59 protein-coding genes (2 of these 59 running past the window's edge) are annotated in these 57,671 nt (G+C 35.2%); 57 read left to right on the top strand and 2 right to left on the bottom strand.

Going from position 1 to position 57,671, the window contains the following annotated elements:
- The 11 genes from coaBC to spoVM all read left to right on the top strand — a co-directional run.
- Positions 1–728, top strand: the 3' portion of a protein-coding gene (gene coaBC / locus ACQKP0_RS06190; protein ID WP_427405026.1) for a bifunctional phosphopantothenoylcysteine decarboxylase/phosphopantothenate--cysteine ligase CoaBC. It extends 493 nt beyond the left edge of the window; the window shows 728 of its 1,221 coding nt (coding positions 494–1,221); the start codon falls outside the window, past its left edge; it ends in the stop codon at positions 726–728.
- A complete protein-coding gene (gene priA, locus ACQKP0_RS06185) occupies positions 715–3,120 on the top strand; it encodes a primosomal protein N' (protein WP_427404939.1) in 2,406 nt (801 codons plus the stop codon). Before coaBC ends, priA begins: the two co-directional genes overlap by 14 nt.
- 19 nt (positions 3,121–3,139) lie before the next feature.
- Positions 3,140–3,625 carry a peptide deformylase gene (gene def, locus ACQKP0_RS06180; RefSeq protein WP_427404938.1) on the top strand — a complete coding sequence of 162 codons (486 nt, stop codon included), beginning with the start codon at positions 3,140–3,142 and terminating at the stop codon, positions 3,623–3,625.
- The gene (fmt, locus tag ACQKP0_RS06175; RefSeq protein ID WP_427404937.1) at positions 3,622–4,566 is read left to right on the top strand and encodes a methionyl-tRNA formyltransferase; all 945 of its coding nucleotides are present in this window, start codon (positions 3,622–3,624) and stop codon (positions 4,564–4,566) included. Before def ends, fmt begins: the two co-directional genes overlap by 4 nt.
- Before the next feature lies 1 nt (position 4,567).
- Complete coding sequence (rsmB, locus tag ACQKP0_RS06170; RefSeq protein WP_427404936.1) at positions 4,568–5,914, top strand: 16S rRNA (cytosine(967)-C(5))-methyltransferase RsmB; 1,347 nt, start codon at positions 4,568–4,570, stop codon at positions 5,912–5,914.
- A 19-nt stretch (positions 5,915–5,933) separates the two neighbouring features.
- The gene (locus ACQKP0_RS06165) at positions 5,934–6,695 is read left to right on the top strand and encodes a Stp1/IreP family PP2C-type Ser/Thr phosphatase (RefSeq protein WP_427404935.1); all 762 of its coding nucleotides are present in this window, start codon (positions 5,934–5,936) and stop codon (positions 6,693–6,695) included.
- Positions 6,689–8,689, top strand: coding sequence for a Stk1 family PASTA domain-containing Ser/Thr kinase (pknB, locus tag ACQKP0_RS06160; protein ID WP_427404934.1), 2,001 nt, complete (start codon positions 6,689–6,691; stop codon positions 8,687–8,689). The genes ACQKP0_RS06165 and pknB overlap by 7 nt, the downstream gene beginning before the upstream one ends.
- A gap of 39 nt (positions 8,690–8,728) precedes the next feature.
- The gene (gene rsgA, locus ACQKP0_RS06155; protein WP_427404933.1) at positions 8,729–9,610 is read left to right on the top strand and encodes a ribosome small subunit-dependent GTPase A; all 882 of its coding nucleotides are present in this window, start codon (positions 8,729–8,731) and stop codon (positions 9,608–9,610) included.
- A gap of 4 nt (positions 9,611–9,614) precedes the next feature.
- Positions 9,615–10,268: a ribulose-phosphate 3-epimerase gene (rpe, locus tag ACQKP0_RS06150; protein WP_427404932.1), complete on the top strand. Its 654-nt coding sequence runs from the start codon at positions 9,615–9,617 to the stop codon at positions 10,266–10,268.
- A gap of 69 nt (positions 10,269–10,337) precedes the next feature.
- Positions 10,338–10,988 carry a thiamine diphosphokinase gene (locus ACQKP0_RS06145; protein WP_427404931.1) on the top strand — a complete coding sequence of 217 codons (651 nt, stop codon included), beginning with the start codon at positions 10,338–10,340 and terminating at the stop codon, positions 10,986–10,988.
- A 162-nt stretch (positions 10,989–11,150) separates the two neighbouring features.
- Complete coding sequence (gene spoVM / locus ACQKP0_RS06140) at positions 11,151–11,231, top strand: stage V sporulation protein SpoVM (RefSeq protein WP_040341495.1); 81 nt, start codon at positions 11,151–11,153, stop codon at positions 11,229–11,231.
- Positions 11,232–11,337: 106 nt separating this feature from the next.
- Here the strand turns inward: spoVM and rpmB are convergent, their stop codons facing one another.
- Positions 11,338–11,526 (bottom strand): 50S ribosomal protein L28, encoded by a 189-nt coding sequence (rpmB, locus tag ACQKP0_RS06135; protein WP_427404930.1) that lies wholly within the window; start codon positions 11,524–11,526, stop codon positions 11,338–11,340.
- A gap of 537 nt (positions 11,527–12,063) precedes the next feature.
- Here rpmB and ACQKP0_RS06130 point away from each other — a divergent pair.
- The 24 genes from ACQKP0_RS06130 (at position 12,064) to ACQKP0_RS06015 (ending at position 34,965) form a co-directional block, all read left to right on the top strand.
- The gene (locus ACQKP0_RS06130) at positions 12,064–12,426 is read left to right on the top strand and encodes an Asp23/Gls24 family envelope stress response protein (RefSeq protein ID WP_427404929.1); all 363 of its coding nucleotides are present in this window, start codon (positions 12,064–12,066) and stop codon (positions 12,424–12,426) included.
- 17 nt (positions 12,427–12,443) lie between these two features.
- Positions 12,444–14,120 (top strand): DAK2 domain-containing protein, encoded by a 1,677-nt coding sequence (locus tag ACQKP0_RS06125; protein WP_427404928.1) that lies wholly within the window; start codon positions 12,444–12,446, stop codon positions 14,118–14,120.
- A gap of 131 nt (positions 14,121–14,251) precedes the next feature.
- A complete protein-coding gene (gene sdaAB / locus ACQKP0_RS06120; RefSeq protein ID WP_427404927.1) occupies positions 14,252–14,914 on the top strand; it encodes an L-serine ammonia-lyase, iron-sulfur-dependent subunit beta in 663 nt (220 codons plus the stop codon).
- 109 nt (positions 14,915–15,023) lie between these two features.
- Positions 15,024–15,911, top strand: coding sequence for an L-serine ammonia-lyase, iron-sulfur-dependent, subunit alpha (gene sdaAA, locus ACQKP0_RS06115; protein WP_427404926.1), 888 nt, complete (start codon positions 15,024–15,026; stop codon positions 15,909–15,911).
- Complete coding sequence (gene recG / locus ACQKP0_RS06110) at positions 15,904–17,952, top strand: ATP-dependent DNA helicase RecG (RefSeq protein WP_427405025.1); 2,049 nt, start codon at positions 15,904–15,906, stop codon at positions 17,950–17,952. The genes sdaAA and recG overlap by 8 nt, the downstream gene beginning before the upstream one ends.
- Before the next feature lie 119 nt (positions 17,953–18,071).
- Entirely contained in the window at positions 18,072–18,635 is a 564-nt protein-coding gene (gene fapR, locus ACQKP0_RS06105; RefSeq protein ID WP_427404925.1) for a transcription factor FapR, read from the top strand.
- A 50-nt stretch (positions 18,636–18,685) separates the two neighbouring features.
- A complete protein-coding gene (gene plsX, locus ACQKP0_RS06100) occupies positions 18,686–19,696 on the top strand; it encodes a phosphate acyltransferase PlsX (RefSeq protein WP_427404924.1) in 1,011 nt (336 codons plus the stop codon).
- A 12-nt stretch (positions 19,697–19,708) separates the two neighbouring features.
- On the top strand, positions 19,709–20,653 hold the full coding sequence (gene fabD, locus ACQKP0_RS06095; protein WP_427404923.1) for an ACP S-malonyltransferase: 945 nt from the start codon (positions 19,709–19,711) through the stop codon (positions 20,651–20,653).
- 29 nt (positions 20,654–20,682) lie between these two features.
- Entirely contained in the window at positions 20,683–21,426 is a 744-nt protein-coding gene (gene fabG / locus ACQKP0_RS06090) for a 3-oxoacyl-[acyl-carrier-protein] reductase (RefSeq protein ID WP_427404922.1), read from the top strand.
- Positions 21,427–21,550: 124 nt separating this feature from the next.
- On the top strand, positions 21,551–21,784 hold the full coding sequence (locus tag ACQKP0_RS06085) for an acyl carrier protein (RefSeq protein ID WP_427404921.1): 234 nt from the start codon (positions 21,551–21,553) through the stop codon (positions 21,782–21,784).
- A 289-nt stretch (positions 21,785–22,073) separates the two neighbouring features.
- A complete protein-coding gene (rnc, locus tag ACQKP0_RS06080) occupies positions 22,074–22,820 on the top strand; it encodes a ribonuclease III (RefSeq protein ID WP_427404920.1) in 747 nt (248 codons plus the stop codon).
- A gap of 65 nt (positions 22,821–22,885) precedes the next feature.
- Positions 22,886–26,452 (top strand): chromosome segregation protein SMC, encoded by a 3,567-nt coding sequence (smc, locus tag ACQKP0_RS06075; protein ID WP_427404919.1) that lies wholly within the window; start codon positions 22,886–22,888, stop codon positions 26,450–26,452.
- Between the two features lie 64 nt (positions 26,453–26,516).
- Positions 26,517–27,506 carry a signal recognition particle-docking protein FtsY gene (gene ftsY, locus ACQKP0_RS06070; RefSeq protein ID WP_427404918.1) on the top strand — a complete coding sequence of 330 codons (990 nt, stop codon included), beginning with the start codon at positions 26,517–26,519 and terminating at the stop codon, positions 27,504–27,506.
- A gap of 81 nt (positions 27,507–27,587) precedes the next feature.
- Positions 27,588–27,914, top strand: coding sequence for a putative DNA-binding protein (locus ACQKP0_RS06065; protein ID WP_427404917.1), 327 nt, complete (start codon positions 27,588–27,590; stop codon positions 27,912–27,914).
- Positions 27,915–27,926: 12 nt separating this feature from the next.
- Positions 27,927–29,270 (top strand): signal recognition particle protein, encoded by a 1,344-nt coding sequence (ffh, locus tag ACQKP0_RS06060; RefSeq protein ID WP_427404916.1) that lies wholly within the window; start codon positions 27,927–27,929, stop codon positions 29,268–29,270.
- 118 nt (positions 29,271–29,388) lie between these two features.
- Entirely contained in the window at positions 29,389–29,661 is a 273-nt protein-coding gene (rpsP, locus tag ACQKP0_RS06055; protein WP_055740439.1) for a 30S ribosomal protein S16, read from the top strand.
- 11 nt (positions 29,662–29,672) lie between these two features.
- Positions 29,673–29,906 carry a KH domain-containing protein gene (locus ACQKP0_RS06050; RefSeq protein WP_427405024.1) on the top strand — a complete coding sequence of 78 codons (234 nt, stop codon included), beginning with the start codon at positions 29,673–29,675 and terminating at the stop codon, positions 29,904–29,906.
- A gap of 209 nt (positions 29,907–30,115) precedes the next feature.
- A complete protein-coding gene (locus ACQKP0_RS06045; protein WP_427404915.1) occupies positions 30,116–30,502 on the top strand; it encodes a YlqD family protein in 387 nt (128 codons plus the stop codon).
- A 10-nt stretch (positions 30,503–30,512) separates the two neighbouring features.
- Positions 30,513–31,028: a ribosome maturation factor RimM gene (rimM, locus tag ACQKP0_RS06040; RefSeq protein ID WP_427404914.1), complete on the top strand. Its 516-nt coding sequence runs from the start codon at positions 30,513–30,515 to the stop codon at positions 31,026–31,028.
- A complete protein-coding gene (gene trmD, locus ACQKP0_RS06035; protein WP_427404913.1) occupies positions 31,025–31,759 on the top strand; it encodes a tRNA (guanosine(37)-N1)-methyltransferase TrmD in 735 nt (244 codons plus the stop codon). The genes rimM and trmD overlap by 4 nt, the downstream gene beginning before the upstream one ends.
- A 147-nt stretch (positions 31,760–31,906) precedes the next feature.
- Positions 31,907–32,251, top strand: a complete 345-nt coding sequence (gene rplS / locus ACQKP0_RS06030) for a 50S ribosomal protein L19 (RefSeq protein ID WP_427404912.1) — start codon at positions 31,907–31,909, stop codon at positions 32,249–32,251.
- Positions 32,252–32,470: 219 nt separating this feature from the next.
- The gene (gene lepB / locus ACQKP0_RS06025) at positions 32,471–33,025 is read left to right on the top strand and encodes a signal peptidase I (protein WP_427404911.1); all 555 of its coding nucleotides are present in this window, start codon (positions 32,471–32,473) and stop codon (positions 33,023–33,025) included.
- 22 nt (positions 33,026–33,047) lie between these two features.
- Complete coding sequence (gene ylqF / locus ACQKP0_RS06020; protein WP_427404910.1) at positions 33,048–33,908, top strand: ribosome biogenesis GTPase YlqF; 861 nt, start codon at positions 33,048–33,050, stop codon at positions 33,906–33,908.
- A gap of 289 nt (positions 33,909–34,197) precedes the next feature.
- Entirely contained in the window at positions 34,198–34,965 is a 768-nt protein-coding gene (locus ACQKP0_RS06015) for a ribonuclease HII (RefSeq protein WP_427404909.1), read from the top strand.
- Positions 34,966–35,135: 170 nt separating this feature from the next.
- Here ACQKP0_RS06015 and ACQKP0_RS06010 read toward each other — a convergent pair whose 3' ends face one another.
- Positions 35,136–36,299, bottom strand: a complete 1,164-nt coding sequence (locus ACQKP0_RS06010) for an iron-containing alcohol dehydrogenase (RefSeq protein WP_427404908.1) — start codon at positions 36,297–36,299, stop codon at positions 35,136–35,138.
- Between the two features lie 177 nt (positions 36,300–36,476).
- On the opposite strand from ACQKP0_RS06010, the gene shc reads away from it, so the two are divergent.
- The 22 genes from shc to ACQKP0_RS05900 form a co-directional block, all read left to right on the top strand.
- A complete protein-coding gene (gene shc / locus ACQKP0_RS06005) occupies positions 36,477–38,348 on the top strand; it encodes a squalene--hopene cyclase (protein WP_427404907.1) in 1,872 nt (623 codons plus the stop codon).
- Between the two features lie 52 nt (positions 38,349–38,400).
- A complete protein-coding gene (locus ACQKP0_RS06000; RefSeq protein WP_427404906.1) occupies positions 38,401–39,675 on the top strand; it encodes a hypothetical protein in 1,275 nt (424 codons plus the stop codon).
- Positions 39,672–39,962 (top strand): EscU/YscU/HrcU family type III secretion system export apparatus switch protein, encoded by a 291-nt coding sequence (locus ACQKP0_RS05995; RefSeq protein WP_427404905.1) that lies wholly within the window; start codon positions 39,672–39,674, stop codon positions 39,960–39,962. The genes ACQKP0_RS06000 and ACQKP0_RS05995 overlap by 4 nt, the downstream gene beginning before the upstream one ends.
- Before the next feature lie 181 nt (positions 39,963–40,143).
- Complete coding sequence (gene sucC / locus ACQKP0_RS05990; protein WP_427404904.1) at positions 40,144–41,304, top strand: ADP-forming succinate--CoA ligase subunit beta; 1,161 nt, start codon at positions 40,144–40,146, stop codon at positions 41,302–41,304.
- A gap of 18 nt (positions 41,305–41,322) precedes the next feature.
- The gene (sucD, locus tag ACQKP0_RS05985) at positions 41,323–42,225 is read left to right on the top strand and encodes a succinate--CoA ligase subunit alpha (RefSeq protein WP_427404903.1); all 903 of its coding nucleotides are present in this window, start codon (positions 41,323–41,325) and stop codon (positions 42,223–42,225) included.
- A gap of 68 nt (positions 42,226–42,293) precedes the next feature.
- Positions 42,294–43,166: a DNA-processing protein DprA gene (dprA, locus tag ACQKP0_RS05980; protein ID WP_427404902.1), complete on the top strand. Its 873-nt coding sequence runs from the start codon at positions 42,294–42,296 to the stop codon at positions 43,164–43,166.
- Positions 43,167–43,414: 248 nt separating this feature from the next.
- Positions 43,415–45,490 carry a type I DNA topoisomerase gene (gene topA, locus ACQKP0_RS05975; RefSeq protein WP_427404901.1) on the top strand — a complete coding sequence of 692 codons (2,076 nt, stop codon included), beginning with the start codon at positions 43,415–43,417 and terminating at the stop codon, positions 45,488–45,490.
- Between the two features lie 354 nt (positions 45,491–45,844).
- Positions 45,845–45,973, top strand: a complete 129-nt coding sequence (locus tag ACQKP0_RS05970; RefSeq protein WP_427404900.1) for a hypothetical protein — start codon at positions 45,845–45,847, stop codon at positions 45,971–45,973.
- A 33-nt stretch (positions 45,974–46,006) separates the two neighbouring features.
- Positions 46,007–46,909 carry a tyrosine recombinase XerC gene (xerC, locus tag ACQKP0_RS05965; protein WP_427404899.1) on the top strand — a complete coding sequence of 301 codons (903 nt, stop codon included), beginning with the start codon at positions 46,007–46,009 and terminating at the stop codon, positions 46,907–46,909.
- A 145-nt stretch (positions 46,910–47,054) separates the two neighbouring features.
- Positions 47,055–47,597, top strand: coding sequence for an ATP-dependent protease subunit HslV (gene hslV / locus ACQKP0_RS05960; protein ID WP_427404898.1), 543 nt, complete (start codon positions 47,055–47,057; stop codon positions 47,595–47,597).
- 51 nt (positions 47,598–47,648) lie between these two features.
- Positions 47,649–49,064, top strand: coding sequence for an HslU--HslV peptidase ATPase subunit (hslU, locus tag ACQKP0_RS05955; RefSeq protein WP_427404897.1), 1,416 nt, complete (start codon positions 47,649–47,651; stop codon positions 49,062–49,064).
- A gap of 93 nt (positions 49,065–49,157) precedes the next feature.
- A complete protein-coding gene (codY, locus tag ACQKP0_RS05950) occupies positions 49,158–49,937 on the top strand; it encodes a GTP-sensing pleiotropic transcriptional regulator CodY (RefSeq protein WP_427404896.1) in 780 nt (259 codons plus the stop codon).
- A 349-nt stretch (positions 49,938–50,286) separates the two neighbouring features.
- Complete coding sequence (gene flgB / locus ACQKP0_RS05945) at positions 50,287–50,679, top strand: flagellar basal body rod protein FlgB (RefSeq protein ID WP_427404895.1); 393 nt, start codon at positions 50,287–50,289, stop codon at positions 50,677–50,679.
- Between the two features lie 2 nt (positions 50,680–50,681).
- Entirely contained in the window at positions 50,682–51,134 is a 453-nt protein-coding gene (gene flgC, locus ACQKP0_RS05940) for a flagellar basal body rod protein FlgC (protein WP_427404894.1), read from the top strand.
- A 17-nt stretch (positions 51,135–51,151) separates the two neighbouring features.
- On the top strand, positions 51,152–51,466 hold the full coding sequence (fliE, locus tag ACQKP0_RS05935; protein WP_427404893.1) for a flagellar hook-basal body complex protein FliE: 315 nt from the start codon (positions 51,152–51,154) through the stop codon (positions 51,464–51,466).
- 64 nt (positions 51,467–51,530) lie between these two features.
- Entirely contained in the window at positions 51,531–53,114 is a 1,584-nt protein-coding gene (gene fliF, locus ACQKP0_RS05930; RefSeq protein ID WP_427404892.1) for a flagellar basal-body MS-ring/collar protein FliF, read from the top strand.
- 12 nt (positions 53,115–53,126) lie between these two features.
- Positions 53,127–54,140 (top strand): flagellar motor switch protein FliG, encoded by a 1,014-nt coding sequence (gene fliG, locus ACQKP0_RS05925; RefSeq protein WP_427404891.1) that lies wholly within the window; start codon positions 53,127–53,129, stop codon positions 54,138–54,140.
- Entirely contained in the window at positions 54,133–54,900 is a 768-nt protein-coding gene (gene fliH, locus ACQKP0_RS05920; RefSeq protein WP_427404890.1) for a flagellar assembly protein FliH, read from the top strand. Before fliG ends, fliH begins: the two co-directional genes overlap by 8 nt.
- On the top strand, positions 54,897–56,213 hold the full coding sequence (fliI, locus tag ACQKP0_RS05915; protein WP_427404889.1) for a flagellar protein export ATPase FliI: 1,317 nt from the start codon (positions 54,897–54,899) through the stop codon (positions 56,211–56,213). Before fliH ends, fliI begins: the two co-directional genes overlap by 4 nt.
- A 4-nt stretch (positions 56,214–56,217) precedes the next feature.
- Positions 56,218–56,664, top strand: a complete 447-nt coding sequence (gene fliJ / locus ACQKP0_RS05910) for a flagellar export protein FliJ (RefSeq protein WP_427404888.1) — start codon at positions 56,218–56,220, stop codon at positions 56,662–56,664.
- 25 nt (positions 56,665–56,689) lie between these two features.
- Positions 56,690–57,274 carry a MotE family protein gene (locus ACQKP0_RS05905; RefSeq protein ID WP_427404887.1) on the top strand — a complete coding sequence of 195 codons (585 nt, stop codon included), beginning with the start codon at positions 56,690–56,692 and terminating at the stop codon, positions 57,272–57,274.
- Positions 57,275–57,304: 30 nt separating this feature from the next.
- Positions 57,305–57,671, top strand: partial view of a flagellar hook-length control protein FliK gene (locus ACQKP0_RS05900; protein ID WP_427404886.1) — the 5' end (the start) only. It continues 875 nt past the right edge of the window; the window shows 367 of its 1,242 coding nt (coding positions 1–367); it begins with the start codon at positions 57,305–57,307; its stop codon lies off the right edge, out of view.

Raw genomic sequence — 57,671 nt, 5'->3', positions numbered from 1 at the left:
TAGAGGAACCAGAAAAAATTGTTTCCTTGATAACTAATTTCTTTCAACAAACATCTCAGTTATTTAAAGGGAAAACTATTTTAATTACTGCTGGTCCGACTAAAGAAAAAATTGATCCTGTACGATATTTAACTAATCGTTCTTCAGGGAAAATGGGTTATGCACTTGCAGAAGAAGCTATAAATATGGGGGCAAAAGTTATACTTATTTCAGGTGTTAATGGACTGCAAGTTCCAAGCGGTGGACAGCACATTCAAATAAATAGTGCACAGGATATGTATGAAGCTGTTATGAAATATTATAAAGAAGCAGATATTGTCATTAAAAGTGCAGCTGTAGCAGATTATCGACCAAAAGAGGTTTTTGAGCAAAAAATGAAGAAAAAGGAAGGTAATTTAGTTATAGAATTTGAAAGAACGAAAGATATTTTAAAAGAATTAGGTCAAAAACAGGATAAGCCATATCTTGTTGGATTTGCAGCAGAAACAGAGAATATTGATGAGCATGCTTGGGGTAAATTGGAACGTAAAAATGCCGACATCATTGTAGCTAATGATGTGAGTAAAGATGGTGCTGGTTTTGGTGGTGACACCAATATTGTAACAATCTATAAAAAAAATAAATCGAAAAAAGAGCTGCCGCTTTTAAGTAAACACGAGACTGCAAGCGAAATTCTTAAAGAAATTTCCCGTGAATTAAATGAGGGAACAAGTTATGCAAATAGCTAGTGTTATTGTAGATGTACCTACAATGAATACAGATAAATTGTTTGATTATTTAGTTCCAGAAAAATGGACGGATTTTATTCAGCCTGGTATGAGGGTTTCAGTTCCATTTGGTCCTAGAATGATTCAAGGATTTGTAATTGAACTAAAGGGGCATACAGATGTATCTAAATTAAAGCATATCCATGAACCTTTAGATCTCTCGCCAGTCTTAAATGAAGAATTATTAAATCTTGGGAAATGGATTGCAGAGGAAACATTATGTTTAAAGATATCTGCCTATCAAGCGATGCTTCCTGTTGCAATGAAGGCTAAATATGAAAAGGTTTTGCACCGAATTGATGAGGGAACCTGTTCTGATTTAGACAATTTATTTGGTAACAAGCTTGACATGAAGTGGAATGCAGCCGCAGATACGCAGATTCTGCCGTTGTTACAAAAGGAAGTAAAAAAAGGTACTGTAGAAGTAAGATATCTTGTGAAAAATAAAGCAAATAAAAAAACAATTCGAATAATTAGCTGCCTTTTGTCCGAAGATGCTTTAGTACAAGTGATTGATGAACTTCCCAACAATGCTCTGAAACAAAAACAAGTTCTAGAATATTTTCGTAACCAAACAAATCAAAAGTTTTCTATAAAGCAGATTTTAGATGATACGAATACGACCTCTGCTACGATTCGATCATTAATAAATAAAGGTTATTTACAAGAAGAAGAAAAAGAGGAATATCGAGATCCATACGAACATCGTCATTTTCAAAAAACGAACCCCTTTCCTTTAACAAACGAGCAGGAACAAGCGATTTCTCCTATTCTAAAATCAATAGAGGAGAATAATCATGAAACATTTTTGTTAAACGGTGTAACAGGAAGTGGCAAAACGGAAGTTTATTTACAATCAATTCAAAAAGTAATCAATATGGGAAAAGAAGCAATTGTTCTAGTACCTGAAATTTCATTAACTCCACAGATGGTTGAGCGATTTAAAGGACGCTTTGGAAATGATGTTGCAGTTCTCCATAGTGGACTTTCAATCGGTGAAAAATATGATGAATGGAGAAAAATAGAGCGGAAAGAAGCAAAAGTAGTCGTTGGAGCAAGATCAGCTATCTTTGCTCCATTTGAAAATATTGGAATTATCATCATAGATGAAGAACATGAAAATAGCTATAAACAAGAAGAAACACCTCGCTATCATGCTAGAGATATAGCGATATATAGAGGAAAGCTTCATCGCTGTCCAGTTATTTTAGGAAGTGCAACACCATCATTAGAATCCTTTGCTAGAGCACAAAAAGGTGTTTACAAACTCCTATTTATGAAAAAACGGATGAATAATCAAGAATTACCATCAGTATCGATCATTGATATGAGAGAAGAACTCCGAGAGGGAAACCGCTCGATGTTTTCTAGGGAATTATTTGAGAAATTAGTAGACCGAATGAATAAAAAGGAGCAGACTGTTCTTTTTCTAAATCGAAGAGGACATTCGTCTTTTGTTATGTGCAGGGATTGCGGCTATGTTCTTCAATGCCCGCATTGTGATATTTCAATGACTTATCATCGCTATACAAATCAGATGAAATGTCACTATTGTGGATATGAAACGGTCGTACCACAAACATGTCCTGAGTGTAACAGTGAACATATCCGATACTTTGGAACAGGGACACAGAAGGTAGAAGAGGAAATAAGTAAATTATTACCTGAAGCGAGAGTAATACGAATGGATGTGGATACTACCAGTAGAAAAGGAGCTCATGAACGTTTACTTCATCAGTTTCAAGAAGGGAAAGCAGACATTTTATTAGGAACTCAAATGATCGCAAAAGGTTTAGACTTTCCTAACATTACCCTTGTCGGAGTATTAAGTGCAGATACTATGCTCCATTTACCAGATTTTCGTGCATCGGAAAAAACATTTCAACTATTAACACAGGTTAGTGGAAGAGCGGGTAGACATCAATTAGCTGGAGAGGTTGTTATTCAAACCTATACACCGGAACATTACAGTATTGAACTCGCAGGAGAACAAGATTATGAGCAATTTTATAAAAAGGAAATGCTGATGAGAAAACTAGGCTCATATCCTCCTTTTTATTATTTATCGCTCATAACTGTTAGTCATGAGGATTTAATAAAAGTGGTGTCTACCACAGAAAAAATTGCGAAATACCTTCACTCAAGACTATCAAAAGAAGCAGTAATTCTTGGACCGGCAACATCTCCAGTACCTAGGATCAAAAATAGATATCGATACCAATGTTTGATAAAATACAAACGAGAACCCGGTTTAAAGAACCATCTCCGTTACTTACTAGAGCACTTTCAGCAACAAATCACTTCAGAAGGATTAACGATAAACATTGATGTCAATCCTTATATGATGATGTAAATAGAAAAGAGGTAAGCACTTGGCAGTTCTATCAATCGTAATGCATCCGGCAGAAATATTAGAAAAAGAATGTGAGCCGGTAAGGCAATTTGATAAAAAATTAAAAATATTACTAAATGATATGTATGAAACAATGTTAGCTGCAGATGGAGTAGGATTAGCTGCGCCGCAAATAGGAATTGATCAGCAAATTGCAGTAGTTGATATTGGTGATGAATTAGGGAGGATAAATTTAATTAATCCGATTATAATTGAAAAAAGTGGTGAACAAACTGATGTAGAAGGATGTTTGAGCTTTCCTGGATTATATGGAACTGTATCACGTCCCTATTATGTAAAGGTGAAAGCTCAAGATGTAAAAGGGAGATTTTTTTACATTGAAGCAGAGGATTATCTTGCGCGGGCAATCCAACATGAAATCGATCATTTACATGGAATTTTGTTTACTTCAAAGGTTTTAAAATATATTGATGAAGAAGATTTAGAAGGGTATGAAGGAGAATGACAAAAATTGTATTTATGGGCACACCAGATTTTTCTGTACCGGTGTTAAAAAGATTACTAAATGATGGATACCAAGTAATAGCTGTGGCGACACAGCCAGATCGCCCTGTGGGAAGAAAAAGGGTTTTAACCCCTCCGCCTGTCAAAGTGGAGGCAGAGAAACATGGAATTCCCATCTATCAGCCAGAAAAGCTTCGAGATTCTGAAGAACTAAAAAAGATTTTAGAATTAGAACCGGATTTAATTGTGACGGCAGCATATGGACAAATCCTGCCAAAAGAATTATTGGATGCCCCTAAATTAGGTTGTATTAATGTACATGCTTCATTACTGCCAGAGCTTCGCGGCGGTGCACCTATACATTATGCTATATTACAAGGGAAAGAAAAAACAGGAATCACAATCATGTATATGGCAGAAAAATTAGATGCAGGAGATATTATTAGTCAAGTCGAAATTCCTATTACTGAAACAGACAATGTTGGAACATTACATATTAAACTTAGTGAAGCTGGATCAGAGCTTTTATCAGAAACAATACCTAAACTTATTAAGAATGAAATAAACCCATTACCACAAGATCATGATAAGGCAACGTTTGCCTCCAATATTAAACGTGAACAAGAAAAAATTAATTGGTCAAAATCCGGAGAAGAAATTTATAATCATATTAGAGGATTAAATCCTTGGCCAGTTGCTTATACGACGATTGAAGGTACTGTATTAAAAGTATGGGAAGGTATAAAGATTCCATTATCAGAGCAAAAAGAACCTGGAACAGTGGTGGACATTACGAAAGATGGCTTAGTCGTTGCAACAGGAAATATGACAGGGATTAAAATTATTGAATTACAGCCCTCAGGTAAGAAAAAAATGACAGCTGAACAGTTTTTAAATGGAACTGGATCGAGCCTATTAATTGGAACAAAGCTAGGAGAATAATATGGTAAATAAAAATAAGAATGTACGAGAAGCCGCTCTTGAAATACTAGAAGCTGTCGAAAAAAATCAAGCGTACAGCAATTTGCTCCTAAATCATGTCATCAAAAGGAATCACTTAATCGGACCTGATATTGGATTATTGACTGAAATAACATATGGAACATTACAAAGAAAGATTACTTTAGATTATTACTTAAAATCATTTATTAATAAAAAAATAGAAACATGGGTTCAAATTTTATTAAGACTTTCATTGTATCAAATGGTCTATTTAGATAAAATTCCTGATCGTGCCATTATATACGAGGCAGTAGAAATTGCGAAAAAAAGAGGTCATCGTGGAATTTCAGGAATGGTCAATGGAATTTTAAGAGCCGTTCAAAGAGAAGGACTCCCTTCACTAGAAAAGATTCAAGATCCGATTGAACGTGTTGCAATCGAAACAAGTCACCCTGCCTGGATGGTAAAGCGATGGTCAGAACAATATGGATTAGAAAAAACAAAAACAATGTGTGAAACAAATCTTCTAGCTCCCTTGCAAACGGCACGTGTAAATACAACGAAAGCCCCACCTGAAGTTGTTAAAGAGATGCTGGAAGAGGAAGGTTTTGAAATACAATTAAGTCCAATTGTACCAGAGGCAATCCGTTCCCTAAAAGGGAATCTAGCCCATTCAAAAGCTTTTACTGACGGATTTATTACCATTCAAGATGAAAGCTCCATGCTAGTGACATATGCTTTGAATATTGAGGAAAATCAATTCGTACTTGACGCTTGCGCGGCACCAGGTGGGAAGTCTACTCATATCGCAGAAAAACTTCATGGAACAGGAAAAGTGATTTCATTAGATTTACATGAACATAAAACAAAACTTATCCAACAAAATGCAATACGCCTTGGATTAACAAATATAGAAACAAAGGCTATGGACAGTCGAAAGGTAGCTCAGCATTTCGAAAAAGAGTTGTTTGACCGTGTATTAGTAGATGCACCATGTTCAGGATTAGGTGTATTAAGAAAAAAACCGGATATTAAATATAGCAAGTCTGTTCAAGACATTCATAACCTGCAAATAATTCAAAAAAATATTTTGCATGAAGCTGCCCGTTTAGTGAAACCCGGTGGATTACTGGTTTATAGTACTTGTACCGTTGATAAAGAAGAGAATGAAGAAACAGTTAATGAGTTTTTGCGCTCGTCACTTGATTTTGAAGTATTCCCGCTACAATTAACTGATCATATCCAGCCGTTTGTAGACAAATATCGGGTACAAATATTCCCACAAGATTTTGGAGGAGACGGCTTTTTTATAGCATGTTTTCGAAAAAAAGAAAGCTGGAACAAATAGAAGATACGGGGTGACCTTGATGAAGGCTATTTTTCTAACTGATACGGGAAGGATTCGGCAGCGTAATGAAGATAACGGCGGGATTTTTACGAATTCAACGGGAGATTGCCTTGCCATTGTTGCAGATGGTATGGGCGGTCATAATGCTGGCGATGTTGCAAGTAAAATGACAGTCGATTTATTTAATCAATCGTGGGAGAGTTCATTGAAATTTAATACGGCTGAATCGGCAGAAAATTGGTTGAATGAAAGAATTTCAGAAGTCAATTTAACTTTATTTGAACATGCAAATAACCATGCTGAATGTGAAGGAATGGGAACAACATTAGTTGCCGCTATTTTTACGGCTGATTTTGCCACCATTGCAAATATCGGGGATAGCCGCTGCTATATCTTAAATGAAAATGGGTTTCAACAAATAACTGAAGATCACTCCTTGGTCAATGAATTAGTGAAAACAGGGATTATTTCAAAGGAAGACGCAGATAGTCATCCTAGAAAAAATGTAGTCCTGAAGGCGTTGGGGACAGAACAAAAGATAGAAGCAGATATTAAAACGATATTAATCGAAGATGGGGATTATTTACTTCTATGTTCAGATGGTTTATCAGACAAAATTACAGAAATACAAATGAGAGAAGTTTTAGAAACTGATAATACGATTGAAGTGAAAGCACAGACTTTGATTGATATGGCTAATCAAAATGGCGGTGAAGACAACATTACCATTATCCTTATTGAAATATCTGCGGATGCTGAAAGCAGGTGTAGTGAATGTTGATCGGAAGAAGAATAAGTGACCGCTATAAAATAATTAGCATGATCGGCGGCGGCGGTATGGCTAATGTGTATTTAGCTAGAGACATTATTCTCGATCGGGATGTTGCTATAAAAATATTAAGATTAGATTTTGCTAATGAACAAGAATTTATACATCGTTTTCAACGGGAGGCACAATCTGCTACTAGTTTAAACCACCCTAATATTGTGAATATTTATGATGTAGGTGAAGAGGAAGATATTTATTATATTGTAATGGAATATGTTGATGGGATGACTTTAAAACAATACATACAACAATATTATCCTATTTCAGTTGAGAAGACACTGGATATTATGGAACAGCTAGTTTCAGCTATTTCTAATGCTCATCAGCATCAAATTATTCATCGTGACATCAAACCGCAAAATATATTAATTGACCATAATGGGGTAGTGAAAATTACTGATTTCGGAATTGCAATGGCATTGAGTGCTACATCTATTACCCAAACAAATTCAGTACTAGGGTCGGTACATTATTTATCTCCGGAACAAGCACGCGGGGGAATGGCAACAAGAAAATCTGATATCTATGCGCTCGGTATTGTCATGTTTGAATTACTGACAGGCAGATTACCCTTTTCAGGAGAATCAGCCGTTTCCATTGCACTTAAGCATTTGCAAACCGAAACACCATCTTTAAGAAGATGGAACCCAAATATACCACAAAGTGTCGAGAATATTGTATTAAAGGCAACAACTAAGGATCCTTTTCAAAGATATGAAACGGTTGATGAAATGGGTGAAGATATTCGAACAGCGTTAAGTCCAGAGCGATTGAATGAAGCAAAGTTTATCGTCCCAGAAGACGATGAAGCAACAAAAGCAATTCCAATTATTACAAATTTGCATTCGATGACATCAAACCAAGAACAAACCCTTGTTCACCCTAAGGATGATGCTGTTTCCGATCAAAATAACGATGATCAAATAAAGGATAATAACAAGGAGAAAAATAAAAAGCAAAAAAAGAAAAGAAAAAAATGGCCATGGATTATTGGCTCGTTTTTAATGTTGGTAATTATTTTAGCATTAGCTGTGTTCTTTCTTCCATATTTGTTAGGTCCTAAAGAAGTAAAAGTTCCAGATGTAACAGAGCGAAATTTAGATGAAGCAATAATATCCATTACGGACGTAAAGCTAAAGGTTGGTAAAAAAATTGATGTTCCGGATGAGAAAATTCCTGAGGGTAAAGTAGTTAAGACTAACCCGGAAGCGGGAAAAGATGTTAAAGAAGGTACGGAAATAGATATATATGTAAGCACGGGAAAAGAAAAATACCCTCTTCAAGATTATACAGGTCGACAGTATGAAGATATCATGCAACTGCTTAATAAAATAAAATTTAAGAACATAAGAAAGGATGAAGTTTATAATGATAGTTCACCAGGAACGATCATTGATCAAAATCCGCGTCCAAATGAGGAAATTGTCCCTAGTGAAACTGAGCTAATTTTTACTGTAAGTAAAGGTCCTGAAAAAATAAAAGTAAAAGACTTAACAGAGTATAATGAAAAAGGTTTAAAGGAATATGAGGAAGCCACAGGCTTAGTTATAGATATGTCTAAAGAAGAATATAACGATACAGTGAAAGAAGGTCTAGTTATTTCCCAATCGCCTGCACCTGGAACAGAGCTTGTTAAGGGTGATCGAGTAAAAGTAGTGATGTCTAAAGGGCCAAAGGAAAAGCCACCAAAAACAGTAGAAAGAGAAATAACGATTCCGTATGAACCTGAAACTGATGAGGATGGTAAGCCTCAGCCTCAGCAAGTTCAAATATATATAGAGGATGCCGATCACAGTATAACTGATCTATTTGACTCCTTTACAATTACAGAGACGACAAAAAAACGCTTTGATTTTAGAATTGAAGAGGGAAAAAAAGCGGGATATCAAGTGATTCGTGATAATACCGTCATATTGCAAGAGTCTATACCTTATCCAAGTGATTAATAATTACTGATTTTAATGTGAAATGAAGGAGTCGATGCTATGCCTGAAGGGAAAATTGTTAAGGCATTAAGTGGATTTTATTATGTTTTAAACAAAAACCAGGTGATTCAATGTAGAGGCAGAGGGGTTTTTCGTAAGAATAAAATAACCCCTCTCGTTGGAGATTCAGTTGTCTATCAAGCAGATAATGAACGTGAAGGATATATAATGGAGGTGAAAAATCGAAAAAATGAGCTAATTCGACCTCCTATTGCAAATGTAGATCAGGCTATTCTCATTTTTTCAGCGAAGGAACCTGAATTTAGTTCAGTTTTATTAGACCGTTTTTTAGTGATAATTGAGTCGAATGATATTATGCCTATCATTTGTTTAACAAAAATGGATCTTTTAAGCGAAGACGAAAAATCAGATTTAATGAAATATGTGAATGATTATCAAAAAATTGGTTATCAGATATTATTATCATCCTCTAAAACACAAGAAGGAATTAATGACCTTCTTCCGTTATTAAAAGGAAAAATAAGTGTACTATCTGGTCAATCAGGGGTAGGGAAATCTTCATTACTTAATGCCATTAATCCTGAATTATCTTTAAAAACAAGTCATATTTCATCCCATTTAGGGCGTGGAAAGCATACAACACGACATGTAGAGTTAATTGATATTAAGGATGGGCTTGTGGCGGATACACCAGGATTTAGTTCATTGGATTTTGATGAATTGGAAGCTGAGTTTCTTTCAAACTGCTTTCCAGAGATGTCACTAAGAAGTAAGGAATGTAAATTCCGAGGATGTTTACATTTAAATGAACCAAAATGTGCCATTAAATCTGCAGTAGAAAATAAAGAAATCCCTGATTACCGCTATATGCATTATGTTCAGTTTTTACAGGAAATAAAAGATAGAAAGCCGAGGTATTAGGAATATGGTAAAAATTGCCCCATCAATTTTATCAGCAAACTTTGCAAAATTAGCTGAAGAAATACATGATGTTGAAAAAGGCGGAGCAGATTATATTCATATTGACGTTATGGATGGACATTTTGTCCCTAATATTACTTTGGGGCCGCTAGTAGTTGAGGCAATTCGTCCAATTACAAAATTGCCCTTAGATGTTCATTTAATGATTCAGCATCCAGATCATTATATAGAGTCATTTGCCAAAGCTGGAGCTGATTATATTACTGTACATGTTGAGGCATGTACCCATTTGCATCGTACCATTCAGCAAATTAAATCTTATAGTGTAAAAGCTGGTGTAGTGTTAAATCCTGCAACTCCAGTGGAGACGATTCAACATGTTCTGGAGGATATCGATATGGTTTTACTTATGACAGTAAATCCCGGTTTTGGCGGACAAAGCTTTATCCATTCAGTAATTCCGAAAATTCATCAAGTAAAACAGATGATTGATGCTAAAGGATTGAATATTGAAATTGAAGTGGATGGGGGAATAAACCCAGAAACAGCAAAGCTATGCTATGAGGCAGGCGCAAATGTATTAGTTGCAGGATCAGCGATATATAAGCACCAAGATCGTGAAACAGCAATTAAAGGTCTTCGTGAACAACTAGTTTAAAACCATTAGTCAGCTATTTTTAGCTGGCTTTTTCGATATTTAAAATATATACAATAGGGGGAAAATAGATTGCAGAAGGTTATTCACATTATTGCTGGAGGTCCACAAGAATACATACCTGAATTATCTCTATTTGATCATCCAAATGTTGTTTGGATTGGAGTAGATTACGGCGTTATATATTTATTAGAAAATAACATCATACCTACAATGGCCTTCGGAGATTTTGATTCCGTTACTAATCAGCAGTGGGAAATGATAAATAAAAAAGCACATCAAATAAAAAAATACATACCTGAAAAAGATGAAACAGACATGGAGCTTGCTTTACTTTGGGCTCTAAAAGAAGAGCCGTCGAATATTCGAATTTTGGGGGCAACAGGAGGTCGAGCTGATCATTATTTTGCTAATGTAATGATGCTTATACGTCCTGAATGCAAGAAATGTAATATTGAGATTATAGATAAACAGAACAGAATTTCTGTATTCACACCTGGAAAATATTCTATTGATATGATTGATCATAAAAAATATGTCTCATTTATACCACTAAGCAAAGAAGTGAATGGTATTACCTTAGAAGGTTTTAAATATCCACTTAAAAACAAGCATATTTTAATGGGTTCCTCATTATGTATAAGCAATGAACTAATTCAAGAAACCGGTAATTTTTCTTTTACATCAGGCATATTAATGATGATAAGAAGTCAGGATTTATAAAAAAAGTTAGCCCTTTTTAACGGGGCGGGTACTCACTTTCATATGTATTGAATACACTATTCTATCCGGTATTGTCGGGTAATTACCCACCTAAGATGCATTGGTAGAGGATATTTATATGGACAATTCATATGCTTGTTAGACGGATGAGGAGGGACATATATGAAGTTTTATACAATTAAATTGCCTAGATTTTTAGGTGGAATTGTTCGTGCGATGTTAGGGACATTTAAAAAAGGGTAGAAAGTACAAATTCTGTTTTTATTTTGATGGTAAAAACAAACAAAAAAATGCCGGTAGTCGGCATTTTTTTGTTTATGCATATTTCAGGCGCATTTAATACAAATGATTAAACGCGTTCAACTTTCCCTGATTTTAATGCTCTTGTAGAAACCCATACACGCTTTGGTTTACCATCAACAAGAATACGAACTTTTTGAAGATTTGCACCCCAAGTACGCTTATTAGCGTTCATAGCGTGGGAACGAGAATTTCCGGAACGAGTTTTACGCCCAGTAATTACACATTGTTTTGCCATATTGATTCCCTCCTTACTCTGAAGTAGAAATATCAAATGTTTCATCACTTCAATATTCATCATATAAAGATACTTTAATAATTTATCATACAACCTATAATAAAGCAATACTTCAATAATATGCATTCAAGAAAAATTACTTGACGTTTTAAGAAAAGCGCAAGCGCCTTGCCCATCGGCGTACGGATTTCGTAGTCTTCGACTGAGATAAAGGAAACACGGCGAGGGACGAGTCGATGTTGACTTATCGTAGGGAGAAGACGGAGAAATCCGCTAGCCGATAGGCGCTGGAGCTAGACACAGCAGACACTTTTCATGTCTAATTTCCTTAGTAAATTTTATACTTTCTTACCTTTTAAGAAAAACGCTGGGCGTCTTGATTCTATTCACAAAAATGAATGTTAGCTATTATCCGTATGATAGAAGAATTACAGATGAACGCTATTTCTAATAAATATTCGACTTTTAAATCAATATATATTATAGTAAAATGACATATGGAAAAAATTTTATGAAACCGATAAGGGGGAAGAGCAAATGTCAATTGAAATGAGAACGAATTTCGGTCAAATAGATATTTCAAATGATGTGGTCGCATCTATCGCTGGTGGAGCTGCAGTGGATTGCTATGGTATTGTAGGTATGGCTTCAAAAAACCAAATTAAAGATGGAATCACCGACATATTGCGCAAAGAAAATTTCTCTCGCGGCGTCATTGTTCGTCAACAAAATGATGAAGTACATATCGATATGTATATTATAGTAAGCTATGGAACGAAAATTTCTGAAATTGCACATAATGTACAAGCAAAAGTGAAATACACACTTGATAAAACAATTGGTTTATCGACAGACTCCATAAACATTTATGTACAAGGAGTCAGGGTGACAAACCCGTAATAAGGAGGAAAAAATTCGTGGCAATTGCATCTTTGGATGGAAAACGTTTTGCAGAGATGGTGATAATGGGTGCCAATAATTTAGCTAATAATGCTAATATCGTAGATGCGCTTAACGTATTTCCAGTGCCAGACGGTGATACTGGGACTAATATGAATTTATCTATGACATCAGGAGCAAAAGAAGTTCAAAAAAATGTTCATGACCATATTGGTGTCGTTGCTTCTGCACTCTCTAAAGGATTACTTATGGGTGCTAGAGGGAATTCTGGTGTTATCCTTTCACAGCTATTCCGTGGTTTTGGTAAAGCAGTAGAAAATAAGGAAACGATCTCAACTAAGGAGTTTGCACAAGCACTAGAGGCGGGAGTAAATACAGCATATAAAGCGGTTATGAAGCCGGTAGAAGGAACTATCCTAACCGTTGCAAAAGACGCCGCTAAAAAGGGTGTTGAGGTTTCGAAAACTGAAAACGACATTGTAAAGCTTATGGAAGCAGTGGTAACTGAAGCTAATAGTTCATTAAACCGTACACCTGATTTACTACCTGTTTTAAAAGAGGTTGGAGTAGTAGATAGTGGTGGTCAAGGGCTAGTCTTCGTTTATGAAGGTTTTTTAGCAGAATTAAAAGAGGAAACGTTACCAAATAAATCAAATACTGCCCTGTCTATGAATGAAATGGTTAATACAGAACATCATAAAAATGTTCAAAGCTTTATGAACACGGAAGATATTAAGTTTGGTTACTGTACAGAATTTATGGTTAAATTTGAAAAAGACAAGCTTAATAAGCATCCATTCTCAGAGGAAAGATTTAGAAATGATTTGAGTCATTATGGAGATTCTTTATTAGTGGTATCCGACGATGAGCTTGTGAAAGTTCATGTTCATACAGAACAACCTGGTGAAGCATTATCATATGGACAACGCTATGGCAGCCTTATTAATATGAAAATCGAAAACATGCGCCAACAGCATAGTTCAATTATTGGCGATATGCATAATACCTTAAAAACGGAGCAAAAACCACGAGAAGTAAAGGAATATGGAATCGTTGCAGTTTCAATGGGAAAAGGAATTGCCAGTCTTTTTAAAAGCATTGGTGCTGACGCAGTCATCGAGGGCGGCCAAACAATGAATCCGAGTACAGAGGATATTTTAAAGGCCATTTCCGATGTGAATGCAAAGAAAATAATGATCCTTCCTAATAATAAAAATATCATAATGGCAGCCGAGCAAGCAGCACAAGTATCGGAACAAGAAATCATTGTTATACCTACAAAAACTGTCCCACAAGGAATGTCAGCATTATTAGCTTTTAATCCTTCTGTAAAATTGGAAGAGAACAAGAGTTTAATGATTGATGCGCTTCAGCATGTAAAAACTGGTCAAATAACTTACGCTGTTAGGGACACGACAATAGATGGCATTTCTATTGCTAAAGACGATTACATGGGAATTGCAGACGGGAAAATTATTGGAACAAATAAAGACATCGTTTCTGCGGCTACTTTACTATTAAATAAAATGTTAGTTGAAGACGATGAAATCGTTACAATATTATATGGTGAAAATGTTTCACCTGAACAAGTAGAAGAAGTTGTTTCGTATTTAAATAATAATTTTGAAGAACTTGAGGTTGAAGTTCATAATGGCGAACAGCCATTATACTCGTTTATTTTTTCAATAGAGTAAATTGATCAGAAAATTTACCAAATAAGTTTTTCAATATATAATAAATAGAAGGGGCAACCCTTCTATTTCCTTTTTAGAAGCATCATCATATAATATGGATATACTATTATCTTGAGTGGAGTGACCCAAAAATGAAATATAAAAGCGTTTTTGATATTATTGGGCCAGTTATGATTGGACCTTCTAGTTCACATACCGCGGGTGCCGCAAGAATTGGAAGAGTTGCTCGGAATCTTTTTGGCAGAGTTCCAAAATGGGCGAAAATTTCTTTTTATGGTTCCTTTGCGGAAACTTATAAAGGTCATGGGACAGATGTGGCAATTGTCGGTGGTCTATTAGACTTTGATACATTTGATGAAAGAATAATCAACTCCTTAGAGCTTGCAAAAAAGCAAGGACTAGAAATTGAATTTTTTGCTGAAACTGCTATTCCAGATCACCCCAACACTGCAAAAATCTTAATTGGTGACGAAGAAGGGGAAATGGAGCTAGTAGGAATATCAATTGGCGGCGGGAAAATTGAAATTACTGAATTAAATGGTTTTAAACTTAGATTATCAGGTCATCATCCCGCCATTTTAGTTGTCCATAATGATCGATTTGGAGCAATCGCAGCTGTTTCCAATATATTATCCAAATATAAAATCAATATTGGTCATATGGAAGTTTCGCGTAAAGAAGTTGGGCAAATGGCATTAATGGTAATAGAAGTTGATCATAATATTGAGGAGCCTGTTTTACAGGAAATCGGGCAACTTCCAAATATTACTCAAGTGGCAAGAGTCGTAGATTAATAATAGAGATAATATAATATGAAAAAAAGAAAATTTTGGTAGCGCTTTCGATTGATAATAAGAAAAGCATTTGGTCGGCTGCTAAACAATATGTAAGGAGGTTTTAAACTTGTTTCGAAATGTAGCTGAATTAGTTGAGTTGGCAGAAACTCAAAATAAAAAAATCTCCGAAATCATGATCGAACAAGAGATGGATGTGACAGGGAGAACGCGTGAAGAGATTTTTAATCAAATGGATAAAAGTCTTAAGGTGATGGAAGATGCTGTAGAACGCGGATTAAAGGGAGTCCAATCTCACTCTGGTTTAACTGGTGGAGATGCTGTCTTAATGCAAAAATATATAGAAAAAGGAAACTTTTTATCTGGAGAAACCATTCTAGATGCAGTAAGTAAAGCTGTTGCTACAAATGAGGTAAATGCGGCTATGGGTACCATTTGTGCAACACCTACTGCTGGATCAGCAGGTGTTGTTCCAGGAACACTTTTTGCGGTGAAAAAGAAACTTAATCCTACAAGAGAACAAATGGTTAACTTTTTGTTTACTTCTGGAGCTTTTGGCTTTGTTGTTGCTAATAACGCATCTATTTCTGGTGCTGCAGGCGGGTGCCAAGCAGAGGTTGGTTCTGCAGCAGGCATGGCTGCTGCTGCAATTGTAGAAATTGCGGGAGGAACCCCATCACAATGTGCTGAAGCTATGGCAATAACTTTGAAAAATATGCTTGGGCTTGTTTGTGACCCTGTTGCGGGGCTAGTAGAAGTACCTTGTGTAAAAAGAAATGCAATGGGAGCAGCAAATGCAATGGTTGCTGCGGATATGGCATTAGCAGGTATAACTAGTCGAATTCCTTGTGATGAAGTGATCGATGCAATGTTCAAAATCGGTCAAAGAATGCCGACTGCGCTAAAGGAAACTGCTCAGGGAGGGTTGGCGGCAACTCCAACGGGTCGTAAATTAGCGGCTAAAATTTTCGGAGTTCCGATGGTTGAAAGTGAATAATTCATTAGAAAACCCAGTCTCAATTATTAAAGGAATCGGAGAAGAAACGGATAGCTTGTTAGCGTCACTAGGTATTTTTACAGTTCGAGATTTATTGGAATATTTCCCTTATCGGTATGATGATTACCGTTTACGTGATTTACAGGATGTTGAACACGATGAGAAAGTAACGGTTGAAGGGAAGGTTCATAGTGAGCCTTCTCTTGTCTTTTATAATCGGAAACGTTCCCGATTAACCATTCAATTATTTGTTAATAATTATCTCATTAAAGTTAACTTTTTTAACCAGCCTTATTTAAAAAAGAAACTGGCTATTTCAGATACAGTCACTATTACTGGTAAATGGGACCGACACCGCGCGACGATTACTGCCCAAGAATTAAAAATTGGACCTTATCAAAAGGAAAGTGATTTTGAACCAGTATACTCTGTCAGGGGTGGACTTACTGTTAAATCATTAAGAAAGTTTATTCATCGGGCTTTTGAGTCATATGGTGAAGAAATAGAAGAAAATCTTCCTGATACTTTTCTGGAAAAATACAAGCTGATGCAAAGAAAAGGTGCAATGAAATTAATGCATTTTCCGATTACTCAAAGTGATGTCAAACTAGCTAGACGAAGATTTGTATATGAAGAGTTTTTATTTTTTCAGTTAAAAATGCAAGCGTTGAGAAAATTCGAAAGAGAAAATTCTAAAGGAATCACCCAACAATATGATTTGGAGAAGCTTCGTACATTTTTTGCAGCTTTGCCTTTCCCATTAACAAATGCTCAAAAAAGAGTTATTAATGAAATATGCGCAGACTTAAAATCCCCATATCGAATGAACAGACTTCTGCAAGGAGATGTCGGGTCGGGTAAAACAGTAGTGGCTGCAATTGCCCTTTTTGCAAGCTGGACAGCAGGATATCAAGGTGCATTAATGGTACCGACAGAAATTCTAGCTGAACAACATACCTCTTCCCTTAAATCATTATTAGCCGGAGAAGGTTTAAAAGTCGAGCTTCTTACCAGCTCTGTTAAAGGAAAAAAGCGAAGAGAATTACTTGAACATCTAGAAAATGGTGAGATTGATATTCTTATAGGCACACATGCGCTTATCCAAGAGGACGTCCATTTTAAAAAACTCGGTCTAGTGATAACAGATGAACAGCATCGATTTGGAGTCGAACAACGAAGGATTTTAAGGGAAAAAGGTATGAATCCAGATGTACTATTTATGACGGCTACGCCAATACCGAGAACATTAGCGATAACTGTGTTTGGTGAAATGGATGTTTCGATCATCGATGAAATGCCAGCAGGTCGAAAGAAAATTGAAACGCATTGGGTAAAGCACGAAATGCTTGAGCAAGTGCTAGGTTTTGTTAAAAAAGAGCTGGCACAAGGCAGGCAAGCCTATGTCATATGTCCATTAATTGAAGAATCTGAAAAGCTTGATGTACAGAATGCAATTGATGTTTATCATATGCTATCTCAATATTTTCATTCGAGGTTCAAAGTCGGACTTATGCATGGACGCCTTCACCAAGAAGAGAAAGAACAGGTTATGAAGGATTTTAGTATTAATGATATACAGATTCTCGTCTCTACTACGGTCGTAGAAGTTGGAGTTAATGTTCCAAATTCAACGATAATGGTCATATATGATGCTGAACGGTTCGGTTTATCTCAATTACACCAGCTCCGCGGCAGGGTTGGCAGAGGACAAGAGCAGTCATATTGTTTTTTATTAGCGAATCCTAAGACAGATATAGGGAAAGAAAGAATGAAAATTATGACCGAAACAAATGATGGTTTCGTTCTAAGTGAAAAGGATTTAGAATTACGAGGTCCAGGAGACTTTTTTGGAAAAAAACAAAGCGGTTTACCGGAGTTTAAAGTAGCTGATATGGTACACGATTATCGTGCATTAGAAGTTGCTAGAAAGGATGCGCAAACACTTATTTCAAATTCGAATTTTTGGATCGATCCCCAATACGCGGTATTAAGGAATTACTTAGAGGACTCTGGTGTAATGGTTGGTGAAAAACTAGATTAAAAGAGAAGATTCAAAAAGAGGAGAAGCGGAATGTTTACGAAATCTTGCATTCTTCTCTTTCTTTTTATATACTACTATTAGTACCAAGTCCTAATATCGTGAATGGTGATGATTTTTTTATGAGAATAGTTAAAAAGGAGCGGCAAAAACGATTAAAGGATACAATAAATAACAATCCATTTATAACTGATGAAGAATTAGCCGAACAATTTCAAGTCAGTGTTCAAACGATTCGTCTTGATCGATTGGAACTATCGATTCCGGAATTAAGAGAAAGAATAAAAAATGTTGCTGAAGAACGTTTGATCGATGAAGTAAAATCACTTCCAATAGATGAAATAATTGGTGAGATTATTGATGTTGACCTAGATAAGAGTGCAATTTCTATTTTTGAAGTAAAAAATGAGCATGTTTTTAAACGAAATTCAATTGCAAGAGGTCATCATCTATTTGCCCAGGCTAATTCTTTAGCCGTTGCTGTTATTAATGATGAGCTGGCATTAACAGCCAAAGCTAACATCCAATTTACTCGCTCTGTAAAGCAAGGGGAACGAGTTATTGCTAAAGCTAAAGTTTATGACATACATAATGAAAAGGATAGGACAACTGTAGAGGTCAATAGTTTTGTTGGAAGTGAGCTAGTTTTTAAAGGTGAATTTGAAATGTATCGAAACAGTAAGTAGCCGCATAAATTAGATAATAATAAATTTAATATGAATTAGGGATGACAAAAATGAAGATTGCTATTGATGCAATGGGGGGAGATAATGCCCCTAAAGAAATTATTTTAGGTGTAAATAAAGCAATAAAAGAGTTTAACGATATCGAAATTATCCTTATTGGAAAAGAAAAGGAGATAAAACAATATTTAGAAAATAGTGCTCGTGTCGAAATTGTCCATACAGATGAAGTAATAGAAGCTACCGATGAACCGGTGCGAGCTGTTCGCAGGAAAAAGAATGCTTCTATGGTTTTGATGGCACAAGCAGTTGCTGATGGAAAAGCAGATGCCTGCATTTCTGCTGGTAATACAGGTGCACTAATGGCAGCGGGCTTGTTTATTGTCGGGAGAATCAATGGAATTGAACGCCCCGCTTTAGCACCCACACTTCCAACAATCGATGGGCAAGGATTTGTCATGTTGGATCTAGGTGCAAATGCTGAAGCAAAGCCAGAGCATCTTCTTCAATATGCAATAATGGGATCTATATACGCCGAAAAAGTTCGCGGGATTTCCAAACCAAGAGTTGGCTTATTAAATATAGGTACAGAAGAGAAAAAAGGAAATGAATTAACAAAACAAGCATTTCAATTATTAAAAGAAGAATCTAACATTCATTTTGTTGGGAATGTTGAATCACGTGAACTATTGCAAGGGCCTGCTGATGTCGTAGTGACTGACGGATTTACTGGTAATATGGTATTAAAGAGTATTGAAGGGACTGCGGGATCTGTTTTTTCACTCCTAAAAAAAGTATTTACTTCAAATGTAAAAACAAAATTAGCAGCAGGTTTAGTGAAAAATGAATTAAAAGGTCTAAAAAATATGATGGATTATACTGAGTATGGTGGTGCTGGATTATTTGGTCTTAATGCACCAGTCATTAAAGCCCACGGCTCATCTAATGCAAATGCTCTTTATAATGCAGTTAGACAAGCTAGAGAAATGGCTAATCATCATGTTTCAAGTATTATTAAAGAAACAATAAATAAAGAAACAATAAATAAAGAAACAAAATCGTAAGGAGAAGATGATATGGGGAAAATTGCATTTGTTTTTCCAGGACAAGGGTCCCAAACAGTCGGGATGGGAATATCTGTAACAGAAGAAAACGATCAAGCAAAATCTATTTTTGAAAGTGCAGATCGTCGTCTTGGATATTCATTATCGGATATTATTTTTAATGGCCCAGCGGAGCAATTGACATTAACGACAAATGCTCAGCCGGCATTACTAACAACAAGTATTGCCATTTTGAAATGCCTTGAAGAAGCAAGAATCCAGGCAGATTATGCTGCCGGTCATAGTTTAGGTGAGTATACTGCTCTTGTTGCTGCAGGTGCTATTGGGTTTGAAGATGCAGTATATGCTGTCCACAAACGTGGTGAATTTATGGAAGAAGCAGTTCCAAATGGGGAAGGGACAATGGCTGCAGTTCTCGGTATGGATCGGGAAGCTTTACAAAAAGTAACGGAAGAAATAACAGCCCAAGGTCATTCTGTTCAATTAGCAAATCTCAATTGTCCAGGGCAAATTGTTATTTCAGGTACAGTAAAAGGAGTAGAACTTGCTTCGGCAACTGCAAAGGAAAATGGGGCAAAACGGGTACTTCCTTTACAGGTTAGCGGCCCATTCCATTCAGAATTAATGAAGCCTGCGGCACAGAAATTTGTAAAAGTTCTTGATGAAATTGAAGTACAAGATTCAAAGATTCCTGTAATCGCAAATGTTTCTGCAGCACCTATGAATCAAGCTGCCGATATTAAAGAAAAGCTAATTGAGCAACTGTATTCTCCAGTATTATGGGAGGATTCTATTGTTAAAATGCTGGACTTAGGTGTCGATACATTTATTGAAATTGGGCCTGGTAAGGTATTATCTGGTTTAATCAAAAAAATTGATCGAAATGCAAAGACATATGCTGTGCAAGATTATGAAAGCTGTAATCAAGTTATCAATGAAATTAAATCTAAGATGTAGTTTTACATTATTTGATTGGGGGAGAAACGATGTTACTTGAAGGGAAAGTTGCTTTAGTAACTGGTGCATCACGAGGAATCGGTCGTGAAATCGCATTGGGGCTTGCAAGAGAAGGGGCAAATGTCGTTGTAAACTATGCAGGTAGTGAAGCCCGAGCAAAAGAAGTGGTTGAAGAGATCATTGCTTTAGGAAGAGAAGCAATAGCGATTCAATGTAATGTTGCAAATAATGACGAAGTGCAAGATATGATTAAGAAAACAATTGAAACATTTGGAAAGCTTGATATTCTCGTAAACAATGCCGGAATTACAAGAGATAATTTGTTGATGAGAATGAAAGAGGATGAATGGGACGATGTTATTAACACGAACTTGAAAGGTGTTTTCCTTGTTACTAAAGGTGTAACACGTCAAATGATGAAACAACGCTCAGGTAAAATCGTTAATATTGCTTCCATTGTTGGTGTAAGTGGTAATCCTGGACAAGCAAATTATGTAGCGGCTAAATCTGGTGTTATTGGACTGACAAAAACAACGGCTAAAGAACTTGCGACTAGAGGGATAAATGTCAATGCTGTTGCACCTGGTTTTATTACAACAGACATGACAGATAAGCTTACTGAAGAAGTGAAAACTGAGATGCTTAAACAAATCCCATTAGCACGTTTTGGAGATCCGAAGGACGTAGCAAGTGTGGTTGTTTTCCTTGCATCCTCTTCCTCTGACTATTTGACAGGGCAAACCCTTCATGTAGACGGTGGAATGGTTATGTAATTCTACTAATAGTGTGAGTTTAGAGGTGGAAAGAGGAAAGATAAAAAAACCACTCTAGCGGTAGAAGTTTCTCTTTATTATTTTTACAATATCCACTATAATGTCTTGAGGGGAGGTGAACCATATGGCAGATGTGTTAGAGCGTGTTACGAAAATTATCGTGGATCGTTTAGGTGTTGAAGAATCTAAAGTTACTTTAGAAGCTTCTTTTAAGGATGATCTAGGTGCAGATTCCCTTGACGTAGTAGAATTAGTAATGGAATTAGAGGATGAATTTGACATGGAAATTTCCGACGATGATGCTGAAAAAATCGCAACAGTGGGTGACGCTGTAAATTACATACAAGCAAAAGCATAATCGTTCTATATTTGATCAGATGTCCCGTTTATTAATAAACGGGACTTTTTCCATTGTCTAGCTGTGGCTGCTAGCCTCCGCTTATCTTTTTAAGATGGAAATTTTAATTGCCCTTTGCACTTCTGATGTTTTTCTAATAAAATTTATATGTGTGTTCAAAAAGGAGGACAATAAGAGCTGAGAAGTTCAAGGAAACGTAGACTCCGAAATTCGATAGCTATTTTTCCCGAACTTTTTGAACAACTTAATATGTATTTTAAATATGAAAGTAATACAAGGTGGATGACCCATGCGAAAAATAAATCGAGATAAAGAAAAACAAATATCCTTAAGAATAGATGAAAAGTTTAAACTTTTCCAAGAGGAAATAGGTATACATTTCAAACAAGTAAAGCTACTGAAGCAAGCATTTACACATTCATCATATGTGAATGAGCATCGCAAAAAACCACATGCTGATAATGAACGACTTGAATTTTTAGGTGACGCTGTATTGGAATTAACCGTTTCACAATTTTTGTATAATAAATACCCGACAATGAGTGAAGGGAAGCTAACCAAATTACGAGCAGCCATTGTTTGTGAGCCATCATTAGTAACTTTTGCAAACGACTTGAAATTTGGCGACCTTGTCTTATTAGGAAAAGGCGAGGAATTAACTGGTGGGCGAACTCGACCAGCACTGCTCGCGGATGTATTTGAAGCATTCATCGGAGCACTTTTTTTGGATCAAGGTCTTGAAACGGTTATCTCTGTTTTGGAAAAAGTTGTTTTCCCTAAAATAAATGCTGGTGCTTTTTCTCATGTGATGGATTATAAAAGTCAACTGCAAGAATTTATACAAAAAGATGCTTCAGGAGCACTTGAATATACTGTCCTTCAAGAACGCGGCCCTGCACATAATCGCGAATTTGTCTCACGCGTGACATTAAATGGGGCAGAATTAGGTATGGGGACAGGCAGATCCAAAAAAGAAGCGGAACAGCATGCTGCACAAGTGGCATTAAGTAAGCTTAAATCGCCAGTTTCTGAATAATCATCGATGCCCTTTTCCTTCTTACAAATAAAGATGAGAAAAAATAAAATTTAGGGGGGAGAAGCTTGTTTCTTAAACGATTAGATGTTGTAGGATTTAAATCATTTGCAGAAAGAATAGCGGTTGAATTTGTTTCAGGTGTAACTGCTGTTGTAGGACCAAATGGAAGTGGAAAAAGCAATATCATAGATGCAGTAAGATGGGTTCTTGGAGAACAATCAGCAAAATCACTTCGTGGAGGGAAAATGGAGGATGTCATTTTTGCCGGAAGTGATTCTAGAAAGCCATTGAATTTTGCAGAAGTTACTCTGACTTTAGATAATGAGGATCATCAATTACCAATTGACTATAATGAAGTCAGTGTAACAAGAAGAGTCTATCGCTCGGGGGATAGTGAATTCTACATTAATAAACAATCCTGCCGTTTAAAGGATATCATCGACTTATTTATGGATTCCGGCCTTGGAAGAGAAGCATTTTCCATAATAAGTCAAGGTAAAGTCGAAGAAATATTAAATAGTAAAGCTGAGGAACGCCGTACGATTTTTGAGGAAGCCGCTGGGGTTTTAAAATATAAAACACGTAAAAAGAAAGCTGAATCGAAGCTAAATGAAACCGGTGAAAATTTAAATAGAGTAAACGATATTCTTCATGAGCTGGAAAATCAAGTAGAACCTTTAAAGATTCAAAGTTCTATAGCAAAAGATTATTTAGATAAAAAAGAAGAGCTTGAAAATTTTGAGGTAGCTCTCACTGTTTATGAAATTGAGGAATTAAATAGTAAATGGGAGTCACTTAAACAACAACTTGAAATTCATCAAGATAAGGAAACGGGACTTTCTTCTCAGGTACAAAAGGAAGAAGCAATTTTGGAACAAATGAGAGATAAGGTCGCAAGTCTTGATGAATCAATAAATGTTTTACAAAATGTTTTGCTCTCGGCTACTGAAGAGCTAGAAAAGCTTGAGGGAAGAAAAGAAGTTTTAAAAGAAAGAAAGAAGAATGCAAGTAATAATAAAGAGCAGCTTGAAAAAAATATTCAAGAGATGTCCAGTAAATTAATTAAAATTGAAGAACAAAAAAAATCGGTGATTTCCGAGTACGAAAACAATACGAGCTCTGCCTCCAATTTAAAAAAGGTCCTTAAAGAAAAAAACGAGCTTGTCAATCAATTTGATATCAATATAGAAGAAACAATCGAATCTCTAAAAAGCGATTATATTGAACTTTTAAATGAAAAAGCAACTACTCGTAATGAGCTTGCTCTATTAGAACAACAACTTCAGCAACAAGAAGCGAAAAACCTTAAGCTTGAAAATGATAACAAAAAATTCATTGAACAAAGAAAAATGATTACCGAGGAGAAAAAGAAAACTAGTACAGATCTTGAACAGATTGGAGTTCAAGTTGAGGAACAAATTAGTGCATATCGGGAAAAACAAAAGGCACTAGAAACTTTAAAAAATCAATATCAAAAGCAAGAAACGACTCTATATCAAGCATTTCAATTTTTACAAAAAGCAAAATCTCGAAAAGAAACACTCGAAGAAATGGAAGAGGACTATACAGGTTTCTTCCAAGGTGTACGTGAGGTATTAAAAGCGAGATCAACTAAGTTGTCTGGAATTGAAGGTGCGGTGGCGGAGCTTATTCAAGTACCGAAGCCATATGAGCTTTCCATTGAAACTGCATTAGGTGGTGCAATGCAAAATATTGTAGTTTTAACAGAAGTTGATGGAAGAAAAGCGATAGAATACTTAAAGAAAAATCGTTTTGGCCGGGCTACATTCTTACCTATGAATATTATTAAGGGTAAAGGATTACCGTCTAATCAATTAGAACTAATTCGTACACATGATGCTTTTGTTGGGATTGCCGCTGATATTGTAGAAGTAGATTCGAAGTATCATTCGATCATATCCAATCTCCTAGGTAATGTAATCATTACGAAAGATTTGCAAGGTGCAAACAATATTGCCAAGCTATTACAATTTCGCTATCGCTTAGTTACTTTAGATGGGGATATCGTTAATCCTGGAGGTTCAATGACAGGAGGAGCCTCTAAGCAATCATCTACTTCGTTAATAAGCCGAAAAGGCGAGTTAGAAGAGTTAAAAGAGAAAACGCTAATAATGGAAGAAAAGACTTCTCAACTTGAACATCAAGTTAAAGAATTAAAACAAAATGTGATTAAATGTGAAAATGATCTGGAGGAAATGAGACATCTTGGTGAACAGTTCCGTCTAAAAGAGCAAGAATTGAAGTCTGAAATGAGACAAATAGAGCTGGCAGAGAAAAATTTAAATGAAAAACTTCAGATTTATGACATGGAGCGTTTAGAGTCAAACACCACTGCTTCAAATGTGGATCAGCGAATGAAAGAGCTAACAGAGCTTTTGGCACAGATTACTGATAAGCTTGAGGAGCTAGATAAGGAAATTGAAAAGCAAACTGCTAAAAAAAATAATCAAATATCCTCTAAAGATGAATTGTTATCTCAAATTAGTGATTTAAAAGCCGAATTAGCCGTTAAAAATGAACAGCTTGTATCCAATCGTGAAAAGACTAAAAATATACAAGCCGAATATGAGGAAACTTTGAATAAAAAGCGCGGATTTGAAGAAGAGCTTAGCTGGCTGAAAGGTGAAATGTCCAGTAGTCATACTGGTGAAGAAGAACTCTCTTTAGCAGCAGAAAAGAAATTAATAGATAAAAATGAAACGACAAAGCTCATCTCCATCAGACGAGAAGAGAGAATGCAGTTACAATCTCAACTTGAAGACGCTGAATTAAATATTAAAGAGCTCAAACGTCAGCATAAAGGGTTAGTTGAGGTCGTTAAAGATGAAGAGGTAAAAATTAATCGTTTAGATGTCGATTTAGAAAATAGATTAAATCGCTTACGGGAGGAATATATGCTGACCTTTGAAGCGGCAAAGGAACAGTACCCTCTTCAAACTAACTTGGAGGAAGCTAGAAAACGTGTAAAACTAATCAAGCTGGCTATCGAGGAACTTGGAACGGTCAATATCGGTGCGATTGAAGAATATGAACGTGTATCAGAGCGATATCGATTTTTAATGGAACAACAAACAGATTTAGTTTCTGCAAAGGAGACACTTCTTCAAATCATTGATGAAATGGATGAAGAAATGAAAAAGCGTTTTAAAGAAACATTCGCAGCTGTACGCTTTCATTTTGAACCAATTTTTAAAGAGCTATTCGGTGGTGGCCGAGCTGAATTAAAATTAACAAACCCCGATGATTTATTGAATACAGGAGTGGATATTGTTGCTCAACCACCTGGTAAAAAACTGCAAAATTTAAGTCTTTTATCAGGGGGAGAACGTGCATTAACAGCTATTGCCTTATTATTTGCTATTTTAAAGGTTCGTCCTGTACCTTTTTGTATATTAGATGAGGTTGAGGCCGCTTTAGATGAAGCAAATGTTTACCGTTTTAGTAAATTTTTAAAGCAATTTAGTCAAGAAACACAATTTATCGTTATTACTCACCGAAAAGGAACCATGGAGGAAGCAGATGTTCTTTATGGAATAACGATGCAGGAATCTGGAGTATCAAAACTTGTTTCGGTAAGGCTGGATACAACAAAGGAATTGGTCGAATCATAGTAATTTTAAAGCTTTGTTAAAGCTATTTTTTAGTTGGCTATATGAATATAGGGAGCGATTGAAAATGAGTTTTTTTAAAAAATTGAAGGATAAATTTACAAAATCCGCCGATTCTGTAACTGAAAAGTTTAAAGATGGCTTAACGAAAACAAGAGATAATTTTGCGAATAAGGTCAATGATCTTGTAGCCCGATATCGTAAAGTGGACGAAGACTTTTTTGAAGAATTAGAAGAAATTCTGATTCAAGCGGACGTTGGATTTAATACTGTTATGGAACTAGTAGAAGAATTAAGAATGGAAGTGAAAAGAAAGAATATACAAGACCCTGCTGATGTACAATCTGTTATTTCTGAAAAGCTAGTAGAAATATACCAAGGTAGTGAAGAAACGCCTAATGAATTAAATATTCAAGAAAATGGATTAACTGTTATTTTATTTGTAGGTGTAAATGGTGTAGGAAAAACGACAACAATTGGTAAATTAGCACATAAATTTAAAAGTCAAGGCAAAAAAGTCTTACTGGCTGCAGGAGATACATTCCGCGCAGGAGCGATTGACCAATTAGAGGTTTGGGGATCTAGAGTAGGTGTCGATGTCATTAAACAAGGAGAAGGTTCAGACCCTGCTGCTGTAATGTTTGATGCTATTCAAGCAGCACAAGCACGTAAGGCAGATATCTTATTATGTGATACAGCAGGACGCTTACAGAACAAAGTAAATTTAATGAATGAACTTGGGAAAGTAAAACGAGTAATTGAAAGAGAAGTACCTGGTGCACCGCATGAAGTTCTTTTAGTGCTTGATGCAACAACTGGTCAAAATGCAATGATTCAAGCAAAAACGTTTAAAGAAGTAACCGATGTATCAGGAATCGTTTTAACAAAACTTGACGGAACTGCTAAAGGCGGGATTGTTCTTGCGATTCGTAATGAACTCGAAATTCCAGTGAAATTTGTCGGTTTAGGAGAAAAAATGGATGACCTCCAAGAATTCGATGCAGAAAAATATGTTTATGGCCTTTTCTCAAATATTATCGACCAAAACGAAGAATAAAGGATTTTTACTTGACAAAAATCTTTACTCTATGTATTCTACATATGTAAAGGTTTTTCACTTAACATTGGAGGGAAGCATATGCTAGAGAAAACAACGAGAATGAATTATTTATATGATTTTTACCAATCGTTGTTAACTCCAAAGCAACGTAGTTATATGTCCCTCTATTATTTAGACGATTTCTCACTTGGAGAAATTGCTGAAGAATATGAAGTTAGCAGGCAAGCTGTGTTTGATAATATCAAGCGGACAGAATCAATGTTAGAGGAATATGAAGAAAAACTACTTTTATTCCATAAGTTTCAAGAGCGAAAAGTAATACTTGAAAAAATGAAGAAGGCACAAGAAACATCCTCGTTAGAAGAACTTTCTGGGCTTATTGAAGCGCTTGAGAAATTAGAATAGGAGGCGGTGTGAATGGCATTTGAAGGACTAGCCGACCGACTTCAGAACACAATACAGAAAATACGCGGCAAAGGAAAAGTATCGGAAAGTGACGTAAAAGAAATGATGCGTGAAGTACGTCTTGCCTTACTTGAGGCGGATGTTAACTTCAAGGTTGTCAAGAATTTCGTCAAAAAGGTTAGTGAGCGTGCTGTTGGACAAGAGGTCATGAAAAGCTTAACTCCTGGACAGCAAGTTATTAAAGTGGTTAAGGAAGAACTTACCGACTTAATGGGTGGGGAGCAAAGCCAAATTGCTGTATCCAAGCGTCCACCTACTGTAATTATGATGGTTGGACTTCAAGGAGCAGGTAAAACAACTACAACTGGTAAACTAGCTAATCTTTTGCGAAAAAAATATAATCGCAATCCTTTATTAGTTGCTGCAGATATTTATCGTCCTGCTGCCATTAAGCAGCTTGAAACTCTTGGGAAGCAGCTTAATATGCCTGTATTCTCTTTGGGGGATCAAGTGAGCCCAATTGAAATTGCTAAGCAAGCCATTGAAAAAGCAAAAGAAGATCATAATGATTATGTATTAATCGATACAGCAGGTCGTTTGCATATTGATGGCGAACTGATGAATGAGCTTAAAGAAATCAAGGAATTATCAAATCCTGATGAAATTTTCCTCGTTGTTGATGCAATGACCGGTCAAGATGCGGTTAATGTTGCTGACAGCTTTAATGAACAATTAGGCATTACTGGAGTTGTTTTAACTAAGCTTGATGGTGATACCCGTGGCGGTGCTGCATTATCGATTCGTTCTGTCACTGAAAAACCTATTAAGTTTGTAGGTATGGGTGAAAAATTGGATGCATTAGAGGCTTTCCATCCTGAACGTATGGCTTCTCGTATTTTAGGGATGGGAGATATGCTTTCTCTAATTGAAAAAGCACAGGCTAATGTGGATGAGGAAAAAGCAAAAGAGCTTGAACAAAAATTGCGTACAATGAGCTTTACGTTCGATGATTTTCTGGATCAGTTGGGCCAAGTTCGCAAAATGGGACCACTTGATGAACTTTTAAAGATGATGCCGGGTGCTAATAAAATTAAAGGTATGAGTAATCTTCAAATTGATGAAAAACAAATTAGTCATGTTGAAGCCATCATTCAATCAATGACTAAAAAGGAAAAAATCAATCCAGAAATTATGAATGCCAGTAGAAAGAAGAGAATTGCGAAAGGAAGCGGAACTTCAGTACAAGAAGTAAACCGTCTTTTAAAGCAATTTGAAGAAATGAAAAAAATGATGAAACAAATGACAGGAATGCAGCAAAAAGGGAAACGAAAAGGTTTTAAATTTCCTTTTATGTAATGAGATTTTCAATAATTAATGATATAATATGAAGTGTTAAGAAAAAACACTTTACAAACATATCACTTATTTGATAATATACTATCTTGTGTAAAACTATTCGGAGGTGCTATTTAAAATGGCAGTAAAAATTCGTTTAAAACGTATGGGAGCAAAAAAATCTCCTTTCTATCGTATTGTAGTAGCTGATTCTCGTTCACCTCGTGATGGACGCTTTATCGAAACAGTAGGAACTTACAATCCAGTTGCACAACCAGCTGAAGTGAAAATCGATGAGGAATTAGCACTTAAATGGTTGCAAAATGGTGCAAAGCCATCTGACACAGTTCGTAATCTATTCTCTAAACAAGGCATCATGGAAAAATTCCACAACGTTAAATACAGCAAGTAATCGTGAATTCGATGAAAGAGCTGATATTAACGATTGTGAAGCCCCTTGTTGATTATCCTGATGAAGTTACTGTTCATGAAGCTGAAGAGGATCATCAAATCATCTATAAGCTTTCAGTTAATAAAGAGGACATTGGTAAAGTCATTGGGAAAAAGGGGCGTGTTGCAAAAGCCATTCGTACTGTTGTTTATGCTGCAGCAGGTTCCAAGCAACATAAGAAAATTCATTTGGAAATTATCGAATGATATCAAGGACATGTTCTTTGATAGAGTATTGATGAAAAGGGAGGGGTAAATTCCTCCCTTTTTGTTTATAAAAAATTCAATATGATAGACATACATATACCCCGCATAAACTCCTTATTATTTTTAATGTAAGAAAACAATCAGTATATAACTATTTCATAAAAAAAATTATTAAATAAATTAAATAGTAAAATATAAGGAGGGAGAAGATGCAGTTATTACAAACGGTAACAATTAAACAGGTTTTAACAGAAAAAAGTAAAAAAGAACTTCAACATTCATACCATCAAAAAAAAATTTTGCTTCAAAAGGAATGTGACCAATTAAGATTTGAATTAAAAAAGTTAGAAAGAACTAAAAAGTTTTCTCCAGCAAGTTTAAAATCCCACTTTGAAAAGGAAATTAATAATAGAAAAGAAAAAATTAAATTAATTGATTTTCAAATGGAACAGCTAAATATATTACCTCTCGGAAGTGAAATTAAAGAGCAGGAGGTACAAGCAATCATTAATGTAGCAGTGGGTGATGATTGGGAGGAAATTTCTAGTGAGAAAATGATTATCGTAAAAGATGGTACCATCATAGAAATACGTTAGAGGTGATTATATGAGCCAGTGGTTTAATGTTGGGAAAATCGTTAATACGCATGGACTGAATGGAGAAGTGCGTGTGATATCAAAAACGGATTTTGCAAATGAACGCTACCAGAAAAGCAATATCCTTTATTTATTTATGACTGAGAATGAACCCATTCAATTAACTGTTAAAAGTCATCGCACCCATAAAAATTTTGATTTATTATGTTTTGAAGGGTTTACAAATATTAATGATGTTGAAAAGTGGAAGAATGGAATTTTAAAAATTAAAAAAGAGCAATTAACTTCTTTAGATGAAGGCGAATACTATTTTTATGAGATTGTTGGCTGTAAAGTAGTAACGAATGATGGAGAAGAAATTGGGACCGTGAAAGAAATATTAACACCCGGTGCAAACGATGTATGGGTTGTAAAAGGAAACAAGGGAAAGGAATATTTAATTCCATTCATTGATGATATTGTTAAAAGTGTAAATGTGGAAGATAAGATTATTACAATTGAACCGATGGAAGGTTTATTATCATGAAAATAGATGTACTTACACTGTTTCCGGAAATGTTCAATGGTGTTTTTGGTTCTTCTATTTTAAAAAAAGCCGCAGAAAAAAATGCTGTTCAATACAATGTGATTAACTTTCGTGATTTTGCTGATAACAAGCATCAAACAGTTGATGATTACCCATATGGCGGCGGAGCTGGTATGGTTTTAAAACCACAACCCATTTTTGATGCGGTCGATAAGCTATGCCTAGATAATGAAAATAAACCAAGGGTTATCCTGCTTTGTCCTCAAGGAAAGGTTTTAACTCAAAAAATTTCAGAGGAATTAGCAAAGGAAGAGCATCTAATTTTTGTTTGTGGACATTATGAAGGTTATGATGAACGAATTAGAGAGCATGTCGTCACCGATGAAATATCAATCGGAGATTATGTTCTAACCGGTGGAGAGCTAGGCGCCATGGTAGTGATTGATAGTGTAGTAAGGCTGTTACCAGGAGTCTTAGGAAATGAAAATTCTCCTATTTTAGACTCTTTTTCATCAGGACTTTTGGAACATCCACATTATACACGTCCAGCTGATTTTAGAGGTATGAACGTTCCTGAGGTTTTATTATCAGGAAATCATAAAAAAATAGATGAATGGCGAGAAAAAGAATCCTTAAAACGAACGTTTCAAAGAAGGCCTGATTTACTAGAAACCTATCCGTTAACAGAGCAACAAAAGAAGTGGATTAGCGAATGGAAGAAGAATGAATAAAAGGATAAAAGTAAAAGAGTATATTGCAATAGAGATATTGATATGATATGATGTTACTTGTGATTTATTTAAAATAGGTCACATTAAAACGATGTTCCGCTGCATTAAAGAGACTGTATGAGCATCTGTTGGAAGGAGTTGAATTCGATGCACAAAATTATTGAAGAAATTACAAAAGATCAACTTCGCTCTGATATCCCTTCGTTCCGTCCTGGTGATACTGTACGTGTTCACGTTAAAGTTATCGAGGGTACTCGCGAACGTATCCAGCTATTTGAAGGTGTTGTTATTAAGCGCCGTGGTGGTGGAATCAGCGAAACTTTTACAGTTCGTAAAATTTCTTATGGTGTTGGTGTTGAACGTACTTTCCCTGTTCACACTCCTAAGATTGCGAAGCTTGAAGTCGTGCGTCGCGGTAAAGTTCGCCGTGCTAAACTTTACTACCTACGTAATCTACGTGGTAAAGCTGCTCGTATTAAAGAAATTCGTTAATAATGAAAAGAAGCTAGAGTATCTTTTAACGATAACTATAGCTGCTATTCAAAAGACAAAAGGGGCTTGGAGACAAGCCCCTTTTCGACTTTATTAATTTGAAATTGGATAATAACTTATTATAAGTAATAAACTAGTATAAAGAATATTTACACATTTATTGGTTTTGCTGATATATTTATATATATAGCTTGGCAATTTTACATAGGTGGTGGAGAAATGTCAAAACAAAAGAATGAATTATGGGAATGGACAAAAGCGTTGCTTATTGCAGTAGCACTTGCATTCATTATCCGATATTTTTTATTTGCACCAATAGTAGTAGATGGATCATCCATGATGCCAACCTTACATAATGGCGACCGAATGATTGTAAATAAATTAGGTAAGCCTCAGAGATTTGATATTGTAGTATTTCATGCACCTGAAAAGAAAGACTATATAAAAAGAGTAATCGGCCTGCCAGGCGATAAAATTGAATATAAAAATGATACTTTGTACATAAATGATAAAGCATATAAAGAGCCTTATTTGGATCAGTATAAAAAGGCTTTAAAAGAAGATGATTTAGCTGAAGGTCCCTTAACACAAGATTTCACCTTGAAAGACATTATTGGAAAAAATACCGTTCCAGAAGGCGAAATATTTGTAATGGGTGATAACCGTCGAGGAAGCAAAGATAGTCGACATATTGGAACGATTCCAATAAAAAAAGTAATTGGTGATACAAAATTAATTTACTGGCCAATATCAGATATTCGGTTTGTAAAATAAATAAGTATGGAGTTGAATGCAAATGACGATTCAATGGTTTCCGGGACATATGGCGAAAGCTAGAAGGGAAGTTACTGAGAAACTAAAATTGGTTGATATCGTCTTTGAATTGGTAGACGCAAGAATTCCGGTTTCCTCTGCAAACCCAATGCTCGAAGACATAATACAGCAGAAACCACGTTTAATTTTATTAAATAAGGCTGACATGGCTGATCGAGAAATGACTAAGAAATGGCTGGATTTTTACTCAGATCATGAAAAGAAAGCCTTAGCTATAAATTCCCAAGCTGGCAGTGGACTACATGAAATTGTAAATGCTGCACAAGAAATATTAAAGCCTAAATTTGATCGTATGCGGGCAAGAGGTATGAAGCCAAGAGCCATTCGGGCAATGATCATAGGGATTCCAAATGTAGGGAAATCTACCTTGATTAACCGTCTTGCGAAAAAGAATATTGCCAAAACAGGTAATACACCCGGAGTAACGAGATCACAGCAATGGATAAAGGTTGGAAAGGAACTTGAATTATTGGATACACCAGGTATATTATGGCCCAAATTTGAGGATGAAGAAGTTGGGTATAAATTAGCTTTAACCGGAGCAATTAAGGATACCATATTAAACCTACAGGATATCGCTATATATGCCTTACGTTTTCTTGAAGAAAATTATCCGAATCGACTAAAGGAAAGATATAATTTATCTGAGGTTCCTAAAGAAATTATCGATCAATTTAATCATATCGGATTATTGCGCGGCTGTTTAATGTCAAAAGGGGAAGTAGATTACGATAAAACAGCTGAAACGATCATACGCGATATTCGTTCTGATAAACTAGGTTCATTATCATTTGATCTACCAAACGATCATATTGAAAGCTAATTCCCTCTTTTGAGGGTTTTTATTTTTTAAATTAGGCTGTTTTCGTAAAGTTTGTTGCTTTTTTTGTGATATTGTATTAACTATCTGAGTTGATTGTAGCGGAGGGCACTTGACACCTGCGGGAAAAAGAGGGAAGTGGGAGACCCCGCAGGCGGTAACGCCGAGGAGGCTCCCATCCCTCCCCGCGGAAAGCAAGTGTCTGGAGCGGAAATCAACGGACTAAGTTTATAGTCTAAAAACAACAATTTATACGAAAAGAGCCTTAAATTAACAAGTTAAGAGGATTATGATGAAAACAAATACAATTAAAGAAATAGCTGAATACCTAAAAAAAGTTCAAACCCTAGACGATCCATTTATGAAAGATTTATTAAATGATGAACGAAAAGGCGTTCAAAAGCTAGTTCGACAATGGATAAAGGAACAAGAGCAAAAAAAAGCCAAGCGTGAAAAGTTTGATCAGATGATGAAATATGAAAAGAAAATGAAAAAACAAGGGTTCCAACACATAGCGGGAATTGATGAGGTTGGCAGAGGTCCCCTTGCTGGACCGGTGGTTTCTGCCGCGGTTATTTTACCGGATCATTTTTATTTGCCAGGGATAAATGATTCAAAACAATTATCAGAAACAAAACGCGAGGAATTTTATGAAGTTATTATAAATGCAGCCATTGCCATTGGCACTGGTATAATTTCAGCAGAGGAGATAGATGTAGTTAACATTTACGAAGCAACAAAAAAAGCAATGTTGGCAGCCATTGGTACCCTCGATACAACGCCTGATTATTGTTTAATTGATGCAATGAAACTAACAATGCCAATTCCCTATACTTCTATCATTAAAGGTGATGCAACAAGTGTGTCTATAGCAGCAGCTTCCATAGTTGCAAAGGTGACAAGAGATCGGCTAATGAAGCAATACGGGGAAGAATACCCTGAATACAAATTTGAAAATAATATGGGATATGGAACAAAAGAACATCTATTAGCCCTCGAAAAATATGGTCCTTGTCCAATTCATCGAAAATCCTTTGCACCTATTAAAGACTTTGTTTAATAATTATAAAAGGCTGTTTTCGAATAGGTTTTTAAAATCCTAATACCAATTTTACTTGATTTTAAAAACAACAAAGTTTATGAAAAAAGCCTATAAAAAAGATAACAAACTCCGTTCATATGAATGATGTTTGTTATCTTTTTGAAAGTAAATTTTGAGTGATATCATTTCTACAAAGATAATTGATAAATCTTTAATACGTCATTGCGATTTAGCTTGTTAAAATTACCAAACTCTCCATTAGCCATTGCTTTATCTGTTAATACATCAAGTTTACTATTATCAATGCCATAATCGGCTAATCTGGACGGTGCACCGATGCTGTTCCAAAATTCTCTAAGCTTTTCTATTCCTTCTAAGCCAGCTTCTTCATCACTTATACCTTCTGGGTTGACTCCGAATACACGGACTGCAAGTTGTTTGAAGCGTGAAGGCTTAACCATTAAATTATGCTTCATCCAGTTAGGGAACAAAATAGCTAGACCGCCACCGTGAGGAATATCATAAACAGCTGAAACCGCATGTTCAATATTATGGGTTGCCCAATCCCCTCTATATCCCATTGAAAGCATACCATTTAATGCCATTGTACCATTATATAAAATAGTCGCTCTATAATCATAATTTTCAAGGTCATTTATAAGTTTTGGAGCTATCTCCATCACTGTTAATAATAGTGATTCACACATGCGATCTTGCATCAAAGTGTTTTCGGTTAAATGAAAATAATGTTCGAGTACATGTGACATCATATCCACTATTCCATATACTGTTTGGTCTTTAGGAACGGTAAAAGTATTGACCGGATCAAGTATAGAAAATTTAGGGAATGTTACTGGACTTCCCCAACCATATTTCTCATTTGTTTCCCAGTTGGTAATAACGGATCCAGCATTCATTTCTGAACCAGTAGCAGCTATGGTAAGAATGGTTCCAAATGGAAGTGCTTCTTCAGCAAATGCTTTTTTTGTTACTAAATCCCAAGCATCACCATCATATTTCGCTCCGGCAGCAATGGCTTTCGTACAATCGATAACACTTCCTCCCCCAACTGCAAGTAGAAAGTCGATATTTTCGTTTTTACAAATGTCTATACCTTTTCTAACCGTTGAAATCCGTGGATTTGGCTCAACGCCTGCAAGCTCATATATTTCTGAGTCGATTTCTCTTAATGTATTAATGACTTGATTATAAAGTCCATTTTTCTTAATACTGCCGCCGCCATATACAAGCAGCACTTTCTTTCCGTACCTAGGTACCTCTATTTTTAATTGCTCAAGCTGATTTTTCCCGAAAATTAATTTTGTAGGATTCCAGTATGCAAAATTATCCACTATCGATCACTCCTTCAATCACATTATGTAATAGAGAGACTGAAAATGCAAAAACGACACAATTTTATTTTATGCTTCATTATTGAAAGTTGTAGATCTCTTTTCATTTTTCTTTAGGAAAATATAAAAAAAATACGAATAAAAATAAGTAAGAATGAACAATTGCGAGAGGGAGTGATGAGAGTGAGGCAAAAAGTAAAAAATCAAGTGGAGAGACTAGTAGGGAAAATCTTGTCTGATCAATCTTCTGATGGATCATGGCAATATCCATTCGATACAGGGATACTAACAGACTGCTATATGATCATCTTATTAAGAATGTTAGGGAACGAAGATGAAAAGTTAATCAAAGGTTTGGCAAAAAGAATTTTAAAAGAACAATATGATGATGGTGCCTGGAGATTATTTATTGATGAAGGAAGCGGGAATCTTTCTTTAACTGTCCATGCCTATTATGCACTCCTTTTATCTGGATATATAGAGAAAAATACTCCTAGTTTAATGAAAGCTAAAAAATTTATCCTCGAGAGTGGCGGACTTAATAAAATAAATATGTTTACGAAAATAATGCTTTCTATGACTGGACAATTAAAATGGGAATCTTCATTTCCGATTCCGATCGAAGCCATATTACTTCCAAAGAATTTCCCAATTAATTTCTTTGATATTTCCGTTTTTGGAAGATCCAATATGGCCCCTTTGCTAATTGTTGTAAATTACAAGTTTGTAATGAAGCCTGTCAACTCCCCAAATATATCTGAACTCCAGGTTAGAGGACAAGAATCACAAACTAATATTTGTGATGAAACTCGTTCTGTTTTTGATTTTATAGAACATGGAATCAATCAATTAGCAGGTTTGCATGAAGATTTGCACGAAAAGGCTTTGCAGTATTTAGAAAAATATATGATAGAACATATTGAGCCGGATGGGACTTTATACAGTTATTTTAGTGCAACCTTTTATATGATTTCCGCATTTTTAGCAAGAGGAGCAAGCAAAAATGACCCTAAAATAACGAAAGCCGTAAATGGATTAAAATCGATGATTAGCTATATTAATGGAGAACCACATTGTCAATATACAACCGCAAATGTTTGGAATACAGCGTTAATTTCAACCGCCATGCAAAATGCAGGCCTACCGTATACACATCCCAATATTTTAAAAGCAAATGAATACTTAATGGATCGTCAGCATACTAAGTTGGGTGATTGGGCGATTTATAATCCAAATATTTTACCAGGAGGGTGGGGGTTCTCAAATGTTAACACGATAAATCCAGATGTTGATGATACAACAGCTTGTCTTCGCGCAATTCATGCATTAGCTTTTCATAGATCAGATTACCGTCATGCATGGAACCGTGGGATTCAATGGATTTTATCCATGCAAAATGATGATGGAGGGTGGGCAGCTTTTGAAAAAAATGTTGATAATCCTCTAATTAAGCTGTTACCGTATGGGGAGGGATTATTAATGGATGCTTCTTCTCCGGACTTAACTGGAAGAACTTTGGAGTTTCTTGGGAGTTATACCAACATTAATAAAGACCATCCTCAAATTGAAAAAGGAGTAAAATGGCTGCTGAAAACACAGGATAATAATGGTTCCTGGAATAGTAGATGGGGAATCTATTACATTTATGGTACTTGGGCAGCAGTTTTAGGATTAACCTCAGTTGATATCCATACAACTCATCCGTCGATTGTAAGAGCTAAAAATTGGATTAAAAGTGTCCAAAATGACGATGGGGGATGGGGTGAATCCTGCAGAAGCGATAAAGAAAAGCAATATATCCCTTTAGGGGAAAGCACTTTGACCCATACAGCATGGGCACTTGATACTCTTATTGCTATTTCTAGTGCGGAATCTCCAGAAATTCAAAAGGGCATTAATTTTTTAATTGAAAATGCCGATATAAAAGATTGGAGAACCACTTATCCTAAAGGCCAGGGGCTTGGTGGGGAATTTTATATTTATTATCACAGTTATGAATATGTTTGGCCGCTTATGACCCTAGCAAATTACTTAAAGAAGTTTCATTAATTAATAAAATAGATTTTGTCTTTAGTTTGATTTAAGGAAAGAAGGAGAAAGGATGCTTTCATCTAGTATACAATCAATCTCAAAGTTAGATTTAATGCAGATTCCGAATCGGCTTGAATTTCGAACAGGTGAGATATTTTTAGGTAATATTAAAAAGATATATCCGAATCAAACAGCTCGTGTAAATATAGGAAATCAGATGATCATTGCAAAGTTAGAAGTTCCCTTGGTTAGTGGAGATAGTTATTGGTTTCAAGTTTTAGCAAAAGAAGGAGAAATTCTATTAAAAATGCTGTCCCCCTATTCCAAAGAGGAACAAACTAATTTACCAATTTTAAAACAATTAGCACTGCCAAATAATAGTATTTACAAAGAATTAATCTCTTTTATAGAAAAGGAACAAATTCCATTGACAAAAGAAAACATTGAGAAGGCGGGACATTTGATTGAAAAAAACACTAACCTTAAAGAAGGTTTAGAAGCAATAAAAATAATGAATCAAAAAGATTTTCCTTTGTCTGAATCTATTTACAAATCTCTATTTGAAGCCTTAAAACCACAAATAAGCACACAATCTCTTTTGCATATTTTGGAAGGGGAATTACAATTAGAACCAAAAACACAAACGGTTCAATCATTATTAACAGCTATTCAAACATTAGAAAATACACAGCTTGAATCCAATACAAAAGAGCCGGATTTTCGTCAACATGTACTGACTTTATTAAAAGGTGTTACAAGGAATATAGGTTTATTTTATGAAGCAGAAATACTGAGTTATAAAGAAAGTGAAGTTTCTATAGAAAATAGGATAAAACCACTTTTACTAAAATATATTCAAGAAGATCCAAAATCTATAGAGTCAAAAGAAGTAGCTGAACAGCTGATAAATAAATGGAATGGACAACAATTACTTTCTGCACCTACAAATCCCATCCAGCATTTGGTTTATCAGCTCCCTCTTCAACTATTTGGTTATCAAACAGAGTTAAGTTTGCAATGGTCTGGAAAACGTTTAGACGATGGGAAAATCGATCCTAATTATTGCCACGTTCTTTTTTATTTAGAGCTAGAACATTTAAAGGAAACGATTATTGACATGAAGGTTCAAAATCGTATTGTTTCGATAAAAATAATAAATATTAATGAACAACTACAGGCAATCTCTCATTCTTTTATTCCAAAATTGAAAGAGGGATTAAAGGAATTAAATTATTTTTTATCTTCAGTCCAATTTGAATCATCGATAAATAATACGAAAATGCTGCAAGGATCCGGATCTAATTCCATTAGTAATCAATATTCGGGGGTTGATTTTCGAATATGAAAAAGGAAATCGAGAGAAAACATGTGATTGCATTACAATATCAATCAGAAAAACAGGATGCACCAAAAGTAATTGCGAAAGGCAAAGGTGTTATCGCTGAAAATATCATTAAGAAAGCCAAAGATAAAGATATTCCTATTCAAGAAGATCGAAATTTAATAGAACTACTTGGTGAGCTCCAAATAAACGAAACCATACCTGAAGAATTATATGAAGCTGTGGCTGAAGTGTTTGCTTTTGTTTATCGTTTGGATGAAAATATTGGTAAACAAAAGGCGGATAAATAAGATCATTGCTTAGTTCTATCATGTTTGGAAACATAAACAAAAGTGATTTATTTCCAAAAAATGAAGAATAATAAAGTATAATATAGAAAATTTCTGAATTAGAAAGCTAGACATATTTAATTCCTTTTAATACAATGGAAGCGCAGTTTATTTTTTGTAGAGTTTGATAGGAGGATGGAAAATGAATATCCATGAGTATCAAGGTAAAGAAATCCTCAGAAAATACGGGGTAGCGGTACCAAATGGTAAAGTTGCATTCACTGTAGAAGAAGCAGTTGAGGCAGCAAAAGAACTAGGTACTGAAGTGTGTGTAGTAAAAGCTCAAATTCATGCAGGTGGCCGCGGGAAAGCCGGTGGTGTAAAAGTTGCTAAGAATTTGGACGAAGTTCGTACATATGCAAATGAAATCTTAGGTAAAACATTAGTTACTCACCAAACAGGACCAGAAGGAAAAGAAGTAAAACGACTTTTAATTGAAGAAGGCTGCGATATTCAAAAAGAATATTATGTAGGTCTTGTTTTAGATCGTGCAACTTCTCGTGTTGTTTTAATGGCTTCTGAAGAAGGTGGTACTGAAATCGAAGAGGTAGCTGCTAAAACACCTGAAAAAATCTTTAAAGAAACAATCGATCCAGTTGTTGGATTGACTGGATTTCAAGCTCGTCGTATTGCTTTTAACATTAATATTCCGGCAGCACTTGTTAACAAAGCTGTTAAATTCATGATGGGCTTATATACTGCTTTTGTTGAAAAAGATTGTTCGATTGCAGAAATTAACCCACTTGTAGTAACAGGTGATGGAAATGTTATGGCACTTGATGCGAAATTAAACTTTGATTCAAATGCTCTATTCCGTCAAAAAGATGTTGTAGAATACCGTGACTTGGAAGAAGAGGATCCAAAAGAAATCGAAGCTTCTAAGTATGACCTTAGCTATATTGCATTAGACGGTAAAATTGGCTGTATGGTTAATGGTGCTGGACTAGCAATGGCTACGATGGATATTATTAAACATTATGGCGGTGATCCTGCTAACTTCTTGGATGTTGGGGGCGGTGCAACTGCTGAGAAAGTTACAGAAGCTTTCAAAATCATCCTTTCAGATAAAAATGTGAAAGGTATCTTTGTAAACATTTTCGGTGGAATTATGAAATGTGACATTATTGCTGAAGGTGTTGTTGAAGCTACAAAACAAGTAGGTCTTGAGTTACCATTAGTTGTTCGTCTAGAAGGTACAAATGTTGAATTAGGTAAGAAGATTCTAAACGAATCTGGATTAAACATTGTTGCTGCAGAATCAATGGCAGACGGCGCACAAAAAATCGTAGAACTAGTAGGTTAAGAAAGGCAGGGGAACATTGTGAGCGTATTTGTTAATAAAGATACAAAAGTAATCGTTCAAGGTATTACTGGTAAAACAGCCCTTTTCCATACAAAACAAATGTTAGAATATGGTACAAAGATCGTGGGCGGAACTTCTCCTGGGAAAGGTGGAACAGAAGTTGAAGGTGTACCAGTATTCAATACAGTTTCAGATGCTGTAAAAGCAACTGGTGCAAATGCATCTGTTATCTACGTTCCAGCTCCATTCGCAGCTGATGCAATTATGGAAGCGGTTGATGCTGAATTAGATTTAGTTATCTGTATTACTGAGCATATTCCTGTATTAGATATGGTTAAAGTTAAACGTTATATGGAAGGCAAGAAGACTCGCTTAGTTGGTCCTAACTGCCCAGGTGTTATTACACCTGAAGAATGTAAAATTGGTATCATGCCTGGTTACATTCATAGAAAAGGTCATGTGGGTGTAGTTTCTCGTTCCGGAACATTAACTTATGAAGCTGTTCATCAATTAACACAAGCTGGTATTGGTCAAACAACTGCCGTTGGTATTGGTGGAGACCCAGTTAATGGAACGGACTTTATTGATGTTTTAAAAGCATTTAACGAAGATCCAGAAACAGAAGCTGTTATCATGATTGGTGAAATCGGTGGTACTGCTGAAGAAGAAGCGGCACAGTGGGTAAAAGCAAATATGACTAAACCAGTAGTAGGTTTCATTGGCGGTGTAACTGCACCTCCTGGAAAACGTATGGGACATGCTGGTGCCATTATTTCTGGTGGTAAAGGTACAGCTGCAGAAAAAATTCGTGTCATGAATGAGTGTGGCATTAAAGTTGCAGCAACTCCATCAGTAATGGGTGAAACATTAATTGAAGTTCTTAAAGAAAAAGGACTTTACGAAAAATGTAAAAATCTTTAATTTATAACACTAACAGTCCCTCTTTTTAAGGGGGACTATTTTGCAATTAAAAAAATAAGGAGGATTTTATGGAAGAGTTAAAAAAAAGATTGATTCATCTTCACCATTGTCGAGGTATTGGTTCCAAAGGTATACTAAAGATCATGAAGATAGATTCAGAACTAAAAAACCTCTATCAATTCTCAATATCTGTATTACAAGACATTACTCGTATTTCATCTGAAAATTTCTCCAAGTTTTATTATGATCTCCATCATCTTGATCTCACAAAAATCTTAACTATTTATAGTACCCATAACATTTCTTGCATGACTATTTTTGATAAGGAATATCCATTTATATTAAAGCAAATTTACAATCCCCCTCTTGTACTGTACACAATCGGAAATACTTCACTATTAAACTACCCTAGTATTGCAATAGTTGGCTCTAGAAAAGGAAATGAATATGCAAAAAAATCCCTTGAGCAGCTTCTCCCACTATTAGTAAAAAAAAGACTTAATGTTATAAGCGGTTTAGCGAGAGGAGTCGATACAATTGCTCATCAGATGACTATACGTTACGGCGGAAAAACAATTGGTGTATTGGGAAGCGGATTTTTTCATATTTATCCGCAGGAAAACAGGATGCTAGTGGAGAATATGAAAAAGGGACACCTTCTTATATCTGAGTATCCACCATCTACAAGGCCGCAGAAATGGCACTTTCCGATGAGAAACCGAATTATTAGCGGATTATCAAAAGGAATATTAATTGTTCAAGCTGAAGAGAGAAGTGGATCATTGATAACAGCTGAGTATGCACTCCAGGAGGGCAGGGAGGTATTTGCAGTACCTGGCAATATGATGGAATCGCTTTCAAAAGGAACGAATCTTCTCATACAACAAGGAGCTAAACTTGTATTAACAGGAGAAGATATCTTAGCTGAAATGAATATTTAGACCGTTTATTTTTTAATTTTTTCTATGATTTCGCCCTTTTTTATATAAAAAGGTTGCAATTTCGAAAAATCTGTTATACATTTTCCAACAGATACACTTAATAAATGATTTCTAGTTGATTAATAATTATCCTATTTGAATTGACAAATAAAAAAAACAACGTTAATATGTACACTTGATTTTAGGTAACGAATATTTTGAGAAATATATAGATAGAAAAATAAAGAAAACCTCTGGGAGGCTACTTAATGTCAGAGTACTTAGTTATTGTGGAATCGCCAGCAAAGGCGAAGACCATTGAGAGATATTTAGGAAAAAAATATAAAGTGAAAGCATCTATGGGACATATTAGAGATTTACCGAAAAGTCAAATGGGTGTCAGCGCTGAAAATAATTTTGAACCGAAGTATATTACGATTAGGGGAAAAGGGCCAGTTTTAAAAGAGTTAAAGACCGCTGCTAAAAAGGCGAAAAAAGTATATCTCGCAGCTGACCCGGATCGTGAAGGTGAAGCTATTGCATGGCATTTAGCACATAGCTTAGATCTAGATATCCATTCAGATTGCCGGGTTGTCTTTAATGAAATTACTAAAGATGCGATTAAAGAATCATTTAAGCATCCGCGGCCAATTAATACTGATCTTGTTGATGCACAACAAGCCCGACGGGTATTAGATCGTTTAGTTGGATATAACATTAGTCCACTTCTATGGAAAAAAGTAAAAAAAGGTTTAAGTGCAGGAAGGGTACAATCTGTATCGGTACGTTTGATTATTGATCGCGAAAATGAAATAAAGAACTTTGTACCTGAAGAATATTGGACAATTGATGCAGAGTTTAAAAAAGGAAAGGACTCCTTTCAAGGCTCTTTTTATGGAATAGATGGGAAGAAACAAGAACTAAAATCAGAGGATGAAGTTAATTCTATTTTAAATCAATTAAAAGGAAACGAGTTTACCATAGATTCTGTTACGAAAAAAGAAAGAAAACGAAACCCTGCTCCTCCTTTTACAACCTCCTCTTTGCAACAAGAGGCAGCAAGGAAGTTGAATTATAGAGCTAAAAAAACAATGATGCTGGCTCAGCAGCTTTATGAGGGGATAGATTTAGGAAAAGAAGGAACAGTTGGTTTAATTACTTATATGAGAACGGATTCTACACGAATATCAGAGGTAGCTCAAACAGAAGCGTTAAAATATATCGAGCAGCAATTTGGCAAGGAGTATACACGTACAGAACAAAAAAAGGATAAAAAGCCATCAAATGCTCAAGATGCCCATGAAGCCGTTAGGCCGACCAGTACAATGCGTGAGCCTAACTCTTTAAAAGAATTTTTAAGTCGTGATCAATTAAGACTCTATAAGCTAATTTGGGAACGATTTGTTGCAAGTCAAATGGCACAAGCAATTATGGATACAATGAGTGTCGATCTAAAAAATGGAAACATTATTTTTAGAGCAACAGGTTCAAAATTAAAATTCTCTGGATTTATGAAAGTATATGTTGAAGGTACAGATGACCAATCAGAAGAAAAAGAGAAGTTTCTTCCAAAAATGCAGGAAGGTGATTCTGTACATTCTGAACGGATTGATCCAAAGCAGCATTTTACACAGCCACCACCGAGATATACAGAGGCTCGTTTAGTAAAAACACTTGAAGAATTAGGAATAGGTCGTCCTTCAACATACGCCCCAACATTAGATACCATCCAAAAAAGAGGATATGTAGCGCTTGATAATAAACGTTTCATTCCTACTGAACTTGGAGAAATAGTGATAGAACTGATGAACGAATTTTTCCCTGAGATTTTAGATGCCAAATTTACAGCTAAAATGGAAAATAATCTTGACGATATTGAAGAAGGCAAGGTTGAGTGGGTAAAAATAATAGATGAGTTCTATAAAGGATTCCATGAGAATCTCGTGAAAGCGGAATCGGAAATGGAAAAAGTAGAAATTAAAGATGAAGAAGCCGGCGAAGATTGTGAAGTTTGTGGACATCCAATGGTGTATAAAATGGGTCGTTACGGCAAGTTTATGGCTTGTAGTAATTTTCCTGATTGTCGAAATACAAAACCGATTGTAAAAGAAATAGGTGTCAAGTGCCCTAAATGTAATATGGGGAATATAATTGAAAGAAAAAGCAAGAAAAAAAGAATTTTCTTTGGTTGTGATCGTTATCCTGAGTGTGATTTTCTTTCCTGGGATAAGCCGATTGAAAGAAAATGTCCAAAATGTGACCAACTTCTAGTTGAGAAAAAACTTAAAAAAGGTGTACAGGTACAATGTACAAATTGTGATTATAAAGAGAAAACTGTAGAATAGCTTAGAGAGTGGGTTTAATAAACTCACTCTTTTATTTATTTGTTTGTTAGGTTCTTTTCGTAATCATTGTTTTTTTTTTTTTTTTTTTGATGCGGTAAAAATTGGTATTTAAAATTTTTTTCGGTTCAAATTGATCGTAAAATTTGTTTGAAATACTGATTATAAAGAGAAAAGAGTACGACACAAAATTAATCTAGACTAAAAAATCTATCCAAAAACAAAAAACTATTCGAAAACAGCGTTTTATTAAAAGATTAATACTTTATTTCTTGGACTTTGTGTTGTAAAATGCTTAATGGAGTTATGAAAAAGATGTCGAATTTTCAGCGGATACGTTTTGTAGGAGGATAATTAATGGAAAAGGATGCAGTAATTATCCAGGTAGCTGATAAAAGATATGTCCCTGCAGGTTGTGCACTAGAAAACAATTCAAAACTTTGTGAAAAATATATAACATTCATTGCAAGGGCTACTAAATTATGATAATATTTAGTAGCCCTTGTGAGGTGTATTATTATGGATGATCGTTTAAAATCTAGTCTTTATGCTTTTACGGAGTATATTCAGATTGAAAGAAACTTCTCAGAGTATACGATTAAATTTTATCGTCAGGACATCGAACATTTTTTCTTGTTCATGACTGAACAAGGTATTACTTGTCTTGAAAATGTTGAATACTTTGATGCCAGGCTCTACTTAACAAAACTTTTTGATAAAGCATATAGCAGAACAAGTATGGCTAGGAAAATTTCTAGTTTGCGAAGCTTTTATAAGTTTTTAATGAGAGAGCATATAGTAAAGGAAAATCCTTTCTCGTTACTTTCGCAATCAAAAAGACAAAAGAAAATACCTAAGTTCTTTTATGAGGAAGAAATGGAAAAGTTATTTCAAGTATGCAACGGTGAGTCGAATTTAGATGCAAGAAATTTGGCATTACTTGAGATACTATATGCAACAGGCATTCGTGTTAGTGAATGTGCCAACATAAGAATTAAGGATCTTGATCTTGAGTTCGATTCGATTCTTGTAAAGGGTAAAGGAAGGAAAGAACGAATTGTACTGTTTGGGAACTACGCCAATGAAGCATTAATTCAGTACATACAACAATCAAGGCCAAAGCTTATGAAAAACTCCGAAGACCATGATTTTCTCTTTGTGAATTTTCGAGGGAATCAACTAACTGAGAGGGGTATTCGCTACATTTTAAATGATTTGATCAAAAGGTGCGCACTTACTGGAAAAATGCATCCGCATATGCTAAGACATACATTTGCAACTCACCTTTTAAATAATGGTGCCGATTTAAGAACTGTGCAGGAACTTCTAGGACATGAAAATTTATCATCTACTCAAATATACACACATGTGACAAAAGAACATTTGCGAAAAACTTATTTGACACATCATCCTAGAGCATGATAAATCATAAATTGAATTTATTTAAATATTTTTTATTAGATAGAATATTTTTCATTTCATTCATTTTGTGCGTGTTCAAAAAAGATCTGTATCATCTATTGATACTTTTGAAAATGCTTTTGCATTATTTTTTGGAGGTGTTCGAATGGGAGATTTCCATGCAACAACAATCTTTGCTATCCAGCATAAAGGGAAAAGTGCAATGGCTGGTGATGGGCAAGTGACATTTGGAAATGCTGTAGTGATGAAGCACACTGCGAAAAAAGTAAGAAGATTATTCAACGGAAAAGTCCTTACAGGTTTTGCGGGATCAGTCGCTGATGCCTTTACATTATCTGAAATGTTTGAAGGGAAGCTACAGGAGTTTAATGGGAATTTAACACGCGCAGCTGTCGAATTGGCTAAGCAATGGCGAAGCGATAAAATTTTACGTAAACTCGAGGCAATGTTGATTGTAATGGATGAACAGCAAATGCTTCTAATCTCAGGGACTGGTGAAGTAATTGAACCTGATGACGGAATACTTGCAATAGGTTCAGGTGGAAATTATGCATTATCGGCTGGCAGAGCACTTAAACAACATGCAGGAGAAATATTAACTGCAAAAGAAATAGCTAAGGCATCATTAGAAATTGCTGCGGACATATGTGTTTATACGAATACAAATATTGTTGTGGAAGAACTCTAATTTATTTGAGATATTAGTTATTTTAACCTGAACAATAAGGAGTGGGCGTATATGGCGGCAAACATAAATAAAGCAATGAGCTTAACCCCTAGACAAATAGTAGATCGACTTGATCAATATATTGTTGGGCAAAAAGACGCTAAAAGAGCCGTGGCAGTTGCATTAAGAAATCGTTATCGCCGTAGCTTATTGGATGAAAAATTTCGAGAAGAAATTATTCCTAAAAACATTTTAATGATCGGGCCAACTGGGGTAGGTAAAACTGAAATCGCAAGACGAATGGCAAAGCTGGTCGGTGCACCATTTGTTAAAATAGAAGCGACTAAATTTACTGAAGTAGGTTATGTAGGGCGTGATGTTGAATCAATGATAAGAGATTTAGTTGAGACATCAGTACGCTTAGTAAAAGAAGAAAAGGTCACACAAGTAAAAGAAAGAGCAGAAGAATACGCTAATTATAGATTAGTTGAATTGCTTGCTCCTTCAAAAAAGAAGGCTTCTGGCTATAAGAACCCATTTGAAATGATATTTGGGGGAAATAACGAGTCAAATGAAGAAGATGAGCCTGCTGAAGACTTGTCAGCTAAAGAATATCGTAAAAGCATAGAAGAAAAACTTGCAAATGGAGAATTAGAGGATGAGCTAGTTTCTGTTGAAATCGAGGAACAACAACCATCTATGTTCGACATGCTCCAGGGATCTGGAATGGAGCAAATGGGAATGAATATGCAAGATGCTTTTAGTAATTTGATTCCAAAGAAAAAGAAAAAACGTAAGCTTTCAGTCAAAGAGGCGAGGAAAGTACTAACAGCCGACGAAGCTCAAAAATTGATTGATATGGATGAAGTTACTCAAGAGGCTGTTAACCGTGCAGAACAAATGGGTATTATCTTTATTGATGAGATCGATAAAATCGTTAGTAAAAATAATAATTCCTCATCCGCAGATGTATCAAGAGAGGGCGTCCAAAGAGATATTTTGCCAATTGTTGAAGGATCTACAGTTGTAACGAAATATGGCTCAGTTAAGACGGATCACATTCTATTTATTGCAGCTGGTGCATTTCATATGGCAAAACCTTCTGAGCTAATTCCAGAGCTGCAAGGGCGTTTTCCAATACGTGTAGAGCTAGGAAAATTATCGGTTGAAGACTTCGTGAAAATATTAATTGAACCTGACAATGCCTTAATAAAACAATATATCGCATTATTGGAAACAGAAGGTATACAAATTGAATTTTCTGACGATGCTATTGTTAGAATAGCTGAAATTGCTTACGAAGTAAATCAAAGTACCGACAACATTGGTGCAAGACGCTTGCATACTATACTTGAGAAACTTCTCGAGGATTTATCATTTGAAGCACCAGACATTACTCTGGAACAAATTAATATTACACCACAATATGTAAATGAGAAGTTAGGAGCTATTTCTCAGGACAAAGATCTTAGTCAGTTTATTTTGTGATACTGAGAAAATGTTTCAATCTTTAGTTATAAAAATTTCAATAATAATTGGATTCAATAAAATGAAGCAATATTTATACTAGGAGGAAGAAAAATGAATTTATTAGACAAAACAAGAAAAATTAATGCAATGTTACAAAAAGCAGCAGGTAAACCAGTTAACTTTAATGAAATGGCTCAAACGTTAAGTGATGTAATCGAAGCGAATATTTATGTTGTAAGTCGTCGTGGGAAATTATTAGGCTATGCTATCAATCAACAAGTTGAAAACGAGAGAATGACAAAAATGTTAGAGGATAGACAATTCCCTGAAGAATATACAAATAGTCTGTTCAGTGTAAATGAAACATCTCCAAATTTAGATGTAAATAGTGAATATACAGCATTCCCGGTAGAGAATAAAGAACTATTTCAAAGCGGGTTAACTACAATTGTTCCTATTATTGGTGGAGGAGAAAGATTAGGTACATTAATTCTTGCGCGTCTCCAAGAAAAATTTCATGATGACGATTTAATTTTAGCCGAGTACGGTGCAACTGTTGTAGGCATGGAAATTCTTCGTGAAAAATCAGAAGAAATTGAAGAAGAAGCAAGAAGTAAAGCAGTTGTCCAAATGGCTATTAGTTCATTATCATACAGTGAGCTTGAAGCGATTGAACATATTTTCGAAGAGTTAAATGGTAAAGAAGGTTTACTAGTTGCATCTAAAATTGCAGATAGAGTTGGAATAACTAGATCAGTCATTGTTAATGCACTACGTAAGCTTGAGAGTGCTGGTGTAATTGAATCAAGATCACTTGGAATGAAGGGAACATATATTAAAGTGTTAAATGATAAGTTCCTTGTTGAGTTAGATAAATTAAAATCAAATTAATAAGACTATATTTAAATAATAAAACCGCCATGATGATTCATTGGCGGTTTTATTATGCTTCAATAACTTATGAATAAACAATCAGTCTATTTACCCAGTCCCTTAGCGGTATTGAAATGGAATTAATTAACAAAACAACAAATTTCCAATATAACCCAAGAAGAGATTGGTATATAAATAAATATTTATAGAACTAAAGTCCTGAATTCATTAACATTGGAAAATTTTTATCGAAAAATTATTTGATTGCATGGACAGTGGGAAATTTAAACATTAAAATAATATTAGTTTTAATTAATTTGTCGTTTTAAATCATAATATGTCTGAAATAGGGACGAGGTGTCATTAATTGAATTTATTTTCTAATACTTTTTTTACATTAGAACGAGCACTAGACTATTCTTCTTTAAAGCAAAAAGTAATAGCGGACAATATAGCAAATGCTGATACCCCCTATTATAAACCAAAAGACGTAAGTTTCCAGGGAATGTTTCAAGAGGCATTAAATCAGTCATTTGAAGCTAAACGAACAGATATAAGGCATTTTGAATTTCAAAATACTGAGGATTTTTCGACAATTGTCACACAAAAAAATATTCAATACAATGAAAATGGAAACGGTGTAGATATTGATAAAGAAATGTCTGACTTAGCTACAAATCAGATATATTACAACGCATTAGCAGACCGTTTAAGTGGTAAACTTTCAACACTACAAACAGTAATAAGAGGTGGCAAATAATTATGTCAATGTTTAGTAGTATGGGAATCACATCCTCTGCTTTAACAGCTCAACGATTGAGGATGGACGTTATATCCTCTAATATGGCCAATGCTGATACAACGAGAGGAAAATTGGTAAATGGTGAATGGCAGCCGTACAAAAGGAAAATGGTGGTCTTAGAGCCAAAAACGAATTCCTTTTCATCACATTTCCAAAATGCTATCGGTAATGATTACGCTAGTAATGGGGTAAAGGTTACAAAAATAATAGATGATGATAAAACCCCATCTAAGCTAGTCTATGATCCTGAAAATCCCGATGCAAACCAAGATGGCTATGTTTCACTTCCTAATGTTGATCCACTAAGAGAAATGGTGGATTTAATGAGTGCCACTAGGTCATATGAAGCAAATGTAACGGTTTTTAATTCCTCTAAATCAATGATGATGAAAGCATTAGAAATCGGAAAATAATTAAGGAGGTTGCATTTATGTCCATTCAAAATATTAATTCGGTTGCATCGAATATTTTACGTCCGTTAGATCAAAAAAATAATCAAATTAATTCAACTCCTTATCAATCTCAAGTAAGTTTTTCGGATTTTTTAAAGAAGTCAATTGATGATGTGAATCAATCACAGCTTGAATCAGATATTTTAACCGAGAAAATGGCTAAAGGGGAGAATGTAGATCTCCATCAAGTCATGATTACTGCACAGAAAGCTAATATCACCTTGCAAGCTGCTCTGGAAATAAGAAATAAGGTCGTTGAAGCATATCAAGAAACAATGAGAATGCAAGTTTAATAGCTTGAATTTTTATCGTTTTAATTTTCCAACTGATACATTGGTTTGAAATCGGAGGATAGTAATGAATGAGAAGTTAAGAAACTATTCAAACAAATTAAAAATGTTTTGGGATAATAGATCAAAAAAGCAAAAGATTTTCGGGATTTCCTCCATCGTAATTATTGTTCTTTTAATTTCAATTATAAGTTTTTTTGCAACAAGAACGACAATGGTGCCTCTTTATAGTAATCTATCTCCTTCTGAGGCAGGTTCTATTAAGCAAAGTCTAGATTCTAAAGGAATAAAATCAGAGCTAGCTGATAATGGCAAGACGATAAAAGTGCCAAAAGAACAAGTTGATGCATTGAAAATCGAGTTGGCTTCTGAAGGTATCCCGAAATCAGGAAGCATTGATTATTCTTTCTTTAGCCAAAATGCCGGATTTGGTATGACTGATAATGAATTCGACGTTGTAAAATTAGAAGCCATGCAAACAGAGCTTTCAAACTTAATGAAAGAAATAGATGGCGTAGAAGATGCTAAAGTCATGATTAACATGCCTAAAAAGGAAATATTTGTTAGTGATAAGAACCAAGATGCTTCTGCATCGATTGTTTTAACTACAAAACCAGGCTACGAGTTTAATGACAAACAAATCAGATCTTTATATAACTTAGTTTCTAAAAGTGTTCCAAATCTTCCTACTGATAATATCGTCATTATGAATCAAAATTTTGAGTACTTTGATTTAAATAATGAAAATAGTACAGGAAATTCATTTGCACAGCAAATGGATGTAAAACACCAAATAGAACGTGATATTCAAAGACAAGTTCAATCACTACTAGGAACAATGATGGGTTATGACAAAATAATCGCAACTGTTACTGCTGATATTGATTTTACACAAGAAAATCGTGAAGAAAATTTAGTTGAGCCAGTTGATAAGGATAATATGAAAGGAATAGAAATAAGTGCTCAAAATATAACTGAAACATATTCAGGTAATGGTGCTTCAGCAGGTGGAGTTCCACAAAGTGCAAATCCTGCAGACTCTCTGGGGAGTAATTATGTTTCAGGCAGTGATTCCAATGGCGATTATGAAAAGGTGCAAAATTCTATCAATTATGAAGTGAATAGAATTCATAGGCAAATAGCAGAAAGTCCTTATAAAATTCGTGATCTTGGGATACAAGTAATGGTGGAACCGCCTAACCCGAAAGACTTAAATTCCTTACCTCAAAGTACAAGGGATGATATTACAAATCTTTTGTCAACGATAGTTAGAACATCCATTGACAAGAATGCTGTTCCAAATCTAACTAATCAAGATATTCAAAATAAAATAGCGGTTTCTGTACAACCTTTCAGTGGAAAAATAAACCAGTCGAATACACAACAATCAGTTATCCCATGGTGGATTTATCTTATTGGCGGTTTACTTTTAATCGTTATCGTTCTGTTAATTATTTTCATGATTCGTTCACGTAAGAAAAAGGAAATAGAAGAAGAGTTTGAAATACAGCCTGAACCGATTCATATTGCAGATGTGAATGAAGAGCATGAAACGGAAAACACGATTAGAAAAAAACAGCTTGAAAAAATGGCAAAAGAAAGACCAGATGAATTTGCAAAACTATTAAGAACGTGGATATCAGAGGAGTAAAGGAGGATAATTATGGCAGTTAAAGAGAAGGGTTTATCAGGAAAGCAAAAAGCCGCTATCCTCCTTATATCACTTGGTCCAGATGTTTCTGCGTCTGTTTATAAACATTTATCGGAGGAAGAAATTGAAAAATTAACTTTGGAAATATCCGGGGTTAAAAGAGTAGATTCTTTAACGAAAGAGGACATACTTGATGAATTTCATAATATTGCATTAGCGCAAGATTATATATCACAAGGCGGTATTGGATATGCAAAGACAGTACTTGAAAAAGCACTTGGACAAGAGCAAGCAACAACGATCATTAATCGGTTAACTTCCTCATTACAGGTACGGCCATTTGATTTTGCAAGGAGAGCAGATCCAGGACAAATTTTGAACTTTATTCAAAGCGAACATCCTCAAACGATTGCTTTAATATTGTCTTATTTGGAACCAGCAAAAGCTGGTCAAATTCTATCGGAATTACCTCAAAATGTTCAAGCAGATATCGCTAGGAGAATTGCATTAATGGAAAGAACTTCACCGGAAGTAATTAGTGAAGTTGAAACAATATTAGAACAGAAACTCTCTGCAACAGTTACACAAGATTATACTCAAACAGGTGGTTTAGAGTCTGTGGTTGAAGTGCTTAATGGTGTAGATCGATCAACCGAAAAAACAATATTGGACGCACTTGAAATACAAGACCCTGAGCTTGCTGAAGAAATAAAGAAAAGGATGTTTGTATTTGAAGATATTGTTACCCTTGATAATCGTTCAATTCAACGCATAATAAGGGAATGTGAAAATGAAGATCTGCTATTATCGTTAAAAGTTTCTAGTGATGAAGTAAAAGATGTTGTTTATAGAAATATGTCTACTAGAATGGTTGAAACATTTAAGGAAGAAATGGAATACATGGGTCCAATTCGCTTAAAAGACGTAGAAGAGGCACAATCTAGAATCGTTTCTATCATAAGAAGATTGGAAGACGCCGGAGAAATAATCATTGCTCGTGGTGGAGGGGACGACATTATTGTCTAGAATCATTAAATCACACACCGCAGTTAATCAAAAGAGAGAAGCAAAGGTAATTGGGTTAAAAGATATTGGGTTATTAAACCCAATAGAAAACATAGTGGATAATGATCCTTTAGAAGTTGAAAAGAAAAAAATTCTCGAAGACTATCATAACCAAGCGAGAGAGATAATAGATACAGCACAACTGGATGCTGATGTTATCAAAAAAAATATCGAAGCTGATCAACATAAGTGGCTGGAAGAAAAAGCTAAATTGATTGAAGAAGCGAAGGCTGAAGGATTTCAAATCGGCTTTTCAGAGGGTCAGAAACAAGGCATTGAAACGTACAGCAACCAAATTGACATAGCCGTTCAAATGACAAACGAATTGAAACAAGAATTTACAAGACATATTGAGGCATCCGAAAAAGTGATTTTTGAAATTGGAATGAAAGTTGCAGAAAAGATTGTGCAAGACACATTAACCGATCAACCAGAAAAATTCATTCCAATTGTTAAACATGCATTGAAGGAAGCTAGAGAAGATAAGGACGTTCAAATTTTTATTCATCCAAATCAATATAGCTTATGTTTACAAAATAAAGAAGAATTAGATGCCTTATTATTCAATGGTCAACAAATTTACTTTTACCCAAATGATGAATTAAATGAATTTCAATGTTTAATAGAGACTAGTTATGGGCGTATTGATGCGAGTATTGATAGTCAATTGTCCGAGTTAAAAATTAAACTAATGGAAATATTAGAGGGTGTTCCATCTTGAAGGCAATAGACATACTTCCTTTTATCCCTAAAATTGAAACTTATAAACGATACGGTAAAGTTAAGCGTGTTGTCGGATTAATGATCGAATCATTAGGACCGGAAAGTTCGATTGGAGATGTGTGCTGGATACATGTAAACGGTAAAAAACAGCAGAGGAAAATTCAAGCAGAAGTTGTGGGATTTAGAGAAGAATATGTGATTTTAATGCCTTATTCAGAAATACAGGAAATTGCTCCCGGCAGTCTAGTAGAAGCAACATCAAAGCCATTAGAGGTTAAAGTAGGATCTTCATTAATTGGTAAGGTAGTAGATTCATTAGGGAATCCCCTAGATGGGTCTGTATTGCCAAAGGGATTAAAATCGATTCCAACTGAACAAACCCCTCCCAATCCTTTGAAGAGACCACCGATATCCGAAGAAATTGAAGTAGGTGTTCGAGCGATTGATAGCCTATTAACTGTCGGAAAAGGTCAAAGAATAGGTATCTTTGCAGGAAGCGGTGTAGGAAAAAGTACTTTGCTTGGAATGATTGCTCGAAATACAAAAGCAGACATAAATGTCATTGCTCTTATTGGTGAACGAGGTCGGGAAGTTAGAGAATTTATTGAAAGAGATTTAGGGCCAGAAGGGTTGAGCAAATCGATCGTCATTGCTGCTACTTCTGACCAGCCTGCTTTAATGAGAATTAAAGGTGCTTTTACAGCTACAGCAATTGCTGAGTATTTTCGTGATAAAGGTCATAATGTCATGTTTATGATGGATTCTGTTACTCGTGTAGCAATGGCACAACGGGAAGTTGGGCTTGCAGTTGGTGAACCTCCTGCAACTAAGGGATATACTCCTTCTGTATTTGCTATCCTGCCAAAACTACTTGAGAGAACTGGTACAAATGAAAAAGGGACAATCACTGGTTTTTATACGGTATTAGTAGATGGGGATGATATGAATGAACCGATTGCTGATACAGTCCGAGGAATATTAGATGGTCATTTTGTCCTTGATCGTTCCTTAGCAAATAAAGGTCAATTTCCAGCGATTAATGTTTTAAAAAGTATAAGCCGTTTAATGAACCATTTAGTATCTGATTCACATAAAAATGCAGCAGAAAAATTAAGGGAAATATTAAGTACATATATAAATTCTGAGGATTTAATTAATATCGGCGCATATAAACGTGGCGCTTCCAAAGAAATTGATGATGCGATAGAAATGTATCCGAAAATCATTTCCTTCTTGAAACAGAAAACAGATGAAAAAATAACGTTTGAGCAAAGTATTCTATCACTCATCGAACTTGCTGAAAAGGAGTAATGGTATGAAATACCAGTACAAATTCGAAAAGATTCTAACCATAAAAGAACGGGAAAAAGATGAGGCATTATCTACCTATCAAAAAGCGGTAAAGCGCTTTGAAATGGTTGCTGAAGAATTGTATCTATTATTGAAGAAAAAGGAAGATTTGCAGAAATTTCAAGCTTCGAAGCTCGAAACGGGATTTAAGGTTCAATCTATTCGTCATTATCAGCGATTTATTGGAAACTTAGAAAAGTCAATCAAACATTATCAAGAGCTTGTAATCAATGCAAGAAACCAAATGAACTGGTGTGAACAATTACTTCAGGACAAAAATATCGAAATGAAAAAATATGAAAAAATGAAGGAAAAGGACTTTGAAAAATTTCAAAAATTATTGAGTGAAATAGAAAATAAGCAATTGGATGAAATATCAACACAAAGCTATTATCAGCGACTTGGAAACTAGGTTTTTGGTTCAGGAGGATATGATTTTGAAAGATATAAATGAAAAACAACCCAAAAATAAGTTTCAATGGTTTTTAACTGTTATCTTTATTCCTCTTTTATTTGCAGTGTTTGTCGGATTAATTGTTGCACAAGTAGCAGGTGTAAATGTATTTGAAAAAGCAAAGGATTTAAGCGGAAAGCTTCCGTTCGTCTCATCACAAGCAAATAAAACAAGCGAAAAAAGCTTAAAAGAGTATGAGAATAAGATTATTGATTTACAAGCAGAGATCGAGAATAAAGATGCCGAGCTGACACAGCTGCAAACGAAAATTGATAATCAGGATAGTGAAAAAAAACAGCTCCTTTTGGAACAGAAAAGACTGGAAGATCAAATTGATGAATTAAGACAAATGCAAGAACAAAATAAAAAAGCCTTCACTGAGATTGTAAGAACGTATGACTCGATGTCACCCAAAAACGCTGCGCCAATTATTTTAAATATGAAGGATGAAGAAGCATTAAAAATTCTTTCAAATTTAAAATCTGAGACTTTAGCAAAAATAATGGAAAAAATGCCAGCTGATCGTGCAGCAAAATACACGGAGTTACTTAGTTCTAAAACAAATTAATCTAAACGAACATAGAAAGGGGGTGACAAAGTGAATATAGGTGTTTTGCCGTTTTTAAATTCAAATAGCATAAATCAAAGTCAAAAGCCAGGTAAAGTGAATCAGTCATTGTCTGGTTTTAAAAGCGCATTTGATGCAGTATTGAATCAGAAAGAAAGTTTGGACCCTAGCAGTGGTGAAAGTGAAAATCTATTAAATGATATCCTATCTTTATTAAAAAATGGATATATGGAACAAGTAAATGATTATGGGCTATTAAATGAATCAAAGCTGACCGAAGAAATACTATCTGATTCATTGGGACTAACAAAAGATGAATGGAAAGAACAATTTTCAGAATTAATAGATGGCCTTTTTGCACTAATTGGCAATAACCCTTTGCATCTGGGGCAACAGA

Origin of the sequence: Heyndrickxia sp. NPDC080065 (genome assembly GCF_050281185.1) — a bacterium.
In the GTDB taxonomy this organism is placed as follows: Bacteria; Bacillota; Bacilli; order Bacillales; family Bacillaceae_C; genus Heyndrickxia.
This window is presented reverse-complemented; position numbering and strand designations above follow the sequence as displayed.

Coding starts and splice junctions, on each gene's coding strand:
- ACQKP0_RS06130 (WP_427404929.1), top strand. CDS start 12,064: ATGTCAATTGAAATGAGAACGAATTTCGGTCAAATAGATATTTCAAAT.
- sdaAB (WP_427404927.1), top strand. CDS start 14,252: ATGAAATATAAAAGCGTTTTTGATATTATTGGGCCAGTTATGATTGGA.
- fmt (WP_427404937.1), top strand. CDS start 3,622: ATGACAAAAATTGTATTTATGGGCACACCAGATTTTTCTGTACCGGTG.
- rpe (WP_427404932.1), top strand. CDS start 9,615: ATGGTAAAAATTGCCCCATCAATTTTATCAGCAAACTTTGCAAAATTA.
- trmD (WP_427404913.1), top strand. CDS start 31,025: ATGAAAATAGATGTACTTACACTGTTTCCGGAAATGTTCAATGGTGTT.
- pknB (WP_427404934.1), top strand. CDS start 6,689: ATGTTGATCGGAAGAAGAATAAGTGACCGCTATAAAATAATTAGCATG.
- ylqF (WP_427404910.1), top strand. CDS start 33,048: ATGACGATTCAATGGTTTCCGGGACATATGGCGAAAGCTAGAAGGGAA.
- rplS (WP_427404912.1), top strand. CDS start 31,907: ATGCACAAAATTATTGAAGAAATTACAAAAGATCAACTTCGCTCTGAT.
- ACQKP0_RS06045 (WP_427404915.1), top strand. CDS start 30,116: ATGCAGTTATTACAAACGGTAACAATTAAACAGGTTTTAACAGAAAAA.
- spoVM (WP_040341495.1), top strand. CDS start 11,151: ATGAAGTTTTATACAATTAAATTGCCTAGATTTTTAGGTGGAATTGTT.
- fabG (WP_427404922.1), top strand. CDS start 20,683: ATGTTACTTGAAGGGAAAGTTGCTTTAGTAACTGGTGCATCACGAGGA.
- ACQKP0_RS06085 (WP_427404921.1), top strand. CDS start 21,551: ATGGCAGATGTGTTAGAGCGTGTTACGAAAATTATCGTGGATCGTTTA.
- fliE (WP_427404893.1), top strand. CDS start 51,152: ATGTCCATTCAAAATATTAATTCGGTTGCATCGAATATTTTACGTCCG.
- ftsY (WP_427404918.1), top strand. CDS start 26,517: ATGAGTTTTTTTAAAAAATTGAAGGATAAATTTACAAAATCCGCCGAT.
- ACQKP0_RS05970 (WP_427404900.1), top strand. CDS start 45,845: ATGGAAAAGGATGCAGTAATTATCCAGGTAGCTGATAAAAGATATGTC.
- ACQKP0_RS05995 (WP_427404905.1), top strand. CDS start 39,672: ATGAAAAAGGAAATCGAGAGAAAACATGTGATTGCATTACAATATCAA.
- ACQKP0_RS06065 (WP_427404917.1), top strand. CDS start 27,588: ATGCTAGAGAAAACAACGAGAATGAATTATTTATATGATTTTTACCAA.
- rpsP (WP_055740439.1), top strand. CDS start 29,389: ATGGCAGTAAAAATTCGTTTAAAACGTATGGGAGCAAAAAAATCTCCT.
- fliJ (WP_427404888.1), top strand. CDS start 56,218: ATGAAATACCAGTACAAATTCGAAAAGATTCTAACCATAAAAGAACGG.
- xerC (WP_427404899.1), top strand. CDS start 46,007: ATGGATGATCGTTTAAAATCTAGTCTTTATGCTTTTACGGAGTATATT.
- codY (WP_427404896.1), top strand. CDS start 49,158: ATGAATTTATTAGACAAAACAAGAAAAATTAATGCAATGTTACAAAAA.
- rsmB (WP_427404936.1), top strand. CDS start 4,568: ATGGTAAATAAAAATAAGAATGTACGAGAAGCCGCTCTTGAAATACTA.
- dprA (WP_427404902.1), top strand. CDS start 42,294: ATGGAAGAGTTAAAAAAAAGATTGATTCATCTTCACCATTGTCGAGGT.
- ACQKP0_RS06000 (WP_427404906.1), top strand. CDS start 38,401: ATGCTTTCATCTAGTATACAATCAATCTCAAAGTTAGATTTAATGCAG.
- fapR (WP_427404925.1), top strand. CDS start 18,072: ATGAGAATAGTTAAAAAGGAGCGGCAAAAACGATTAAAGGATACAATA.
- ACQKP0_RS06050 (WP_427405024.1), top strand. CDS start 29,673: ATGAAAGAGCTGATATTAACGATTGTGAAGCCCCTTGTTGATTATCCT.
- hslV (WP_427404898.1), top strand. CDS start 47,055: ATGGGAGATTTCCATGCAACAACAATCTTTGCTATCCAGCATAAAGGG.
- topA (WP_427404901.1), top strand. CDS start 43,415: ATGTCAGAGTACTTAGTTATTGTGGAATCGCCAGCAAAGGCGAAGACC.
- flgC (WP_427404894.1), top strand. CDS start 50,682: ATGTCAATGTTTAGTAGTATGGGAATCACATCCTCTGCTTTAACAGCT.
- hslU (WP_427404897.1), top strand. CDS start 47,649: ATGGCGGCAAACATAAATAAAGCAATGAGCTTAACCCCTAGACAAATA.
- priA (WP_427404939.1), top strand. CDS start 715: ATGCAAATAGCTAGTGTTATTGTAGATGTACCTACAATGAATACAGAT.
- fliG (WP_427404891.1), top strand. CDS start 53,127: ATGGCAGTTAAAGAGAAGGGTTTATCAGGAAAGCAAAAAGCCGCTATC.
- sucC (WP_427404904.1), top strand. CDS start 40,144: ATGAATATCCATGAGTATCAAGGTAAAGAAATCCTCAGAAAATACGGG.
- ffh (WP_427404916.1), top strand. CDS start 27,927: ATGGCATTTGAAGGACTAGCCGACCGACTTCAGAACACAATACAGAAA.
- fabD (WP_427404923.1), top strand. CDS start 19,709: ATGGGGAAAATTGCATTTGTTTTTCCAGGACAAGGGTCCCAAACAGTC.
- rnc (WP_427404920.1), top strand. CDS start 22,074: ATGCGAAAAATAAATCGAGATAAAGAAAAACAAATATCCTTAAGAATA.
- ACQKP0_RS06015 (WP_427404909.1), top strand. CDS start 34,198: ATGAAAACAAATACAATTAAAGAAATAGCTGAATACCTAAAAAAAGTT.
- rsgA (WP_427404933.1), top strand. CDS start 8,729: ATGCCTGAAGGGAAAATTGTTAAGGCATTAAGTGGATTTTATTATGTT.
- ACQKP0_RS06165 (WP_427404935.1), top strand. CDS start 5,934: ATGAAGGCTATTTTTCTAACTGATACGGGAAGGATTCGGCAGCGTAAT.
- rpmB (WP_427404930.1), bottom strand. CDS start 11,526: ATGGCAAAACAATGTGTAATTACTGGGCGTAAAACTCGTTCCGGAAAT.
- lepB (WP_427404911.1), top strand. CDS start 32,471: ATGTCAAAACAAAAGAATGAATTATGGGAATGGACAAAAGCGTTGCTT.
- shc (WP_427404907.1), top strand. CDS start 36,477: ATGAGAGTGAGGCAAAAAGTAAAAAATCAAGTGGAGAGACTAGTAGGG.
- rimM (WP_427404914.1), top strand. CDS start 30,513: ATGAGCCAGTGGTTTAATGTTGGGAAAATCGTTAATACGCATGGACTG.
- plsX (WP_427404924.1), top strand. CDS start 18,686: ATGAAGATTGCTATTGATGCAATGGGGGGAGATAATGCCCCTAAAGAA.
- fliF (WP_427404892.1), top strand. CDS start 51,531: ATGAATGAGAAGTTAAGAAACTATTCAAACAAATTAAAAATGTTTTGG.